Source organism: Pseudomonas sp. JV414 (genome assembly GCF_032424305.1).
Lineage (GTDB): Bacteria > Pseudomonadota > Gammaproteobacteria > Pseudomonadales > Pseudomonadaceae > Aquipseudomonas > Aquipseudomonas lini.
This window is the reverse complement of record NZ_VYKC01000001.1, coordinates 115,344-173,014: the sequence shown is the minus strand read 5'-3', so window position 1 is coordinate 173,014 and position 57,671 is coordinate 115,344. Positions and strand designations below refer to the sequence as shown.

Genomic DNA, 57,671 nt, shown 5'->3' with positions numbered 1-57,671 from the left:
GCGAGCTTGAAATGACGCACTTGTTCGGCGAAAGCGGGCGTCGGGGCCATGCCCAGCGCGCCGAGGCTTGAGCCCGCAAGGCCGAGACCAGCGACCTTGAAGAACTGACGACGGTTGAGGTCCATCGTGCACTCCTGATCAGGTGGAAACCCGGTGCGTTGGCCAGTCAATCAAGACACGGAACCTGTGGGAGCGAGGCTTTTGTGGCGAGGGGGCTTGCCCCCGTTCGGCTGCGAAGCAGTCGTAAACCCATTACATGCGGTTTGACTTTGAAACGCCGGGGCCGCTTCGCGACCCAACGGGGGCAAGCCCCCTCGCCACAGTTCGCTCCCACAAGGTTTTGCTTAACTGACTGGCACTGTGCGTTGGCCGGGTTTTTCTGGACGATCACGGTGACGGCAACGGAACTACCGCCAATTAGAACTTTAGACAATGTTGCCGTGCGCCGTCTGAAAACCGACCGTCGGCGGCTTGCCGGTCATTCTCTGTTGCGCAATTCGCCAGCGATCAAGGTTGGCGCTTATCATGGCCGCCGGATTAACCCCCCTGCCTTTTATGAGACTGAGCATGACTTTCGATTTTGATCAGGTGTTCGACCGCCATGGCACCGGCAGTACCAAGTGGAGCCGCTACCCGGCCGACGTGTTGCCGATGTGGGTCGCCGACATGGACTTTGCCGCGCCGCCAGCGATCATTCAGGCGCTGCAACAACGCCTGGAACACCCGATGCTCGGTTACAGCGTGGCGCAGGATGACTTGCGTGACGCCATCGTCGCCGACCTGTGGCGCAAGTACGCCTGGCGTGTGCAACCTCAGGAGCTGGTATTCCTGCCGGGTATCGAGTCGGGTTTCAACATGGCCCTGCATGCGCTGGTTCAGCCGCAGCAGAACGTGGTCGTGCAAACGCCAAACTACCCGCCGCTGCGCCATGCACCGAGCCACTGGCAGCTGAACAAAGTCGAACTGGACTTCGACGCGTTGACTGATGGTACGTATGCGACGCCGCTCGATGCCTTGCGCGAGGCGCTGCAAGGGGGCGGCGCGCTGCTGCTGAGCAACCCGCATAACCCGCTGGGCAAGGTCTTCCCGCGTGAGGAACTGCAAGCGGTCGCCGACATTTGCCTGGAGCAGGACGCCTGGATCATCTCCGACGAGATCCATTCCGAGTTGTGCTTCGACGGCCGCGTACACATTCCGACCGCCTCGCTCAGCCCAGAAATCGCCAAGCGCACCATCACCCTGATGTCGGCGAGCAAGGCCTACAACATCGCCGGTTTGAAGACGGCGTTCATGATCATCCAGGACGCGACACTGCGCCATCGGGTCAACAACGCCCGCTGCGGCATGGTCGACAGCGTCAACCCGCTGGGCCTGGAAGCCACCCGCGTCGCCTACCGCGAAGGCGGCCCGTGGCTGACCGAGCTCATGGCCTATCTGCAAAGCAATCGGGATTATCTGGTGGAAGCGGTTCGCACGCGGTTGCCGGGTGTGACCATGAACATCCCTCAGGGCACTTACCTGGCGTGGCTCGACTGCACGGCGCTGGGGCTGGATGACCCGCAGCAATTCTTCCTCGAGCAGGCCAAGGTCGGGCTGAGCGCAGGGCTGGATTTTGGCGATAACGCCCAGCAGTTCGTGCGCTTGAACTTCGGCTGCCCGCGAGCGCTGCTGGAGGAAGGGATCGTGCGGATGGAGCGTAGTTTGCGTAACCGCCAGGCCTGACGCCCCAGGTTGATACCGAAAACCCGATGCCTGTGCATCGGGTTTTTTATGGGCGATAGGCGCAGTATCGAATCCCGTTCAAGGCGTTATGCGCTCCATGCAAGCCTTGATGAAGGCTTCCCGCTTCTGATCGTCCGGCAGCTTCATGAAGTTTTTCGGCTCGCAATTTTTCTCATTCACTTCGTATTTGCTTTCACAGCCTGCGAGACATGCCAACGATAGTGCCAGTGCAACGAGCGATTGAGTATTCATGAGCAACTCCTCATCGAGTTTCTTGCATCGCATTGAGCCTAACTCATGAGTTGAGTGTATGCAGGAACAGCGAACTCTCCTCTTGCGCTAAACCCGTCGGAAGTCCAACCGAACTCAAGACAAAAGACCGGGGTCAACCCTCAACGAGTGCTTGTGGCGCTTGAGTCTTTTGCCTTGAACAGAGGAGATTTCCCGATGACTGACTATCCAAAACCACCCTTCCCGAAACAAAGCCAGCCAGTCCCCGGTGTTCAAACGAAAATGGACCCTTACCCCGATTGTGGCGAGCAGAGCTACAAAGGTTCGGGTCGGCTGGAGGGCAAGATTGCCCTGATCACTGGGGGCGACAGCGGCATCGGCCGTGCGGTGGCGATTGCATTCGCCCGGGAAGGCGCGGATGTGGTGGTTGCCTACTTGAATGAAACTGAAGACGCGCAGGAAACCGCGCGCTGGGTCGAACAGGCCGGTCGTCAATGCCTGCTGCTGCCTGGCGATGTGGCGCAAAAAGCGCACTGCCAGGCGCTGGTGGACAAAACGGTCGAGCGCTTTGGCCGGATCGACATTCTGGTCAACAACGCCGCGTTCCAGATGACCCACGAAAACATCGAGGACATCCCGGACGAAGAATGGGTGATGACCTTCGATGTCAACGTCACGGCCATGTTCAGGCTTTGTCAGGCCGCGCTGAAACACATGAAGCCCGGCAGTTCGATCATCAACACCAGTTCGGTCAACTCCGACATGCCCAAGCCGACATTGCTGGCCTACGCGACCACTAAAGGCGCAATTGCCAACTTTTCCGCCGGCCTGGCACAGATGCTGGGACCAAAGAACATCCGGGTGAACAGCGTGGCACCGGGGCCGATCTGGACGCCGCTGATCGTCTCGACCATGCCCGAGGAAGACGTGCAAAACTTCGGATCGCAAACCCCGCTCGGCCGTCCCGGTCAACCGGTGGAAGTCGCGCCGATCTATGTGCTGCTGGCCTCGGATGAAGCCAGCTACATCACCGGGCAACGGTATGGCGTCACGGGCGGCAAGCCGATGCTCTGAAGCTACTAGCGTGGCCTGCGTTCGGCCCCTGTAGGAGCCAGGCTTGCCGGCGAAGGCGCTCTTAAGGACGCCTTCGCCGGCAAGCCTGGCTCCTACGAAAAGCGGTTCATTCGCTTAAGTCAGGGCTCTTGAGCAATCACCGAAATCTTGCCATTGCGCTCGATGATGGCGAATTTGATCTGCTCAAGGGTTTCAATGCCCTGGCTCGAACGCGCAGCCTCCATGACATCTGCTTCCACCAGTCGCGCATGGCGCAGGCGTTTGTGCAGAAGTTTGCCGTTTTCGACAATGATCGTCGGTCCGCCATCGATCAGCCGCTGCACCCATTGCGAGCGCTGTTTGAGCAGTGAAAGCCCGACGTCAATGGCAATCAGCGTGATGATCACCAGTATGGAATTGGTCAGGGAAAAATCATTGCCCAGCAACGCTTGTTGGGTCGCCTCGCCGATGATCATCAGCAGCACGAAATCAAACGTCGTCAGTTCGGCCAGCGAGCGCCGACCGGCGATCTTGAACAGCACCATCAACGCCAGGTACATCACGGCCGCGCGCAATACCGAATCCATAAGTCACCTAAGGGAAAATGAATTGATCCACCTTGACCGAGGCCGCACCGGGCGAGGCGATATGGCTGCGGAACAGACCCAGCCCCTCGCCACGCAAGGTCAGGTAAAGACTGGCCTGCCCTTGCGCGTCCGTTTGTACCCACAGTTTCATGCCCTGCTCGCCACTGAGTGCACGCACAGGCTCTGGTTGCAGGGTTTCGATTTCGAAGCCCTCCAACAGTTTTCCGGTCAGTTCCAGCTCAACCGTGGCATCCGGCCGGCCGATCACACTGACCTTCATCGGATTGGTCGAGCCATGACGGTGGAACATTTCGTACTCCACCCGTACCTTGCCATCGCTGCCGTGAACGTCCCGGGAGCTGAGCGGGCCACGCGAAAACAAGCCGAGCAAGGCCAGCACCACCAGCAGTACCATCACGTACCAGCCCCAGCGCTCGAATCGCCAGACCTTGACCTGATACGCCATGTCTTCGCGCACCGGAAAGTCGCGGCTGTGGTATTCGGTGCGGCGAGATTCGTCTTTCATTGATTTACCTGATCTTTTCACCGCTCATATTCACCAGCTAGCGCACGTTTATGAAAAAACGAGATCCGCTTCAAGGCATGTTCTGCGGCCAATAACTGGACCTTGCTGCGGGATCCGTAAAAGCGATGCTGTTGAGTGAATACACACTTTCCTTGCTCAGTCTGGTAGGCCCAGGCAAAACAGACGGTGCCTGCCGGAATCCCGTCTACATCCTCTGGCCCCAGGATACCGGTGGTGGCCACGGCGACGTTGGCGGTGCTGTCGAGCAAGGCGCCCAAGGCCATTTCGCGAGCGACTTCACAACTGGTCAGGTTGAAGGTTTCGATCGTATGGGGGCTGACGTTAAGTAATCGTTGCTTTGCTTCGGAAGAATAGACCACGTAACCGCTCTCGATCAGGTCCCCGCTGCCCGGCACTTCGGCCAGCAAGGTCACGATCTTTCCGGCGGTACAGGACTCGGCAGTCGTCAGTCGCAGGTCGTGTTGGCGCAAATATTCGACGACGGTTTGGCTGACGTTCATGACAAGGCATCCAGGCAAGAGGAACTGCTCGGTTGACCTTCGACGCTGGCAAACATTCCCTCGGGCAGACCGCCCATGCCCCCGATAAAAAATGAACCCCCGGCGATGGATGCACCTCAATACTTTTAGGGGCCCCTATGCCGGGCCGCTTGCTATCTGGAGGTCGTCATGTCCGCACCTTTCGTCAGGCTGTTCACTCAGCCCAATTTCGTCTGGACAGATATTCGCAAGGAAGAGGAAGCGCATCCGCGCCATTACCTCGCTCATTTGCTATTGCTCGCCTTGATTCCCGCCGTATGTCTGTTCATCGGGACCACCTACGTCGGCTGGAGCCTGGTCGAGAACGAAACGGTCAGGCTCACCACCACCAGCGCCCTGCAACTCTGCGGGCTGCTGTACCTGAGCATCATTGTCGGCGTGGTGCTGATGGGGCTGTTCATCCGCTGGATGTCGCGAACATTCGACTCACGCCCCAACGTCAATCAGTGCATCGGTTTTGCCGCCTATACCGTGACCCCGTTTTTTCTCGCGGGTATCGCCGGGCTGTACCCCAGCCGCTGGCTGGCGATCACGGTGCTGGGGGCCGCCTCTATCTATTCGACGTTCCTGCTGTTCGTCGGCTTGCCGATTTTCATGCACGAACGCAGGGAGCAAGGCCTGCTGAATGCGGCGAGCCTATGGGGTGTCGGATTGTTGGTGCTGGTGACCATCCTGGTGGAAATGATTTTGCTCTGGTCCAACTATCTGAGACCTGAGTACTTACGCGTGACCGGCGTTTGACTGTCCTGAGCCCGCGATCCTTCGACGGTCTACGGCACACCTCCGAGAACCGGGCATGAGCTTCATTGTATGGGTGGCGGTGTTGGGGGCGGTGCTGCTGACCCTGGCACTGACCTCGTCCTATCTGCGCTGGATGCCGGTGACCACCTCGGCGGTGTGCCTGGCACTGGGCGTGGCGATCGGTCCGGCGGTCCTGGGCTTGCTGAAGCTGGACATCAAGGACGCGGCGATCTGGATGGAGCACCTGACGGAAGTCGCGGTGCTCTTTTCGCTGTTTGTCTGCGGACTCAAATTGCGCCTGCCGCTGAAGGATCTTCGATGGCGGGTGGCGTTCGGCCTGGCAGGACCGGTGATGATCTTGACCATCATTGGCGTCTGCCTGCTACTGCATTACGGTTTTGCCCTGGCCTGGGGGCCGTCGCTGCTGATCGGGGCGATTCTGGCCCCCACCGATCCGGTACTGGCCTCGCTGGTACAGGTCAACGACGCCAGGGATTACGATTCTGTGCGTTTCGGGCTCACCGGTGAGGCGGGGCTCAACGACGGCATCGCCTTCCCCTTCGTGATCCTCGGTTTGTTGTTTGTGCAACAGAGCGGCAATAGCGACGCCTGGCTCGGTGAGTGGGCATTGAAAAGTGTGCTGTGGGCCGTGCCTGCCGGTTTGTTCATCGGTTACTGGATGGGCCATGGCATCGGTCGCTTGACCTTGTCGATGCGCATCCGCAATGCCGACAGCACAATTTCTCCCAACGATTATCTGACCCTGGCCCTGATCGCCCTCGCTTATGTCGCGGCCGAGGAGATACATGCCTACGGCTTTTTGTCGGTATTCGCCGCCGGCCTCGGGTTGCGGCAGGCCGAAGTCAAATCCACCGGCGACGCGCGGATCCCCGCCGAGCATCTGGTGCAACCGGTGGTCGGCCACCAGAACGTCGAACCTGCGGCTGCCGTCCACGGCGACGTGACGAACTTGGCAGAAACCCAAGTCGCGGCGGGCATCATGATGGGCGACATGCTGGCATTCGGCAGTCTGGTGGAACGCGCCATGGAAGTGTTTCTGGTCACCCTGCTGGGCGTGGTGCTGGTGGGCCATTGGGATTGGCGAGCGTTGGTGGTTGCACTGGTGTTGTTCTGTGCCATTCGCCCCTTGTGTGTATGGCTCATGCCGTGGGGGCGCTTGCTGGACGGTCGCCAGCGGCTGTTGATCGGCTGGTTCGGGATTCGCGGGATCGGGAGCTTTTATTACCTGTTCTACGCCTTGAACCATGACCTCGGTCCGGCGGCGGCGACGCTGTGCACCGACCTGACATTGTCGGTGGTGGCGCTCAGTATTCTGGCCCATGGCATCAGTACTCAACCGATGCTGGCCCGTTATGAGCGGCGCAATCAGAAGGACGTCTGACGGTTTCCTTGGCGAAACCATTCCTTCGGTCAACCTGCACTGAACAGCAATGGATATTCATGCAGGTTGCACGACAAACGCCATCTCAAATCAATTACAACCATCTGTTTTTACTGGCTTTTTATGGATTTTTGAAACAGGCACGGGAAATGCTCCAGCAGTGTGAGCGACAACGGCAGGAAGACCGTTTGCGCCTGACCCGTGACTAAACAAGAGGTTTGACCATGAACGCCATTGACCTGTTGAAAGCCGACCATGAACGCGTAAAAGGCATCCTGGCCCAGTTGAGCGAGTCCACCGAGCGTGGGGTTAAAAAGCGCACTGAGTTGCTGGCCAAACTGGACATGGAAATCAAGATCCATACCCGTCTGGAAGAGGAAGTCTTGTATCCGGCGTATAAAAAAGCCGGGGGCAAGGAACAGGACGTGATGTATTACGAAGCCAAGGAAGAACATCGCACCGTCGATACGCTGGTGCTTCCAGACCTGAAAACCACTGATCCTTCCACCCTCGAATTTGCCGGTCGAGTGAAAGTGGTCAAGGAGTTGCTGGAACATCACATTGAAGAAGAGGAAAAGGAAATGTTTCCTCAGGCCAAAAAGCTACTGGGCAAAACGACACTCGACGAATTGGGTGCGGAGATGGAAAGCCTGAAAGCCCGCTACAAAAAAGAGCTGGGCGCGCCCAATCTCGCTGCTTGATAGCGGTGAGTTAAGACGCATACCCTGTAGGAGCGAGGCTTGCCCGCGAAGAATGCACCGCGGTTTTTCAGGTATTACGCGTCATCGTTCTTCGCGGGCAAGCCTCGCTCCTACAGGATTTTCGCTACCTGACTCACTTCATCGCCAGCGCAATAACTTCCACCAGATTAAGTTGGGTAAAAGGCTTGGACAGGCGCGGAAGTCTGGCCGCGAAGCCTTCCAGGCGCTCGGCGTAACCGGTGGCGAGGATGATCGGCAGATGTGGCCTTATCACCCGAATAGCCTGTGCCAGTTGCTCGCCACTCATCTTGGGCATGACCATGTCCGTAATGACCAGATCAAAGTCGTGCTCGCAGTCGAACAGCCCCAGTGCCTGTGCACCCGACGCTGCACTGATCACCCGATGACCCAGGTCCTCAAGCAACAGGCTGGTACTGGTCAACACCAGACTGTCGTCGTCCACAACCAACACACACAGACGAGGCACCCGCGACATGGCTGTCTCCTCGGTAGCGGGTTCAGTGGTCGAGTTGGCTAGCGCAACGGGTAACCAGAGTTCGGCAGTGGTGCCGACGTCTTTCTGGCTTTTCAAGATGAAGCGCCCACCCAGTTGTTCAGTAAACCCGTGAACCATCGACAACCCCAGGCCAGTGCCTTTGCCGACACCTTTTGTGGTGAAGAAAGGGTCCATTGCTGACCCCAACGTAGCGTCATCCATGCCCTCCCCCGTATCCGTGACACTCAGGCAGACATAGCGGCCTGGCGCCAGGGACAATTGCGGCTGATCGTGGATTTCTTCGGTTTGGGCGCTGATGACAAGTTTTCCACCGTCGGGCATGGCATCGCGGGCATTGGTCGCCAGGTTCAACACCGCCAGTTCGAGCTGATTGACGTCGGCCATGGCCGGTTCAAGTTCAGGCGAAAAGCGGGTTTCTATGATTACCGCAGGCCCCAGAGAGCTGCGCAACAGCCCGGTAATCCCCTGTATCAGCGTCGGTATCTCGACCGATTCGGTCTTGAGTTCCTGACGCCTGGCAAACGCCAGCATACGCTGGGTCAGGGAAACGCCACGCAAGGCGCCTTGAGTAGCGTTGTCGAGCAAACGGGTAATTCTCGGGTCGTCTACCGCACGTTTACGAACGATTTCCAGATTGCCGAGAATAACGGTCAGCAGATTATTGAAGTCGTGGGCAATCCCCCCGCTGAGCTGGCCGATGGCCTGCATTTTCTGCGCCTGAAACAATGCTTCGCGGGTTTTCTCAAGTACCTGTTGGGCTTGTGTCGCTTCGGTAATATCCCGAGTGATCTTGGCAAATCCCAGCAACGTGCCGGTGTCGCCCCTGATCGGGTCGACCACGACATGTGCCAGAAACCGCGTGCCATCCTTGCGCACGCGCCAGGCCTTGTTTTCGAATCGCCCCTCGCGAATCGCAATGTCCAGCGCCCGCTGCGGTTCACCGGCTTCGCGGTCTTCAGGGGTGTAAAACAGCGAGAAGTGTTGGCCGATGATTTCTTCAGGCCGGTAACCCTTGATTCGCTGGGCCCCCAGGTTCCAGTTGGTCACACGTCCATCCGGGGCGAGCATGTAGATGGCGTAGTCGGTGACGCTTTGCACCAGCAGCCGGAACTGCTGCTCGCTTTGTTTGAGGGTCTCTTCGGCCATTTTGCGGTCGGTCAGATCCCGGGTGATCTTGGCAAAACCCAGCAATCTGCCCGACGGATCGAGAATGGGATCGATGATGACGTGGGACCAGAAATGCGTGCCGTCCTTGCGAACCCGCCAGCCTTCGCCCTCGAAACGTCCTTCGCGAATGGCGGTATCAAGGGCGCGTTGAGGCAAACCGGCCTTGCGGTCCTCTTCGGTATAAAAACGCGAGAAATGCTGACCGAGAATTTCCGCTTCCTCATACCCTTTGAAACGCTTGGCGCCAGCGTTCCAACTGGTGATGATGCCATCGGGGTCAATCATGTAGATCGCGTAGTCGATCACAGCATCGATCAGCAGACGAAAGCGCATCTCCTCGATGCTATTGATCCTGGTCCGGTCATCGCTCATGGATCCCTGTCCTTGTTGTTGTTCTTCTGGAGTATGCGACAAACCGCAGGTTTGGAAATTCAAAAAAACGCGATCTTTGGGGGCGCTACACAGCAGGCTAAAAAAGCGCCGGTTTCATCGACCACCAGCGCGGCAGCAATTGCTTGACCTTGCTCTCGCCAAACCGGTCATCGATCAGCATCACCACCCCTTGATCCTGCTGAGTGCGGATCACCCGCCCTGCCGCTTGCACCACTTTCTGCACGCCAGGAAACAGGTAGGTGTAGTCATACCCGGCACCGAAAATCGCCGCCATGCGCTGTTTCATCTGTTCGTTGACCGGATTCAGTTGCGCCAGCCCCAAGGTGGCAATAAATGCACCAATCAACCGCGCGCCGGGCAGATCAATGCCTTCGCCGAATGCGCCACCCAGCACCGCAAACCCTACGCCCTGACTATGGACGGTGAATTGATCGAGAAACGCCTGACGCGGCCCTTCTCCCATTCCCCGGGACTGCGACCATAGCGTGATGTGCGGATGCCGCTCGGCCAGCAACTGTGCCACTTGCTGCAAATAATCGAAGCTGCTGAAAAACGCCAGGTAGTTGCCGGGGCGTTGGGTGAACTGTTTGGCGATCAGCTCGACAATGGGTTCAAGGGATGCCTGACGGTGGACATAACGGGTCGAAATCTGGCTGACGATGTGCACTTGCAGCTGTTCGGCGCTGAACGGCGACTCCACATCAATCCAGACCGTATTCGTCGGTGTTCCCAGTAAATCGGCGTAGTAATGCCGAGGGCTCAGGGTGGCGGAAAACAGCACAGTGCTACGCGCAGCAGTCAGGCGCGGGTGAATGAAAGCGGCGGGCACCACGTTGCGCAGGCATAGCTGCGACAGGTTGCGCTTGCGCTCGAGGTCGCGTTTGCTGATGTCGAACAGGAAATGCTCATCGAACAGTTCAGCCACGCGGCCGAATTGCAGCATGTCGAAGTAAAAACCCTGCAAGCCGCTGTCCAGGCCCTGAGGGTGATCGTTCAGGTAGTCGCCGATGCTTGCGCAGCATAAGGACAGCGCCTGAAGCAGTTTTTCCGGGGCTTTGTCGTAGGCCTGATAGGGGCTCAGTTGCTGATCATGCAGGGCATTCCATTCGCGATTGACCCGCTGCAAGGATCTCTTCAGTGGCTCAGGCGCGGTTTTTCGCACGCTGTTCAACGTCGCCTGGTCAAGGTTGGCGCTGTACATCTGCCGGCCGCGCTCCACCAGATTGTGGGCTTCGTCCACCAGCACCGCGACTTTCCAGTTATTGGCCTGGGCCAACCCAAACAGCAACGCACTGAAGTCGAAATAGTAGTTGTAGTCGGCGACCACCACGTCCGCCCAGCGGGCCATTTCCTGGCTCAGGTAGTAGGGGCAAACCTCATGCTGCAGGGCGACCTCGCGCAAGGCGCTCTGGTTCAGCAGGCTCAGTTGGCTGGCGGCCTGACGCGCGGCCGGCAGACGATCATAAAAACCCTGGGCCAACGGGCACGACTCGCCGTGGCAGGCTTTGTCCGGGTGCTCGCAAGCCTTGTCCCGGGCGATCATCTCGAGGACTCGCAACGGTGGAGCGTCGGCGCTGTCGAGGATGACCTGAGCGGCGTCCAGCGCCAATTTGCGCCCCGGGGTTTTCGCCGTGAGGAAAAACACCTTGTCCAGTTGTTGCGGCGCCAGCGCCTTGAGCATCGGGAACAGCGTGCCAACGGTCTTGCCAATACCGGTCGGTGCCTGGGCCATCAGGCACCGACCGGTGCTGACAGCCTTGAACACCGACTCAGCCAGATGCCGTTGCCCGGGACGAAAATCGGCATGGGGAAATGCCAACCGTTGTGCCGCCAGATTGCGCCCTTCGCGATGGGTCATTTCCTGCTCGGCCCAATGCAGGAACAACCCGCAGTGGTGTTCGAAGAACAGCTGCAATTCGGCGGCGCTGAAGGCCTCGACCAGGCAGGTTTCCTTTTCGCTGACGATGTCGAAGTACACCAGCGCCAGATTAATCTGCTCCAACTGCAGCTTCTGGCACATCAACCCACCGTAGATCTTCGCCTGCGCCCAATGCAGCTGCCGGTGGTTGGCCGGTTGCTTGCTCAGGTCGCCACGGTAGGTTTTGACTTCTTCGAGGCAGCTTTGCGCCGGATCGTAGCCGTCCGCCCGGCCTTTCACGGTCAAAGTTCGATACTGGCCCTCAAGCGCGACCTCGCTCTGATAACCCTCGCTGCGCCGTGACGCCACGGTGCGATGCCCTACGATGCCTTCCAGCGCCGTCGGTGACGGGGTGAAGCGCAGGTCGAGGTCGCCGACCTTGGCGGTGAATTCACACAGCGCCCGCACCGCAATGCTGTAGCTCACGCGCCCTGCTCCGCCCATTGCACGTAGCACACGGCGATCGGCATCTGGTGCTCGTGACAGAACTCCAGCCAGCGTAATTGATTGTCTTGCAACCGATCGCCGGGGCCTTTGACTTCGATCATCCGGTAGGTTTTGTCTTGCGGCCAAAACTGAATCAGGTCCGGCATGCCGGCGCGGTTGGCCTTGATGTCGAGCAACAATCGATTGAACCAGTGCTTGAGGTGTTCGGCGGGCAGACAATCGAGCGCCTGCTCCAGCAGTTCCTCGCTCAGCGCGCCCCAGAATACGAACGGTGACTGCACGCCCCACTTGGCGCTGTAACGCTCGCGAACCGTTTGCAAATAACGCCCGTCATCGAGTTCGGCGAGGCAGGTCTGAAACAGCTCCGCGCGCCGTGCATGAAAGTCCTCGTTGAGCAGGTCCACCGGCCCGCGCTGGAACGGGTGAAAAAACGCCCCCGGCAACGGCGCGAAGATCGCCGGCCAGCACAACAGCCCGAACAGTGAGTTGATCAGGCTGTTCTCGACGTAATGCACCGGCGCTGAATCGTCTGCCAGGTGCGCCTGAACATAAGACTCCACCGACAACGCCGGATCGTGCCGGGGCAGTTGCAGGTCCAGACGCTGCATGGCCCGAGGGGCTGGTCGCTTGATCGGCGGCCCGCCCAGTTTGCGCCGCAGCCTGGGCAGCACACGCGATAGATGCTGATGCTCGGCGGCGCTTTCAGGGGCTTGCTCGGCGTGAGTGGCCAGGTCCATCGCCAGTTGATATTCAGCACAACGTTCCAACACCCGAATCAACCGCAGACGCGCGCCGGGGTAGGCGCATTCGCGGTAGAGGCTCAGGGCGGTGGAAAAATCCGCGACGCGCTCGCAGTGCTGACCGATCTGGAACAGCAGTTTACCCCGACGTTTTTGCAGCCAGGGATTGCCGAGCTGCAGCCCGTTGATCTGCTCGACAATCGCCGCCACCTCTTCACCGGCCTCGAAACGCTGCTGACAGCTGTGCAGGAACAGGCAGGCATCGACATCCTCGCGACTGCGCAACCCTCGGGACTCGGCGCAGAACTCGACTTTTTCATAGGTAAAGATGCCCAGGTCGGCCAGCACGAACTCCGACCAGTCCTGGTAAAGGTTGCCGAAGAACATCAGTCGCAGCCGGTCGCACAGGCCCATGACGGTCAGACTGAACAACCGGTCATTCAGTGCCGGACACCATTGGGCAAAACTTTGCGCTTCGGGAAACTGCTCGCTCAGGGCCGGCAACCAATCGGTCTTTTTACCTTTGGGCTGATCGATGGCGCTGCCAAAGCACTGGAGAATCTCGGCCTTGAGCAGCACCTCGAACAAGTCCTCGATGTGCAATGACGACTGCTCATCGACCCAGCCCGATGCCAACAGCGGCGCCGCAGCACTGTCGATGTCGCCGATCTCGACGTAACTCAGTTTGCCAGCCCTGAAATGCACGCCCTTGCGCATCACCAGTCTGACCAGCAAGGCCTGAGACTCGCGGGGCAGTCGATTGAAGTCGCGGATGAAATCCTGTTCTTCGATGCTGAGTACATCGGCATAACGATGCTCAAGCCAATCAAGCACTTGCATGAAGTTGTTCAAGTAATAGAACGGGTCGTCGAGAGGATTTACAATCACGGGCAAAAGGGCCATGGCAAGCGAGTACTGGTTATGCGTACAGATACCAGCTATGCCCCACCCGGTGCAAATGGAAAAGGATCAGTGGCGACGCTATTCGGCAATTTTCGGGTGACCATCGAACTTTCTGCCATTCCATCGCACCAACCGCGTTAGAGGCACAGTGACGATCGATCTCGAGCGAGGCGTTCGTGCTGTTTTTTTTGAGTGATGGAGAGGTGTGTATGAATATCAAGACTCTGGGTTTACCCCTGGCAGTAGCGGCCTTTCTGGCCCTGGCCGGTTGCTCGACGCCAACGGTCGTGACCCTGCAGAACGGCACTCAGTATTTGACCAAGGACATGCCGAACACCAAGACCGAGGATGGATTCTACGAATTTGAAGATATTTCCGGGGCGAAGGTTAAAGTCCGGGCCGATGAAGTGGCCACGGTTCGCAAGGAAGACTGAGCCCTGAACGGGTTGCCCGCAAGCCGGTAAGTTAAAACGCAGAACGTGTGGGAGCGGGCTTGCTCGCGAAGACGGCGGCACAGTCAATATTGATGTTGCCTGACACACCGCTTTCGCGAGCAAGCCCGCTCCCACATTGGGTTCGAACAGCAAATAGGAATCAGAGATATTTGAGAATCGCGATGTCGCGACGGCGCTGCTTGAGATTGGCGAACCAGCGCGTCGGGAAGAACAGCAACACCCCGAGGATCACGCTCCACAGCCAGACCATGGGCAGGTTATCGAAGCCATAATAAGTGCCCTGATTGGTGCCCCAAATCGCGACGGCCACCAGGTACATCGCCTTGAGCACGTACAGGTGCAGCAAATAGAAAAACATCGGCGCACCGCCGTAGATCGCCAAGGTCGCGGTGGACCAGCGATCCTGGGCTTTCTCGAACAACGCCAAAAGAATCAACCCCAGGCCAAGCGTCGGCATCAGGAACATCAGCGATGGCGGGTACTTCTTCGCGCTCAGGAAACTCATGAAAGTGCGCAACGACTCACCGGTTTGCACCCAAGGCTTCTCGCCATAAACATTCAAGTAGCGGATGAACACGAAGGCCACCAGCAGGCCGACGCCGACTTTCAGTAACCGCGAAATCCGCTCGGCCGGTTCCATGTCCTTACCGAACCATGGCCCGATGGCCCAGCCCAACAGAATCACCCCGATCCACGGCAACACCGGATAGGTCGTGCGAGCCCGAGTGAACTCGGTGATGTCGATGAACACCCGCTGATGCAGGATCGACCACGGCACGTAGAACGGCGACTCCGGCCCTACGGTCACGCCGTCGAGCAGGTTGTGCCCGGCGACAATCGCTACCCCGAGCACGATCAACCAACCGCGCTTGAAGTGCAGCAACCCGGCGAGCGCGATCATGCAAATGCCGATGCACCAGATCACTTGCAACCACAACGTCTTGGGCGGGAACTCGGCGTTCCAGGCGAAGCACACGAACGTAAGCTCCAGAAACACCAGGAACAGCCCGCGCTTGAGCAGGAACACCGACGTCTCGTTGGCCGTGTGTTTCTGGCTGTAGAGCCAGGCCGACAAACCGGTGAGGAAGATGAACACCGGGGCGCAGATTGTGCTCAGCAGTCGGGTGAAGAACAGGTCCGGGGTAACGCTCAAGGCGTCGATCGGGTCGGTCACCTGACGGTGCAGCAAAAAGGTTTCCCGCACATGGTCGACCAGCATACAGAGCATGACGAAGCCGCGCAGGGCATCGATGGCGAGCATCCGGCTGGTGGTTTTTGCAGCGCTGGAGGCAAGCGCAGAAGAAACACTTCCCGCCTGCCCGGCCACGCTTGTGGATAGGGTCATATCAGTCACTCATGTGGTGGTCAGTGGGCTCGGCTCTGTTTCTTTAGCCTGGCAACGCCCGTTTCGGTCATTGCTCAGTGAGTCCCTGGAATGCTGTTATCGCAGGAGAAGGACGGCCCTGCGCGCCCGATCAGTCGTTCCTGCATCCGCTGGCAACGCTCCCGTTCCTGCTGCATTGAACGATCAATGCTGATATTGCCGGTCTTCTCCGGTTGTTTGCCGTCGCCCAGGCGCACTGTCACCCAAGGCTGTTCCGGCTGGACCTGAAAGCGGCTTTTTTCTTCGATGGGCTTGGCGGGTTTGGTGGTTTCGATCGCCGCCGGTTTCGGCAGTTGATCGGAGGTGACCCCGTAACGGGTCAGAATCGAGCTTTGAGGCAGTTCTGCGGCGGCGGTTGCCGATAACAAGGCCAGCGCCAAACCGAAGGTGAACCTCTTGCTGTTACTCACGTTGCAAAATCTCCTGTACTCAATGGCGGCATGCAGCACCTGCGTTATAGTATAACGCGCGAATGGGCTGATGGTTTAGTGCCAGTTCCTGTTGGTGCAGGTATTGGAGTTCGAGGGTGACCGACGGGTCACGTAGACAGGCAGGTTTACCGCGTTATCGTTCATCGCGGGCAAGCCCGCTCCCACAGGGATTTGATGCGGACACAGATTTTGTGAACATCACCAACCACTGTGGGAGCGGGCTTGCCCGCGATAGGGCCCTGACAGGTGCCCCGCTAAACTCAGGCGATCACAATCCCGCTACCGGACAAACTGTCCAGCCCGACACCCACCAGGGTCACCGAATCACTGCCGAACGTCAGCAGCGTATCCTGCCCCACCGCCGTGGCATGGGCCCGATAATCATCGTTCGGCGAAACGCCCTGAACCCCGAGGAACACCAGTTTGTCGTTGGCTTGATAACCCACCACCCGGTCCTGGCCAAACGCGCCGCTGAACAGGAACGTATCGACTCCGCCGCCCGACTCCATCAGGTCGTTGCCCGCCCCGCCGACAAACACGTCGTTGCCGGTGCTGCCGAGCAAATGGTCGTTGCCATCGAAGCCAAACATCCAGTCACCCGTTGCGTGCGCGTTGAGGGTGTCGGCACCGATCGTGCCCTTCACGCTTGAGGCGTACTGGGTCAGGTTGCCGCCGGACGCAAGGCCATTGGCGGTGACGCTGTGGGTCACGTCATCCTTGAACACGCCCCAGAGAAAACCCGGCTCCTTGGTGACGATGCTGCCGATGTCACGGGTGATGCTGATGCCGCCATTGGCGTCGCGCACGTACAGGTTGCCGGCACCGTCATTGGCGAAGACGAAGTTCTTCACCGACTGCTGCAGGTCCAAAACGTTGCTGCCCTTGCCGCCCAACAGAATGTTGTAGCCACCGCCATCGCGGAAGGTGTCGTTACCGTCGCGGCCTTCCAGGTAGTCGTTGCCCTTGCCGCCCTGGATCAGGTCATTGCCGTCGCTGCCGATGATGAAGGTGCTGCCCTTGTGGGTTTCGGCGTTGCGGTTCAAGTCCTGGACCCAGGTGTTGCTGCGCGCCGGGTCCGAGAGGTTGGCGACGATGATGGTCGAGTCTTTGCTGGTCAGGTCGTAGAACGTCGACTCCATCACCCGGTTCATGCCGTCGCCGTAAGCGGTTGGCAGGTGCGAAATCCAGGTGGGAATGTTGAGGATCGAGAACGGCAGCACATTCCACGCCGTCGAGGCGTAGTGGTCGTTGAAGCTGACGATGTTATCGGTCGTCGAATCCTTGGCGGCATCGTGCACGCCTACCGAGGACAGGTTGAACGACGAGCCATCGAGGGCACGGAATACCGGATCGTTTTCATAACCGATGTTCAGCACTTTGTCGGTGCTGCTTTGGGTCGGCGAGGCGTAGGCGATGTAGTTGGAATCCTGGTAAAACCCGGACCACTTATCGCTGCTCAAGTCCGCCAGGCTATTGACCGCCAATCCGCCGAGGCTGTGGCCGCTGACCAGCACGTCCTTGCCCGATAAGCCATTGGCCTGGGCAAATGCTGCAACGTCAGCGAGCAAATTGCCGAAGGCTTCGCCCGCGTAGTTTTTTGCGTAATCCTTGGGCCCTAGCGCGGCCATCAGATCGTTGATCACGTCGCCGATGGAGTCGCCGATCTGGATTTCTCGCGGGCCGCTGGTGCCGCGAAAGGCGATGCCGATTTCGGTGAGATGCCCCTGGGCGTCGTACTTGCCGAGGATCTCCACTTGGGCGCTGGTGTAACCGGCCTTCTCGCCGAAGAAGGTTCCGCGAGCGTCGGTCTTGCCGTCATAGCCCAGTTGCGCGGCGGTGATCGGCGTCCAGCCGGCCTTTTGCACCGCTTCAAGTGCGGCTTTCTCCGAGTCGGGGTTCCACGGGATGCCGGGGATGACGCCCTGGGAATCGGTGCCGCCGATCAGCGCGGTGACCAGGGTTGCCGGCAAGCCCAGGCCGAAGCCGTTCTGCTGGTAACCGGTGGCGAAACCGTTGTCGAGGTTGTGATAGGAATACAGCGTGATCGCCATGGCGTCGCTGAACAACGCCTTGGAGTCTGCTGTATCGAAGTTCTTGTAGTCATACACACCCATTGGTATTGCCTCTCTCTTTGTTGGAATTGTCAGAGATAGCTCACAACCAGGACGCCTCACTGACGAGGCGCCCCGGAGCATTCAGTGCATGCAGCCTTTACGCAAACGTAATTCCCGAAGCGGAGAGATTATCCAGACCTACGCCCACCAGCGTTACGGCGTAATCGCCAATCTTGAGCACAGTGTCGTTGCCGGCCTGTGATGCGTGCTGAGTGAAGTCATACCCCTGCCCCGCGCCCTGGACGCCCATGAACACCAGTTTGTCGCTGCCTTGGTAGCCATTGATCGCGTCGAAACCGAAGGCGCCGCTGAACAGGAAGGTGTTGCCGCCCCCCGAGGCATGCATCACGTCATTGCCTGCGCCACCGACGAAGGTCACGTCGCTTTTGTCGCTGCGCAGCAGATCGTCGCCGGCGTTGCCGAACAGCCAGTCACCGTCGACGCTGGCCACCAGCGTGTTGCCGTAGGCATCGCCGTTGATCGAATGGTTGTAGTGCGTCAGTTCGCTGCCATGGAGCAGGCCATTGGCGGTGACGTTGTAGGTGATGTCCTTGCTCCCCCACCACGAACCCGACTCCTTGCTCACCAGCGCGCCGATGTCGCGGGTCATGCTAATGCCGCCGTAGGCGTCGCGCACATACAGCGTGCCATCGCCGTCATTGGCAAAGCTGAAGTTCTGCAACGGCTTCTGCAGTTCGAAGGTATTGCTGCCCTTGCCCCCCAGCAGCAGGTTGTAGCCACCGTCATCGCGGAACCGGTCGTTACCGTCACGGCCTTCGATGAAGTCATTGCCCGCGCCGCCCTTGAGCAAGTCATTGCTGTCGGTGCCGATGATGAACGTGCTGCCGGTGTGGGGTTCACCGCTACGGCCCAAGTCCTCGACCCAGGTGCTGCCTCGAGACGATTCCGACAGGTTGGACACGATCAGCGTCGAGTCCTTGTCGGTAAGGTCGTAGAAGCGCGAGTCGATCACCCGGTTCAAGCCGTCGGCATAGCCCAACGAACCATGGGCCGACCAGTTCAGCGGGTTGAGGATGCTGAACGGCACCAGGTTCTGCGCGGTGGAGGCGTATTGGTCATTGAAGTTGACGATGTTGTTGGTCGCCGAATCCTGATGACCATCGTGCTTGCCCAGCGAGCCACTGCTGAAGGTGGTGCCGTCGAGCACTCGAAACACCGGGTCATTCTCGTAGCCGATGTTCAGCACGTTGTTGCCGGTGGCGCTTTGGGTCGGCGAGGCGAACGCAATGTAGTTGGCGTCCTTGAAGAAACCGCCCCAATTATTGCCGCTCAGTTCCGCCAGGCTGTTAACGCCTAACCCGCCGAGGCTGTGCCCGCTGACCAGTAGGTCCTTGGCACTCAAACCGTGGGCGATGGCAAACGCGGCGACGTCCTTGAGCAAAGTGTCGAAGGCGTTTTTCGCGTAGTTCGTCGCGTAATCCACCGGACCGACCGCGGCCAACAGGTTATTTTTCATGTCGCCGAAGGTGTCGCTGTACCCCAGGCCACCGGTGCCACGGAAGGCGATACCGATGCCGATCAGCTTCCCTGCCCCATCGTATTTGCCGAGCACTTCGGCTTCAGCACTGGTGAAACCTTCCTTCTCGCCATAGAAGGTGCCTTGAGCGCCGACGTTGCCCTGATAGCCCAACGCTGCCGCGCCAATCGGCGCCCACGCGGTCGCCGGCAGTGGCTGGCCGGTGGGCGTGTACGCGTAGAGCGTCAGCGCGATCGCGTCGGAATACAACGCTTTGCCGGCCTCACTGCCGGCATTTTTGTAATCAAACAGTCCCATCTTCTTGCTTCCTTAGCGTCAAATCAGAACTGCCAGTCCAGGGTCAGGCCCACACCGTGGTCTTTTTCCCGAGAGCCGAGCAGCCCGTTGTAATCCAGGTTCAAACGGGTATCGCGGCCCAGCGCCAATCCGGCACGGGCACCGACCACCGCGGCATCGCGGTCCATGGACACGCTTTGCACGCTGAACGCGGTGTCGCCGTTGACGAAGGCCAGGTGGTCTTCGGAACGGGTGTTGCTCAGGTTGTGCTGCCAGCCGAGCGTGCCGGACAGTTCCAGCTGTTGCTGGTCGGACAACGCAATGGCTTTGCTCGCCCGCAGGCCAAGAGTCGAAAGCACCACGTCGCGGTTGTTTTCACCGCCCTTGAGCGCTGCGGCATCACCTTTTTCGCTGAAGCTTTCAGTGTTCAAGTGCACGTAAGCCAAGTTAACGAATGGCTCCAGAGCAACCGGTTGCAGGTCCAGGCGATACGCCGCTTCGGTGAACAGCTGCGCGGAGGTCGCATCGCGTTTGGATTTCTGCTTGCCGCTGACGCCGTTAAATTGCAGGTCACGTTTGACGTCGATGCGATGCCAGCTGTAAGCGCCACCGACGCTCAGGCGCAGCGCGTCGATTTCATGGCCCAGATAGGCACCCAAGTGGTAGCTGTCGACCGAGGCTGACGAATGTGTGCCATCGCCCATGCTCAACGAACTGTCGCTATAACCGGTGACGAAACCCAGTCGCGTATCTTCAGTGATCAAGCCATCGACACCGGCCAGCAGCCCGCCGATGGAGCTGTTGGAACTGGCGTTGTCATGCCCGCCATCGCTCTTGCCCCAAGCGCCGAGCACTTTGAGCCAAGCGTTACTGCGATCATCGGTGGGTGCCGCGGCGTCGAACAGATCGTGCTCGCGCAGACGCTCGCCGACTGCATCACGCAGGTAACGGCTGTCATTGATCAGCAGCGTGCCGATTGCCGGATGAATTTCACCAGAGAGTTGCTGGAACGCTTGTTGCGCGACAGCAGCGGTCGGCGACAGCAGCAGGGTTTCGTAGAGCGGATTGCCGGCGCCCAATTGCTCGGCGGCAGCGGCCACGGCGCGTTGGTTCGGAGTCCGCCCGGCGCTGGTGAAGGATGTCGCGTTGCGCTCCACAGCCAATTGAATGCCGCTAGCCGAGTAGTCGAGAGTGCCGCCGAGGAACAGGTAGTCCGGCACCACCGCACCGAAGCGCCCTTCGATTCCGCCGGCCGCCTGTAGAATGTTGTACTGATTGCCGAGCAGGGATTTCGCTTCGCTGGTGGTCAGCAATGTCGGGCTGTTTTCCAGGGACAGGCTGACCGTCGCGCCTTCGATGACCGCCTTGCCGCTAGCGATGATCTGGTCGCTGCTGGTGGGCGACAGCTCTACGGCGTAGGTCGAGCCGGGCTCGAAAGTCACGTCGCCCGCCACCTGCAAGGTGCCGATGGAGTTGCCGGGCGCCACGGTACCGCCACTTTTCGCGGTCAGCGCCGCGATGCTGCCGTTACCACCGAGGATGCCGCTGTCATTGACGGTGACGGCCGACAGCAGCGAACCGTTGATGGCCAATCGGCCCTGATTGACCAGGGTCGGGCCGGCGTAGGTGTTGGCGCCGGTCAGCACCAGTGTGCCGATGCCCTGCTTGGTCAGGCCACCATGGCCGGAAATGTCGTTGCGCCAGACGTCGAGTCCACAGTGCACGTCATTGCACACACGCTCGGTGGGTTTGCCGGCATCGATGATCGCGCCGATACCTGGCAAGTCCGCGACAAACTGGCTGGAGCCGTAGGCACCTTCGATGCGGAATTCCTCGGGAATGTCCTGCTCGGTCACGAACATCGCCGGGCCATCGATGCCTTTGCGCAGGTTGATCATGCCCCAGCCGTACAGCGAGTCGACGCCGGGTGCACCGAGGTCGGTGGCGGTGGTGCGCAGCACACTGGCGACTTGCGCGCCGGTCATGTACGGGAAGCGTTCCATCAACACCGCCACCGCGCCTGCAACATGTGGCGCCGCCATGGAGGTGCCGTTGTAATTGGCGTAGCCGGTGGTCAGGTCAGCGGCATTGGTGCCGCTGATGATCGAGCTGTAGATCCGGCTGCCCGGCGCCGACACGCAGAAACTCGCGGTGTAGCCGCAGCGCGACGAGAAGGTGCTGATGTTGTAAGGGTCGGGGCTGCTGGTGTCCGGGTTTCTCTGCAACGCGGCGACGGTCATCCAGTTCGGCGCGATCTCAGGGACGAAGTAACCGAGGCCGGCGATGGCGTCCGGGTTGTTGAGGTTGTAGTCGTTGCCAGCGGCGAAGATCGTCACGATGCCACTGCGGGCCGCCGCGATGGCGCCGTCGTAGGCACCGCCGGGTTTGGTCCCCAGCAAAGTCTGGATTTCGTTGAATTGCAGTTGTGCGTCCTGCACGGTGAAGTGCGGATACGCCGGATCCCGACCACCTAGGTCGAAGCGGTCGGTGATGCCGATGCCCCAGCTGTTGTTGATGATCCGCGCGCCGCTGGCGATCAGGGCATCCCAACCGGCCTTGTACACCGCGCCGTCATTGCCACGAATGATCCCGTCTTCCGGGCCCGGGTCGCCGTTGTCGGCGCTGATGATTTGCGCGCCAAAAGCGACGCCGTGCATCGGGCCGCCATCGCGACTGCCCGCGGCAATCCCGCCAACGTGGGTGCCGTGGGCGCCGAGTTTGCCGTTGGAGCCCACCGAGGGCGAACCGTCATAGAGAAAGGTATCCCCGGCTTTGACCGGAATGTACGGGTCGGTGTATTCGCGGATGCCGCTGGTGACCAGCGTGATCACCTTATTGGCCCCGGAAAACTCCGGGTGCAAGGCGTAAACCGGTTGATCGAAGATCCCCAGTTTCACCCCTTTGCCGGTGTAACCGGCGGCGTAGGCATCCTGAGCATTAATCGCCCCCAGGCCCCAGTCGGCGTTGAACTCCGAGCTGCGCCAGCTATCGGAATCGCCTGCCCTGCCGTTTTCCACGTAAGGGTCCGCGTGTGCGGTGCCCAGTGTGGCCAATGCGCAGAGCAAGGCAATATTGTTGTACTTATTATTCATCGAACTACCGTCCTTAGTTGTGTTGCCAAAATCCTTGTGGCCAGGGGGCGCGCGCCTCAATTCCTGTAGGAGCGAGGCTTGCCCGCGAAGGCGGTGTGTCAGTCAACATCAATGCTGCGTGTCACGGCCCTTTCGCGGGCAAGCCTTAATGCCGGTCAGTTAAGCGAATGAACCGCTTTTCGTAGGAGCCAGGCTTGCCGGCGAAGGCGCTCTTAAGGACGCCTTCGCCGGCAAGCCTGGCTCCTACAGGTCCGATTTACCCTTAACTGACTGGCATTAGGGCAAGCCTCGCTCCTACAGGGGTTGCGGTGTTCCAGCCCTTGACCGCATTAAAACTGCCAATTGAGACTCAGCCCGACGCCGTGGCTCTTCTCGCGGCTGGCCAGTTGGCCGGTGTAATCAAGGTTCAACCGAACATCCCGGCTCAAGGCCAGGCTGGCATGGGCGCCCACCAACGCCGCATCGCGAACCAGCGGCGAGCTTTCCACCACGAACGGAGTGCCACCGCTGGCAAACGCCAGGTGTTGCTCGGAATCGGTATTGCTCAGGTTGTGTTGCCAGCCGAGGCTGCCGCTCAGGTCCAGCTGTTGCTGACCGGACAGCGTCAGCGTTTTCAGCGCGCGTACGCCCAAGGTGCTGAGTACTGCGTCACGCCGGTCGCCGCTGCTTTTGAGCGCGGCGGCGTCACCTTTTTCGGTGAAGCCCTCGGTATCGAGATGCACGTAAGCCAGATTGGCGAACGGTTCCAAAGCCAGTGCTTGCAGGTTCAGGCGATAGGCCGCTTCGCCGAACACCTGAGTGGTCCCGGCATCGACCTTGGCTTTCTGTTTGGCGCTGACGTCAGCGTATTGCAGGTCACGTTTGACGTCGGCCCGATGCCAGCTGTAGGCACCACCGGCACTCAGACGCCACGCCCCCATTTCGTGGCCGGCATAGGCACCCAAGTGATAACTGTCGACCTGCGCTGATGAGTGAGTTCCAGAGCCCATGCTGACCGAACTGTCGCTATAACCGGCGACCAGGCCGACACGGGTTTGGTCATCCACCGCGCCATCGACACCCGCCAGCAAACCGCCAATCGAGGTGGTGTAGCCGGCAGTGTCGTGACTGTCATCGGTCTTGCCCCAGGCGCCCAATGCCTTGATCCAGCCGTTGTTTCGGGAACCGTTGGCTTCATTGAGACGCTCACCGAGCGCATCGCGCAGATAGCGACTGTCGTTAATCAATACCGATCCCAGCGCCGGGTAGATTTCCCCCGACAATTGCTGGAACGCTTGTTGCGCCGAACTGGCGGTCGGCGACAGCAGCAGGCTTTCGTAGACCGTGTTACCCGCTCCAAGCCCTTCCACTGCGGCGGCGACGGAACGCTGATTCGGCGTTTGCCCGACGCTGGCGAAGGTCGTGGCGTTACGCTCCACGCTCAGCTGAATGCCGGTCGCGGCGTAATCAAGGCTGCCGCCGATGAACAGGTAGTTGGGCAGCACCGCGCCGAACTGACCTTGAATCCCCCCCGCCGCTTGCAGGATGTTGTACTGATTGCCCAGCAGGCTTTGCACTTGTTGGGTGCTGAGCAAGGTCGGGCTGTTTTCCAGGGACAGGCTCACGGTGGCGCCGCTGATCGTGGCCGTACCGCCGGCAATAATCTGGTCGCTGCTAGTCGGCGAGAGTTCGACGGCATAGGTGGAACCCGGCGCAAACGTCACATCACCGCTGACCTGCAACGTACCGATGGAATTACCGGGCGCCACGGTGCCACCGGCGTTGGCAGTCAAGGCAGCGATCCGTCCGTTCCCGCCGAGGGTGCCACTGTCATTGACGGTGACCGCCGACGTCAGCGAGCCGTTCACCGCCAGCAAACCACCGTTGACCGTGGTCGGGCCGCGATAAGTGTTGTCGCCAGTGAGCATCAACCGCCCGGCACCGGACTTGATCAGGCTGCCTTCGTAGACTCGGTTGGCGGCGGCGGAATCACGCGCTGTGCCCACTGCGTAATCGGTTTGATCCTGCTGACTGGCGCCGACCGGGACAACGTTCTCCCAGCCCTTGTCCTTCAATGTCTGTTGCCAGGCGCTGCGTTCGGCGGCGTCTTCGGCCTGACGCTGAATCAACGCCTTGTCTGAAATGTCATTGCTCCAGACATCGCTTTGCCCTGCCCCCAGATTGGCGTCAAACGACCCGAGCAATTGCCCCGGCCCGCGCATCGCCCTCTCAAGGTTGGCCACACCCCAACCGATGCGCGCGCTCGGTGCCTCGGTGATCGAACCGTCGAGCTGGGTCGCGGTGGTCAGCAGCACCTCCAGCGCCTGCTGATTGTTCATGTACGGATAGCGCTCCATCACCAGCGCCAGTGCCCCGGTGGCATGCGGCGCGGCCATGGAAGTGCCGGACTTGATCGCGTAACCGCCGCCGGGAATGGTGCTGTCGATCTTTGCGCCCGGCGTGGTGATGCACCAATACTTGGCAATCCCGCACTGGTTGTATTTTTGCTGATTGCTTTGATCCAGCCCCGACACTGCCAGCCAGTGGCCTTCCAGATCCGGCTGAAAATAGGGCAAGGCCGAACGCACGCTGGCATTCGGGTAGCCGCTGTTGCCGGCGCTGAACACGTTGATCACGCCGCGCCGCGAAACGTCGGCGGCGGCATCGAGCCAGGTGCCTTTGTTCCAGTGCTGGGCATAGGCGGCGTGCAGATCGTCGAGGGTTCGGTAGCTGACGTCCGGCGGCTGGCTGCCCCAGCTGTTGTTGATCGCGCGAACACCGGCGTCCGCCAGGGCGTCATAGACTGCTTTGAAGTAGCGCGGATCGGGGCTGGGACCGAACAGGAAACTGTCGTTCTTGTTGGTGTTGCCGACATAGATTTGCGCGTTGTACGCCACGCCGTGCATGCCAGTGCCATCCCGCGAAGCGCCCATGGTGCCGGTGACGTGGGTGCCGTGGGAGTCGTTGTTTGTGTTGAGCGTGCCGTTGACGTTGAATGCTGAGCCGTCGACATAGCTGCCACTGGCGGTCACTGCGTGATAACGGTCGGCGGCAAATTCGGGATGGCTGGAATCGAAACCGGAATCCAGCGCGCCGATTTTCACACCCTTGCCGGTGATGCCGGCGGCATAGGCTTGATCGGCCTGCATGCGCGCCAGGCCCCAATCGCGCTGGAACTCTGCCGAGCGCCAACTGGCGGGATCGCCGAGGGTGCCGGTTTCCAGGTAAAGCGCCTGGGCTGAGCCTGGTACTGATGAAATCAAGAGCAATAGCGTGCCGACCGACATCGGCTTGTTCTGTACGTCCATGTTCATGACTCTCGCTTTTTCTTGTTTTTTGTAGGAGCTGCCGCAGGCTGCGATCTTTTAGTGTCAGCAAGACACCGGAAGATCAAAAGATCGCAGCCTTCGGCAGCTCCTACGGGGATGTGCGATTTTCCTTGTTCGGGCCCTGGCCGAAGGCCTCATCCACCTTGGCCAGGTCCTGCTCGTTCAAGGTGCCGGCGTAGTAGTGCAACTTGGTCCAGGCCATCAAATAGTCATAACGCGCCTGGGCCAGATCCCGGCGGGTGGTGAACAGTTGTTGTTCGGCATTCAGCGCATCGAGGTTGACCCGTTCGCCGCCCAAAATGCTTTGCTTGGTCGAAACCACCAGTGCTTCCGCCGACACCAATGCCTTCTGATAAGCCCGCAATTTATTGACCCCCGACAAGCAGGCGCTGAACTGGCGGCGCAACTGGATCAAGGTTTCCCGGGTCTTGCCGTCCAGGTCGTACTCGGCCTGTTCCATGGTGCGGCTGGCCTGTCGGGTCGAGGCCGAGACCCCACCGCCCGCATACAGCGGCACGTTAACTTCGATTCCGATGGTGTTGGTGTCGTAGCGCTGGTTGTAGGTATTGCCGCTTTCCGATTCGTTCTGACGCACCGAGGCGTAGGCACTGACTTTGGGCAGGTGGCCGGCGCGGTTGCGTTCGACCTCGTAGCGCGCCACTTCCACCGCCTGGCGCTGGGAGGCCAGGTTCGGGTTGTTGGCCACCGCCCTCTCGTGCCAGGTGTCGTAATTGGCCGGTTGCAGGGTGAAGGTCTGGAAATTCTGATCCAGCGGCGTCAGGTCGCCAATGTCGATGGCCTGCACGCCAATTAGTGCGCCCAGTTCACGCAGGGCCGCATCCTGTTCGTCCCGTGCCTCGATTTCCTCGGCGGTCGCCAGTTCGTAACGTGACTCGGCTTCGAGGATATCGGTGCGCGTGCCCTCCCCTTGGCGGAACATCTGCTCGTTTTGCTGAAACTGCTGTTCGAAGGCTTTTTTCTTGGCCCGGGCGATATCGATCTGGTCCTGAGCGAACAGCGCCTTGGTGTAATTCTCCAGTACGCGAACCAGCAGTTCCTGGCTCTTGCCGCGAAAGTTTTCATCGGCGAACAGCGATTGCGCCACGCCTTTGCGATACGCCGCATAAGCCTCGTAGTCGAGCAGCGGCTGTTGCAGCGTCAAGGTTGAGCCGTAACTGGTGTAATTGCGGTCCTCGGTGAAGTCGGGTCTCCCCTCATTAATCTGGGTGACCTTGGAGGTGTTACGCCCCTTGTTGTAGTTGTAACCAATCCTGGGCAGCAGCCCGGCGCGGCCAATGGTACGGTTTTCAAGGCCTGCATCGCGTTCCTTGATGGCGCCGAGAAACACCGGATCATTGCGTAACGCTTGCTCATAAATGTCGAACGGCCCCATGGCCATCGCGCTGTTGCACGTCAGCAACGCCACGGTCGCTGCGAGCAAAGAAAACTTATTCATACAGCCGAACATCCTTATTCCTCGGTCAACGCGGAGCCTGCCCGGTCGAGCAGCGGTTTGAACAAATAGTTGAGGAGTGAACGTTCACCGGTACGCACGAACATTTCCGCAGGCATGCCGGGCTTGATCACCAGACCGTTGAGTTTTTCCATGGCCTGGTCACTGACGCTGCTGCGCAGCACGTAATACGGCACGCCGGTTTTCTCATCGACCATCTGGTCGGCGGAGATCAGGCTGACTTCGCCGGGGACTCGCGGGGTACGGCTCTGGTTGAACGCGGTGAACAGAATGTCCACCGGCAGGTGCGTGCCGACCTTGTCGATCAGATTGATCGGCAGGTGTCCTTCCACTTCCAGACGGGTGCCTTGCGGGACAATCTCCAGCAGCGTGTCGCCCTGACGCACCACCGCGCCTTCGGTGTGAACCCCAAGGTTGACGGCGATGCCGTCGGCGGTGGCGATGATTTCGCTGTGTTGCAGGTCGAAGCCAGCGGAAGTCAGTTGCTCTTCCAGGGTCACGCTTTTGAGCTGCGCGTCAGCCAGTTGGCTGCGGACTTCCTTCTGGTATTCCTCGCTGTGCTGTTGCAGTTTCAAGCGGGATTCAAGGATGCCCTGCTCCACCCGCCCGCTTTCGCCGGTGTTTTCTGCCAGCTGTTGCTGCACTTGCGACAACTGACGCTGGTAATCCATCAAGCGGTTGCGCGGGATGTAGCCGTTGTCCGCCAAGGGCTGAAGATTGCTCAGCTGTTGTTGCAGGGAGCTGGCCTGAGCCGTCAGGTCGGTGCGCGCGCGGCGCATGCCGGCCAGTTGCGCGCTGGCGCCTTCGATGTTGGCACGCAGGGCGGCTTGCTCACGGGAAAAGGCTTCGCGACGGCTGCTGAACAATTGCCGTTGGCCTTCGAGTACCAAGGCCAGGCGCGGGTCTGGATCGTTGCTCAGTTCGGCGGGGAAATTCACCTGCTTGAGGTTGTCCCGTTCACTCTGCCAGCGCGCCAGGCTGGCCCACGCCATGCGGTATTGCGCTTGCAGCGATTGCACGTCGGCCGCGACCTGGGTCTGGTCGAGGCGGAACAGCGGCTGGCCCTGCTTCACCACCTGCCCTTCGCGCACCAGAATCTGGCTGACCACGCCGCTGCTCATCGATTGCACGGCTTTGCGCTTGCCCGAGACCACCACGGTCCCCTGCACCGGAATGCCTTGATCGAGCGGCGCGAGGCTCGCCCACGTGAAGAAACTACCGGCACCGACAATCGCCAGAATCCAGCCCATGCGGGCGAAGAAACGTGCGTCGCGCTCAGGGCGTTCGGCGATGTAGTCGTGTTCCATCGTCGCTTCGCTGTCGTCGTTCATGCGTGTGCTGCTCATACACCCGAATTCCTTGTCGTGGGCTGATACTGCCGGCTCATGCTGAGCCCGCCCGGTGCCTGCGCAGGTTTTTCACGTTGTTGTTCCTGGGCTCCTGACTGGTTACCGGCAAGCGCCTTGAGTACTTCCTGGCTTGGGCCGAAGGCCTGCAAGCGTCCTTCGTTGAGCACCAGCAACTTGTCGGCCTGGGCCAGGGCCGAAGAACGATGGGTGACCAGAATCACGCTGGTGCCCTGGGCCTTCATTTGCGCGATGGCGCCGGCCAGTGCCGCTTCGCCGACGGTGTCGAGGTTGGAGTTCGGTTCATCCAGCACCACCAGGCTCGGGTGGCCATACAGCGCGCGAGCCAAGGCCACACGTTGCTTCTGGCCACCGGACAAACCGCTGCCGTCCTCGCCAAGCACGGTGTCGTAGCCCTGTGGCATGCGCAGAATCAGTTCATGAACGCCGGCCTGTTGCGCGGCTTCGACGACTTTTTGCGGATCCGCCTCACGGAATCGGGCGATGTTTTCGGCGATGCTGCCGCTGAACAGTTCGATGTCTTGGGGCAGATAACCGATGTAGGGGCCGAGGTCGTCGCGGTTCCAGCGATGAATGTCCGCTCCGTCGAGGCGCACCGTGCCGCCGAGCGTTGGCCAGACACCGACCAGCACCCGGGCCAGGGTCGATTTACCGGAACCGGATGCCCCGAGCACGCCCAGCACTTCCCCGGCACCCAGGTTGAAATTGACCATGTGCAAAGTCGCTGCTCGTTGCCCTGGCGGGCCAGCGCTGACTTGTTCGAACGTGATCTGGCCTTTCGGCGCCGGCAGCGCCATGGCCTCCTCAGTCGGTGGAAAGGCTTGCAGCAAGGCATCGAGACGGCGGTAAGCGAGTTTGGCGCCGCTCCATTGTTTCCACACAGCGATCAACTGATCGATGGGGCTCAGTACCCGGCCCATCAGGATGGAACCGGCGATCATCATCCCGGCGGTCATGTCACCTTGGATCACCAGCAACGCGCCCAGTCCCAGCACCAGGGATTGCAGGCACAGGCGCAGGGTTTTGCTCAGGGAACTGATGACCGCGCCGGTGTCGCTGGCCTGATTCTGCAAGCCGAGAAAACGCGAGTGCACCTGGAACCAGCGCTTGCGCAAGACCCCCAGCATGCCCATGGCCTGAATGGTTTCGGCGTTATGCAGGTGACTGGTGGCCAGTTGGCTGGATTTCTGGGAAAACCCCGCGGCTTCGCCCAAAGGCTTTTTGGTCATCGCCTCGTTGAGGCAGGCCAGCCCGATCAGTAGCACCGCGCCTGCGGTGGCCAATACGCCGAGCCAGACGTTGAACAGAAAGATCACAAACAAATAGACCGGAAACCACGGTGCGTCGAAGAAGGCAAACAGCGCCGGGCCGGTGACGAATTGGCGAATATGGGTCAGGTCGCCCAGGGATTGCCCCGCGTTGCCCTCGCCCTTGAACAGGTTGCGCTCGAAAGCAGCTTGATACACCCGCAGGTTGAAACGCCGCTCCAGTTGGCTGCCGATACGGATGACAATGAAGCTACGCACGATCTCCAGCAGGCCGATGAAAGCGAAAAACCCGACCACCATCAACGACAACATCGCCAGGGTGGTTTCGTTTTGCGAAGACAGTACCCGGTCATAGACCTGAAGCATATAAATCGACGGGACCAACATCAGCACATTAATCAGTGCGGTAAAACACCCGACGCTGATCAGGATGCTTTTATAGTCGCCCAGTGCCTTGAATAACGGTGCGGTGGCCGGGCTATTCGCCATCTTCATTGGTTTTTCCTGAGGTATTAACCCTCACCTACTTGGCGAGGTTCCAATTAACTGTCCGCACATGGCCGAGACATTCTTTTGCCGGTTATCGCTTACACATTAATAACAACTCTTTGTGTTCTTTAAAGAGTTCCGGTTATTTAATGACTGCTGATAACGGCAATAACGAGTTTTATATTCAACACCTGACGCCGGTCCGGCATTGTTCACTTTTGCGCTGCGCGCTCGAGCGTAATGATCAGACCTGACTTCAAGGCGCTTTTATAAAGCCCCTCATTCTGTCGGCTGAAAAACACAATTCTTGAGCCTTCTTTACCGGTCACGGCAATGCCATCCGGCTCCGGGAACCAGCCGATCGCCGACTCGTTCAGCCAGGCGCCGAGGCAGTCGGCACCCTCACCCAGGGTCTGGTCCGATTTGAGCTCGATCGAACAGACATTCGACGGTTTGTCCTGCAGCGCCTGGGACTCGGGCGAGTCTTGCGCGGTGTTCAAGGTGGCCTGCCATTTCCCGGCGAGTTCCGACGGATCGGCTAATTTCAGGCTGCGTGCCATGGCTACATCTCCAAGAAACATCATCAGCGTCGCCAACAGCCACGCGGTTGCTTTGTAGGTAAAAACGTTCTGGATCATAGGGCGTTTTACTCTGGATCGTCGTTCAAGGGACAGAGAGCGGCGTATCAAACGCCGCCCTCCTTTTTGCCTTGAATCAGGCCACGATGTCCGAGAACGCCGCCTGGCCAACGGTGCTGACCAGGAAGTCAGCCACGCCGTGCCCGGAGAAGTCCACCGACAACAGGCTATTGCCGCCCGAAGTGGTCAATACCGCATCGCCTGCCGCACCGGTGAACGAGTTCACGAAATGCAGGCCCGCGCCTTTGGTGATTCCGGTCAGGTCGATCTTGTCCAGGCCACTGACAAAATCGAGGATCTGGTCGACCGCACCTGGCTTGGAGTCGCTGCTGGCCGCGAACACAAAGGTGTCCGAACCCGAACCGCCCCACAGTTTGTCCGAACCGCCCGCGCCGAAGAGGATGTCGTTGCCGGCACCGCCTTTCAGCTCGTTGGCGACGGTGTTACCGATAAGCAGGTCGCTACCCGAACCGCCAATCGCGTTCTCGACGGTGACGCCTTTGGCAATGGACACGTTGCCCACCATGCCGCCAACATCGGAGAACGAGGCTTCATTGAGGTTGATCTTCTGGTTTTGGGTGAAACCGGAGAAATCCAGGGTGTCCTTGCCGCCCGCATCCCAGACCGAGAACACGACTTTGTCCGACGACGAAGACGCGCTCAGGAAGTCGCGACCGGCGTTGGAGTTGAAGCCGTAGGTGGTGTCACCGGTACGGGTGGTGGTGTTGGCACCGTAGAGTTTCTGGATGGCAGCGATATCGTCCATCAGCGGACCGGACGCATAGGCTTCCACCCCCCCCTTGCTGAAGTTCTGGTCGGTATTGCTTTCACTCCAGTAACTCATGAGGCTGTAACCGCGGGTGTCTTCCCCGTAGGTCGCGTCGTTGTAGGTCGGCGCACCTTCACCGGCGTTGTAGTCGCCAGGGTGAGCCAGGCCCAGGGAATGACCGATTTCATGGGTCAGGGTCTGACGACCGTAGTTGTTCAGGTCCGGCGTCTTGTTGACGTTGTAGCCACTGCCCGTCAGATACCACGAAGTACCGTCATAACCTGGACCGGTGCCTGGCAGGTAGGCGAATGCTGCCGCGCCATCCTGACCACCACTGTAGTTACCGAAGGTCATGTGACCGTCACCGCCAAAAGACTTTTCGGTGAAGGTGACATTGGCCACGTCGGCCCAGGATTGCATGGCGAGTGCGGCCTGTGCTTTCTGTTGCGCGCTGAACTGACTGAACCCGGTGATACCGTGCTTGTTCATGGTGCTCGACGAGGCCGAGGTCAGGAACGTGTAGGTGAGTTCGATTTTGCCGCTGCCGTCCTTGTCCTGGTAGGCAGCGCCGTCACGCAGCAGCTGGGTAGCAGCCTCGTCGACGGAGAAGGAGGGTTTGCCATTGACCGTGAGATTGCCACCCCGATCATACTGATGGCTGAAACTATCGATCTGGTTGTAGGCGGAACTGGGTGCAGCCAGCGCTGGGAATGGCGCAAAGCCCTGTTCGGCAAGATCAATAGCGTTGTCTTTTACTTTCGACATAAACACACTTCCTTGTTTAGCAATGGAACAGTTTTTGTCCGATACGACAATCTCTGGCGAGATCGTCCTATCACTCGCCCAATGAAGGCGTATAAAAACTGACACAATTCGAAATCAAACGTCTACATTTTTTTTGACGTCAAATTGAGTCGCTCCGGCGAACTCCAGTAAACAGTGCGCGCGCTGTCGAAATATAGTTTGTAGTTGAAGGTTTTAGCTGGATTGTCTGACAATCTGCTATCTAAATATTAAATATGGGTAAGTTGTTTTTCTGTAGATGAGTTCTCATTTTCGGACTTATTAATATAAGTGCCAGCGCATTGCCATCAAATAAATTAAACGATCAGTTAGTTGCGATAGTGCTGGGCAAGTCTATCTCTGCGTTTCAGGTTTGGGACGGTTGAGCGAAGCGCGCCCCGTCTATCGGGGGCGCAACGCGCAATCAGAAGATCAAAACGCAGGTCTTGCGCACGGGCTGGCAACTCAGAGCGTCGCCGTTTAGTGCATGAAACCCTCCATGAACCCCGCCACCCGGCTGGCCAGTTTGCGTCGCCAAGGCGCGGTGGCCGGGTTGGCCAGGGTCTGGTCTTCGTGGACGAAGCTGCGGATGATCGCGTTGTAACCCAGCCAGCGGCAGGGCTCGGGTTCCCAGGCTTTGAGCGCGTCGAGACCGCCCTGAGGAATAACCCACGGCTGGCGGACCAACTCGGTATCGCGCTGAAGAATCAGGTCGGCCAGGGTTCGCCCGCCGAGGTTGCTGGCACCGACACCCTCCCCGCCATAACCGCCGGACACGGCGATGCCGCTGGCCTGATCGCAGAGCATGTGCGGCTTGAAGCGCCGAGACATACCCAGGTTGCCGCCCCAGGCATGGGTGATTCGGACGTTCTTGAGCTGCGGGAAAAGTTCACTGAACAGGTAGCGCCGCAACTCTATTTCGCTGGTGGTCAGGTCGAAGTCATGGCGCAATTTGCCAGCAAATTGATAGCCGCCACGAGCACCGAACACCAAGCGGTTATCCGCCGTGCGCTGGCCATAGGTGACTTGGCGGCTGCTTTCACTAAAGGCCTGACCTTGGCTAAGGCCGATTTCGTCCCAGGTCGCGGCGGACAGCGGTTCGGTCGCCACCAGCAAACTCTGGACCGGCAACTGATAACGGTCCAGCGGTGGCAATGTGGCCGCATAACCTTCTACCGCCGGTACGATCCAGCGGCTGCGGACCTGAGCCTTGGCGGTACGCAAACTGCCCGACTGCCATTGAGTGACCGGGCTGTTCTCATAAATGTTGATCCCCATTCGCTCCACCGTCCGTGCCAGACCTCGGACCAACTTTGCCGGGTTAATGGTCGCGACGTGCGGTGCATGGATACCGCCATAAGGTTTGGCAATTCTGATCTGTTGCGCCAATTGCTCGGGACTGAGCCAGCGGTAGTCGTTTTCGGTCAGCCCTTGGCGGTAGAGCGTGTCCAGATAATGGCGCAGGCTGGCTTCCTGCTCTGGATAACGCGCAGCACAGTAAAGCACCCCGCCTTTGCGATAATCGCAGTCGATACCTTCTCGTTCGAGGACGATTTCTACTTCATCAGGGATGCCGTGCAGCAGATCGAAAGAAGCGCGGCGCTGTTCGTCCGGCAAATCGGCAAGCAAGCGATCTTCGCCCGGCAGATTGCCCATCAACCAGCCGCCATTACGGCCCGACGCGCCGAAACCCGCGATGTTTGCTTCGACGATGGCAATGTTCAACCCCGGTGCCAGACGCTTGAGGTAGTACGCGGTCCAGAGCCCGGTGTACCCCGCGCCAATGATGGCCACGTCGACGTCCAGATCCTGTTCCAGCGCCGGGAGCGCCAGCAATGGCTCGTCGAGTTGATCCATCCACAAACTGATCGTGCGCCACGCCGACATGCAAGACTCCGCCACTCAAAACTTCGATGGCGTCGATCCTAGTGCGTGGGGTCAGGGATTGTCTTGCGCGCGTGCCCGCAAAGAAATTTGTTTGGCGTAAGCCTTGGGCGACAGGCCGGTGTGGCGGCGAAAACAGCTGTAAAACGCCGACAACGAATTGAAGCCAGCCGCGAAGGCCAGTTCGTCGATACGCAGTGGCGGTGTGGCGGCGTCCAGTGCGGTAAGCAAATGCTGCAACCGCGCCTGATTGACGTAACGGTAGAAGCTTTGGCCCAGCACCTGATTCAGCAGATAGGAAATCTGGTTGCGGCTGTACCCGCACTCCTTCGCCACCCGTTGCAGATCAAGCTCGGGATCCAGATAAGGTTGCTGGCGCTGGAAGTACTGCAGCAAATCTTCGGCCATGAAACTCAGCTGCCGCGGTGACAGCCCGAGTCGACTGACCGCCGGGCGCAGGTTGCGGGCGGTTTTGCCGGTCGCTTGTTCGTGTACGAGCGTGGCGTATTCATTGACCCGCCAGATCAGCCCGTCACGTACGGTAATTGCCTCGCTGGTCCGAAACGACACCAGTCCCTCGCCGCCGCGAAGGGTGATGCGGTACTGAATAAACGCCGTGTCGTCGTCCAGGCGAATACGGTCCGAATGCTCCAGGGCTTCATCCGGATCGCGGGGCATGCTGTCGCGCACATACTCGCGCAACTCATCCAGCCCCATCATGCGGTTCTGGAAAAAATCGTTGTACTGAATATCCGGATGATAAAGCGCCATGACGCCATCCAGATCCCGGTGCTTCCAGCGCAGGTGGTAACGCATGACCGTCTCGCCCGTGACCTGGGTTTGCAACGGAGCATCATCATCGGCGTGCATAAAGGACTCAATGAGAAAAAACCGAGCTTGCCGAAGTTCTCGCCAGGCTTCAATGCCCCCGTGGAATGCCCCGGCAATATTGGCCTGTCGCCACAAAATCGGTGTCTCGTGATCTGCGTCAAAAAAAAATGAACCAATCGCTAAACGGACTGAAAAAATCCACATGACTTTCACATCTGGATGCTACTTTTAAAGACAGTCACCGGTTGAGCCATTGAAGGTTCTTCCCTCCTAACATGAGCTAAAGGAAGCGCTCGATGATGAAGGTGGGCAACACATGAATAAAGCGTCTTTCAGCAAGGTCACTTTTCCAAATGCCTGCCAGCTGATGCGCTGGCATTTTCATCCCATGGGTTTCGAAGCGACCATGGATGCACCGGGCAGTATGGTTGCCCGGCTGTTCGACCGCGCCAGTGGCGAAACCATGATCGCCATTGCCGGTATTCCTTGCGCAACGGTCATGAATGCGGCGGATGTAGAACGAATCATTGAAGCTGTGGAAGATGAGCTGGAGGCGTTCATTCCGCCGGAGGCTCTCAGGAGTTATGCCTGATGTGTAGGAGCTGCCGAAGGCTGCGATCTTTTGATTTTGCCCTTGCCTGAACCCGATCAATCAACAAAGCCAAAATCAAAAGATCGCAGCCTTCGGCAGCTCCTACATGGATAGTGTTTAACCGACCTTCGTCAGGGCCTGCGCCAGATCAGCGCGCAGGTCTTCGACATCCTCGACCCCCACTGACAAACGCACCAGCGCATCGCCGATGCCGAGTTGTGCCCGGGTTTCGACGGGGATGCTGGCATGGGTCATGATCGCCGGATGCTCGATCAGGCTTTCCACCCCGCCCAGGCTCTCGGCCAAGGCAAAGATCCGCACACTCTCGAGGAAGCGCTTGGTGCCAGCCAGGTCGCAGTTCAAATCGAGGGAAATCATCCCGCCGAATCCACGCATTTGCCGCCGCGCCAGTTCGTGCTGCGGGTGCGATGGCAGGCCTGGATAATAGACACGCGCCACCTGCGGCTGACGCTCCAGCCATTGCGCCAGCTCCAGCGCGTTGCGGCAATGGCGCTCCATGCGTAGCGCAAGGGTCTTCACCCCGCGCAACGTGAGAAAAGCATCGAACGGCCCGGCGATAGCCCCCACCGAGTTCTGCAGAAACCCCAGGCGCTCAGCCAGTTCAGCGTTCTGCCCGACCACCGCGATGCCGCCGATCACGTCGGAGTGACCATTCAGGTACTTGGTCGTCGAGTGCAGCACGATGTCGAAGCCCAACTCCAGCGGGCGCTGTATCCACGGGCTGGCAAAGGTATTGTCGGCCACACAAATGATGCCTCGCTCGCGACAGGTGCGCGCGACGGCGGCGAGGTCAGTCAGGCTCAGCAGAGGATTGCTCGGCGTCTCGACCCAGACCATCCGCGTGTCGTCCTGTAGCGACGCCTCGAATGCAGCCAGGTCAGTCAGATCGACGAAGCTGAAACGATGCCCGGCACTGCGCTGGCGCACCTTGTCAAACAGGCGGAATGTACCGCCGTACAAGTCATTGCCAGAGACGATGTGGGCGCCAGCATCGAGCAATTCGAGCACGTTGGCGATCGCCGCCAGCCCGGAAGCGAAGGCGAAGGCTTGGGTACCACCCTCGAGGTCCGCCACACAACGCTCCAGCGCAAAGCGCGTCGGATTATGCGAGCGCCCGTAATCGAAGCCCTTGTGCACACCCGGGCTCTGTTGCAGATAGGTGGAGTTGGCATAAATCGGCGGCATCAGCGCCCCGGTGGACGGGTCCGGCGTCTGTCCGGCATGGATCACACGGGTGGCGAAGGCACGTGGTTTGGCGGTTTCATCGTGCTGACTCATGCAAGGGATCTCCGCAGGTAATTGAGCATGTCGACGCGGGTAATCAGCCCATGGAAACCCGAGTCGTCGGCGATCATCGCTACCAATCCACGGTCGAGCTTCGCCTCCAGTTCAGCCAGACTGGCGCCGGGTGGCAGGATTTCCAGCTTGTCAGTCATCGCACTGCTCACTGCCATACGGAAGTGCGAAGCGTCTTCGTGCACGCCAAGCAGGATATCGGACTCGTCGATCACACCGACCAGCCGCTGCCCGTCCACCAGCACCGGCAGTTGCGACACATCCGCCAGGCGCATGCGCTGGAACGCGGTGAGCAGCGTGTCGTCCGGGCCCACGCTGACCACCCGGCCATCCTCGAAACGCCGCGCGATCAGGTCACGCAAATCACCGTAGCGCTTGCGCGCAAGCAGCCCCTGATCGTTCATCCACTGGTCGTTGTAGACCTTCGACAGGTAGCGGGTGCCTGTGTCGCAGACGAAACTGACCACCCGCTTCGGCTCGGTTTGCTCGCGGCAGTAACGCAATGCCGCCGCCAGCAATGTGCCGGTCGAGGAGCCGCCGAGAATCCCTTCCGCGCGCAACAGTTGACGCGCATGATCGAAGCTTTCCTCGTCGCTGATCGAATAGGCCTTTCGCACGCTGGACAGGTCGGCAATCGACGGAATGAAGTCTTCGCCAATACCCTCCACCGCCCAGGAACCGGGCGTACCAAGGGTGCCGCTGCGGCTGTATTCGGCCATCACCGAACCGACCGGGTCGGCCAGCACCATTTCCAGATTCGGTTGTACGCGCTGAAAGAAACGGGTCAGCCCGGTCAACGTGCCGGCCGAACCGACGCCGACAACGATGGCATCCACATCATGCTGAGTCTGCGCCCAGATCTCCGGAGCAGTACTGCACTCGTGGGCCAGCGGGTTGGCCGGGTTGTTGAATTGATCAGCGAAGAAGGCATCGGGAATTTCCTGCGCCAACCGCGCAGCGACATCCTGGTAATAATCGGGATGACCTTTGCCGACGTCGGAACGGGTGATGTGCACTTCGGCGCCCATCGCCTTGAGGTGCAGGACCTTTTCGGTGGACATCTTGTCCGGCACCACCAACACCACCCGATATCCCTTGGCCCGACCGACCAGCGCCAGGCCCAAACCGGTGTTGCCGGCGGTGGCCTCGACGATGGTGCCGCCGGGGCGCAGGCGCCCATCGCGCTCGGCGGCGTCGATCATTGCCAGGCCGATGCGATCCTTGATCGAGCCACCGGGGTTTTGCGATTCGAGTTTGAGAAACAGCGTGCACGGACCGGTATCGAAGCGGCTGACACGCACCAGCGGCGTATTACCGATCAGTTCGAGCACGGCAGGACGGGAGTCGTTCGGCATGTCGTCACCTCGCTGCATGTATCCGCACTGGATGGACAGCGACCTGCGGCGAATCATTGCGCGCCAGTCGCAAGCAAAGCCTCGCCTTGGACCATAGGCCGGGATTACGCCCCCCGCAACTTTTCGCAGCCAGTCGGTACTGTCTCTGGCTCAAGACTCTCTTAAATCAGGCAGACACTTTTCCCTGACGATGATCCGCAAAAAACGCCTTGCCCTTGCCGATCCGGTCGGAGGCCTTGGGCATATTCGCAGCCGAGGTATCCTGGCCATCGACATACCAATAGCAATGGCTCACTGCCCGGGTGATGCCCACGTAAGCCAGTCGCAGAATCTCGTCTTTCTGTGCGCTGTCGTAAGCTTCGCTGTCGCCAGCCTTGCCGAGCCCGGCCATGCGATAGACCTGGTTCTTGTAGGGTGAACTGGTCAGATGCTGGCAATCGCCCAGCAGAAATACCGCATCCGCCTGCAGGCCTTTGGCGCTGTGATAGGTCAATTGCTTGAGTCGTCGAGCGTCGTACGGCAAGCTAGAATCCACATTAACTACAGATTGAATATGTTCTTCAATCAATGACTTATCGCTGCTTTTTCGATAAAGCATCAAGATTGAATCGCCCTTTCTATAGTGTTCGATCAGGCGCTGGGCCATGCCTTGGTCATCCCGATCGAGCACATTCACCGGCAGCAGTGCCTTGGGTTCACCGCTAGCCTTGGCCTTCTTGCCAGCGATCGCCGGAGCCGCGCGGACGATATGCTCCGCCGCGTCGATGATGTGCTGATGGCTGCGGTAATTGTCGCTGAGCATCACTTTGGTCGTGCTCGGCGACGGGAATTCCTTGTTGAATTCCATGAAGTAAGTCGGCGAGCTGCCGCGCCAGCCATAGATGGACTGCCAGTCATCACCGACACAAAGCAATGACGAACGCTGCGCGCCACGCCCCACATGCATGGCCGGTCCGCGACTGCGGATCTCCGCCAGGCTGGCGCGAATCCACGAAACGATCTGCGGCGACACGTCCTGAAACTCGTCAATCATCAAGTGCGACATTGGCCTGAGCAGCTCATCGCTCAGCAGCTTGAGATTCTCCGGCGAATGTTCACTGAACAAGGCGAACATCCGGTTGTAGGTCATCACCGGTGGCGATTGATCCAGCAGATGATCTTCCAGCGCTCGCCAGAACAGACTCAAGGCCTCGAAGAAGAACCGGTCCGGGTCATCCTTGGCGAAACTCATCTGGCCCACGGCATTCGGCACATCCAGGCCGAGGTTTTCAATAAACCCGGCCGCCGCGACAAAACAGTCCAGCAACGGCGCAGAACCGAGCTCGCCCTTGACCTTGTAATCGAAGCCCGGCCCGGCGCTGGCGTCCCCGGCAAGCGATGCCAAAACACGCTTTGAAGATTCATAACTGTCTAGCCATATCAAAGGCTTACGACAGAAAGCTTGAAACAGGGTGCGCTTTACTGCCCATTCTGCGCGCACTGAAAGTTTGGCATTCGGACGGCTGACCAGGGGATTTTCCCGAGGATCGAAACCCAGCACCACCCAGGCATCCAGCGTCGGAATGTAGCCGTGGCAATGAAAGGTCGAACCGTTGATATCGAAGGTCTGACGATTCGGTTCGATGCCCTTGATCGGCCAGGCACCGGCGCGAAACCATAAGTCCTCGATGGTGTCGCACAGTTCTTCATCGCGCTTGGCGGCGAGTTCAGTCACCGCCATGCGTTTCTGCACGTCCGGGTGATCACGCTCCAGCTCTTTGAGCTGCAAGGCATGACGCGACAAAGGTTTGATCAGTTCGCGGAAACGTTCATCGCGGGTGTGCAGACTGTGATAACAGGCGTTGAGTTGCTGACGCTGGGCGTCATTGATGCGAAGGTCGAAGGGGTTGCTGTCGACCTCTTCGTCGCCGCCTTGCACGCGGTGACTGAGGTTTTCGAAGGCTTGCAGCCGCTCGAAACCTGGCAGACTGCGAACCATCGGCAGGATGCGCGAATGGAAAGTGCGCACCAGATCGCGCGCTTCTTTAAGGCTGATTCCCCGACCCCAGACTGCAAACAGCTCGATCAGTTTATTGATGAAGTCCTTGCGCGATTCGCGGGTGAAGGTCACCACGGTCATAGAGCTCAGCTCAAACCCCAGGTAGTGGTTGAGCAGCAGAATTCGCAGCACCAGGGTAGTCGACTTGCCCGCGCCCGCGCCGGCGATCACCGAGGTCGAGGGGGTGTCGCTGAAAATCATCTTCCATTGGGCGGTGCTCGGCTGGGCGTGCGCGGGCAGTAATCGCGCCACGTCGGCCTTCATGCGCTTCTTCAGCTCAGCACTCAATGGCAGCCGCCAATCGTCGAACAGATTGTCATCGACGTTGGGCGGTCGATGCTCGGTCGAGCGCGAGTCGCGAATCAACAGAACCTGCCGACCTTCCTCCAACCCCTCGAGTTTGCCTTCCTTATAGCCGTACTCCACACCGGCGCTGTGGCCACTGCGAAAACCGTCGGCTTGGCCGTGCAGCCAGGACGCACGGTGTTGCGCGCGCAATCGGGTAAGGCCATGGCCAAAGAACCGGGCGGCCAGGCGCTTGAGCAGTGGCATCTCGGCCAAGGGACGAAGTTCGGGGGGAAGATCGGGGGTGTGTTGCGGCACGCTGACGGACTCCAGGGTGTGAGGCTGTTGAGGGCTATGGTGTCTGCATTTTCCGTTGAGTTCTAGTGAAATGCTTACAGGTCATTGGCTTATGCGATGAAGTGAAGGCTGGGTGAGAATGTTTCGAGGATATTTGATATCAATTAATTCGATTGTATTGAGGCATTTTTTACGCTTTTTATCGATTAATACCTGATAGATGATGCTCGCCATCAACCACCGGTTCTCGTTTATGGCCCTATGCGTTCTGCCCTAATGACGAACCTTTCAGGAGACGATCATGCTTGAACTCAGACCTTTCAACTCGCTGGGCGGCGCACACCATGGCTGGTTGGATGCCCATCACCACTTTTCGTTCGCCGAGTACCACGACCCCAAGCGCATGAACTGGGGCAACCTGCGGGTGTGGAACGATGACGTGATTGCCGCCGGCACCGGGTTCCCGCAACACCCGCACCGTGACATGGAAATCATCACCTACGTTCGTGAAGGCGCGATCACCCACCAAGACAACCTCGGTAACAAGGGCCGCACCGAAGCGGGCGACGTGCAGGTCATGAGCGCCGGCACCGGAATCGCTCACAGTGAGTACAACCTGGAAGCAACCGAGACCCGGATCTTTCAGATCTGGATCATCCCCAACGAAGTGGGTTCGGCCCCGTCGTGGGGTGCCAAGCCGTTCCCCAAAGGCGAGCGCGAAGGTTTCGTGACCCTGGCCAGTGGCAAGGCCGGCGATGATCAAAGCCTGCACATTCGCGCCGATGCTCGTCTGGTGGCGGCGAATCTGAAGGCCGGTGAGTCCGCGGAGTATCAGCTGGAGAGTGGCCGTCGGGCTTACTTGGTTCCAGCCACTGGGGTCATTGAAGTCAATGGCTTGCGTGCACAAGCTCGAGACGGTGTCGCGATTGCCGATGAGCAGGTGTTGCGCGTGACGGCGATTGAGGACAGTGAGATTGTGTTGGTTGATGTGGCTTGATGCGGTAAATGCAGGGCAAAAAAAGGGGGCGACCGTTAATGGTCGCCCCTTTTTTGTGGTTGAAATCCTGGGTAACTGTAGCGACGCCTTCGCGGGCAAGCCTCGCTCCTACAGGAATAGTGTCGTTCACATGGGCGACTAACTTCTGTAGGAGCGAGGCTTGCCCGCGAAGGGGCCGTCACCTATTTCGCAGAAATCGCGCCATCCACCAAGGTCTGAGCTTCCGCCACCAACAGCTTCAGGTGATCGTCACTGACAAAGCTTTCCGCGTAGATCTTGTAGATATCCTCAGTGCCCGATGGCCGCGCCGCGAACCAACCGTTTTCGGTCATGACTTTCAGACCGCCAATGGCCTGGTCGTTGCCCGGTGCATGGCTGAGGATGCTCTGGATCGCTTCACCCGCCAACTGAGTCGAGGTGACCTGATCCGGCGACAATTTACTCAGCAGCGCTTTCTGCTCGGGGTTCGCCTTGGCATCGACCCGTACCGAGAAAGGTTCGCCCAGTTCATCGGTCAGCGCGCGATAGGCCTGGCTAGGGTCGCGGCCCGTGCGAGCAGTCATTTCGGCGGCCAGCAATGCCGGAATCAAGCCATCCTTGTCGGTGCACCAGACACTGCCGTCCTTGCGCAGGAACGACGCGCCAGCACTTTCTTCGCCACCAAAGCCGAGGGAGCCGTCGAACAGGCCATCAGCAAACCATTTGAAGCCGACCGGCACTTCGTACAGGCGACGGCCCAGGCGCTTGGCAACGCGATCGATCAAGCCACTGCTGACCACGGTTTTGCCCACGGCTGCATCGGCGCGCCACTGTGGACGATTCTGGAACAGGTAATCGATCGTCACCGCGAGGTAGTTGTTGGGTGCCAGCAAACCACCGGACGGGGTCACGATGCCATGTCGATCGTGATCCGGGTCACAGGCAAAGGCCACGTCAAAACGCTCTTTCAGTCCGATCAGACCTTGCATGGCGTGGCTGGACGATGGGTCCATGCGGATCTGCCCGTCCCAGTCGACGGTCATGAAACGGAATGTCGCATCAACTTCTTTATTCACCACCTCCAGGTCCAGGCGATAGTGCTCGGCAATCGCCGACCAGTAGCGCACCCCTGCTCCGCCCAGCGGATCGACGCCCAGACGCAGCTTCGCATCGCGGATGGCGTCGAAGTCGATCACGTTGATCAGGTCAGCGACATAGGTGTTGAGGTAATCGTGACGATGGGTGGTGCTGGCCTTCAGGGCCTGCTCGTAGCTGATGCGTTTGACGCCAGCGAGTTTGGCCGCCAGCAGCTCGTTGGCCTTGGCTTCGATCCACTTGGTGATATGGGTATCGGCCGGGCCGCCGTTGGTAGGGTTGTACTTGTAGCCACCGCTTTGTGGCGGGTTGTGGGACGGCGTGATGACGATGCCGTCTGCCAGGCCCGAAGTGCGCCCACGGTTGTAGCAAAGAATCGCGTGGGAAATGGCCGGAGTCGGCGTGTACTCGTCGCCTTCGGCAATCATCACCGTCACGCCATTCGCCGCCAGCACTTCCAGGGCGCTGGCACCGGCCGGCGTAGACAGCGCGTGGGTGTCGATACCGACGAACAGTGGACCGTCGATACCCTGGGCTTCGCGGTACAGGCAGATTGCCTGGCTGATGGCCAGAACGTGCCATTCGTTGAAACTCAGATCGAACGAGCTACCTCGGTGTCCGGACGTGCCGAAGGCGACGCGCTGGGTAGAAATGGCTGCATCGGGCTGGCCGGTGTAATAGGCCGTCACCAGTCGCGGGATGTCGACCAACAGTTCTGCCGGTGCCGGTTTGCCCGCAAAAGGACTGAGTGTCATGCAAAACCTCTGAGAAAGAGTGGTTCGGGATTAGAACGCAGTTTACTGACTGTTTGCCCTTGGCGCGATGTTATCGATTGTCAGGTTCCGGGGAGGATTTTGCCTCGGCTCAGTCGATCGACTCCAGGCGCAAGGCATCTCCCAACAGTCCCAGTGCGTCGGCGAGGTCATGGTGACCACCGAAGGTATGACTCAGGCGCAAATGCTGCCCATGCAATCCTTGCAGGCTGAACAGTTCTCCCGGCGCAATCACCACATGCTGCTTGAGCAAACGCTCGAACACTCGATGCACATTGACCTGACGCAACGAGCGGATCCAGATCGTCGCCCCACCCTGGGGTTCAACGAAGTGCAGCGCATCGGGCAGACGCTCTTCAAGCAACCGGGTCATCTGCACCATGCGTTCCTTGAGCAGTCGACGCAACACCAGCAGGTGTTGATCGATGCGTCCGTTGCTATACAGCCGCGCAATGGCTTTCTGACGAATCAGCGACAGACGGAAAGCGCGTAGCAGAAAGTGCCGTTGCAGGTCGACGCGCAGCCGTCGCGAAAGCACATAGCCATAGGGCGCCTCCGACCCGATGATTTTCTCGAACGTGGAAAACACGATCAGCCGGTCAGGGTCCAGCAGATCGCGAAACCGCAGGCCGTTCGGCTCGAATTCGAGTTCGTCGTAACAATCGTTTTCCAACACCCAACTACCATGTCGTTTCAGCAGCTGTGCGGCGGATTGCCTGTTGCTGTCAGGCGCCACACTGCCCCGGGGCATGTTCAGTCCCGATGAAAGCATCACCAGCCGCACCCGCTCGGTCTCAAGCAAATGGTTCAACTGCTCAAGATCCAGACCACCATCGGCTTGCAACGGCAATTCGATCACCTTCACATCCGCGCCCTGGAGCAGGCGCAGAATCACCCAGTCGCACGGCGACTCGACCACCACCACCGCATCTTTGAGACCAAGGGCGGCAATCAGTATTTCCAGGACTCCCCGCAGGTCGGCGCCGATATAGACATCATCGGCATGCCAGCAGCGTGTCGGCGAAGTGGTGTAGCGCGCCGCCAGGGCTGTGCGCAGCTCCAGTTCGCCGCAGGGTTGCGATGACGGTTGTGGCTGACGCGGATACTGGCGCAGCAGTTCTCGCTCCAGCAACAGCAACGGGCTATCCAGGGGTTGTAATGACGCAGGCTCATCGGCGCTCAGCACCAGCATGCCGGGACGTCTGGCATTGACATAAACCGTTTCGAGCAGGTCCTTGCCGCTGCCGGGAATGCCGATTGAGGACACGGGGAGTGCGTAATAGCCGGACTTGGCCACTGAATAGACGCGCCCTTCCTTTTCCAGCAGCGAATAGGCGTACTGGATGGTCGAGATTGACACACTCAGGCGCTGCGCCAACTGTCGCAATGAGGGCAGGCGTACTTGCACGTCACTGCCCGGCTCATTGATCAGGTTAGTCAGGTAACGGTACACCGCCTGGTACGCAAAATCGGTATCTCGTGGTCCTTTCATGGGTAACGGCCGAACAGGCTACAAACGTCGTGACGCATCCTTGCCGAATCCGTCAAACCTGGCACTTTCACCGGCCCGTCGACCATTCGCCAGCCACGGTTGTTTCACTGTCAGGTTCCACGACTTCGGCTTGCCCACCCACGTCGCCGCTTTCCATGCCGAGCCCCCTGCCCTCATCCCGAACCACCGGGGCCATGCGGTAAAGCGTACCGATCAGACTCACAGGCAACCCGCTGACATCGACCATCCACTGCAGAACCTGCTCGGGTGCCGGGCCGCCCTGCATTGCCCGGTGCAAGTCCGGTAACGCGACGAGCATACCGGGATGGCACTGACGAAGAAAATGCTCAAGCGCCGCGCCGTTATCAACAAAAGGCGCGAACAGCAGGCACACCAGCTGAGCCTCGCTCAAACCGAGGTTCTTTTGTGCTTCGACCGCCGCCAATGCGCGCTGGTCGGTCATTGTCATCGGGTTGCCGAAGGTCTCCATGGCCTGTTCGCAAAAGCGCTCCGGCACTTGTTTACGACGCATCATCACCAGCGCCCGCTGCAAGAACTCGTTGACGCCCGCCTCGTAGGTATGACCGTGTACAAAACACGCTTGCAAGCCACGAAGATGCGCGGATATCGACAGGCTGACGTAGTCATTATCACTGAGATGGGCCGACAACTCGTCAGGTTGAAACCCGAGGAAATCGGTGAGCAACGGCCAGCGCTCTTCCAGGTTGCTGACCAGCATGTCGTTAATATCGATGAAGGTCGTGCGGCGACATTCTTCAAAATGCTCGGCGGGACGCCACGCCGCCTGGGCGGACTCAGGATAAAACTCGCGATAACAATCGTTGCCCAATTCATCGAGCCGCTCGAACAGGCCCTCGTAACCCGTTTCATGACAGCCCGACGCCTTGAGCCCAGCCTTGACCGCTGCACGATTCAATCCCTCAAGAAACTGCTTCTGCCGGCGGGGCGTATCGCTACTGACCAATGCATCGACCCCCTGGTCCCAGCGGGCAATTTGTCCGTAAAACTCCCCGGTCGCCAGGTACCCGTCATCCCACAGATCAAGCGGCCCGTCCCAGGCACGGCGGTGCCCGACCATCAGCAGATTAAGCCGATTCGACTCGCGACCGGCTTCGGAGATCGGCGCCAGATGGTTGAACGGCTGGACTTCACGATTATCGACCATCAACACTTCGACCCGGGGATCGTCGTAGAGAAACAACGCACTGCAGCTGCGATGGATGTTTTCCAGGGCCGCCGAGGCCGCACCGTTCGAGCGCAAGGTCGCCACTCGCAGCTGAAACGTCGCCGGTGCCCGGCCGGCGATACTCAGTTGCGCGGCGCGCAGTAGCGCCAAGGTGTAGCAGCTGTCGCGGGACCCGGACTGGATCGCCAGCACCTTGTAATCGCCGATACGTTCCATACCTCCTGCGGACATCACCAAACGCTGAATCATCAGTTGCAATGCCGTGCGCTCGGCGCGAGAAAAAAAACTCAGTAAACGCTGCAGCATTTGCTGATAAACATAGTTCATTGCCTGATCATGGGTAGCGGTCATCATTATTTACCTGTGACTCATAAGTTCAATGCCACGCAAACAACGAGGTGTATTGCGCAATAGGTATCTGTCATGAAGAAAGTGCCGGGGCGTTGTTCAAATGCTAGCACTTAAGCACGGTGTAATTATTTGAAATAATTGCATGTCACGGGTACCCCCAGGACATCAGGATCGCCGCAACGCTCGGTAGAATGGGCGCCCTGCGCTCCCGCGCGCTTTCCTAGGAAATTTCCGACAGCGTCCCACAGACACTTAGCACAAGAAATAAAGAAAGAAGTTGCCCATGAATGTAAGACAACTGAGCGACGCCGCATTATTTGTTGAGCATATATTACCAGCGCGCATTGAGGAGTTTCAGCCTGATACACGGCCATGACTCTTTCCTTGAGATGAAATTAATCATTCAATTATCAGGGCTTATATAATGATTAGAAGATACAGATCGAGAGCAAAAACCAGTTCAGTTGCTGAACCGGCCCACCGACAGATCGATGGACGTCTCATTTGGGAGTGACTACCAGCAGAAGAGTCCGTGCTCTCACGGACTCTTGCAGAGGAAGGGCTCAGGCAGGTTCGACCTGAAGGGCGACCCGTTCGCGGCATGGGCATTCGTCCATATAGCGGTGGGCTTCGACAAATTCGGAAAACGGGAACACCCGGGTCTTGAGCGGCAGCAGCACACGATCCGCGGTCAACTGGTTGATATCGCGCAGGGCACGTTGCAGTGCGGCCTGATCCTGGATGATGCCCAGCTCCGGTTTGCCGGTGAAGTTACCGATGCAGTGTACGAAGAACTGAATGTTCTTCTGGAACGCTGCACAGGCCGGGAATGGCGTCTGGTTCCCCCCTTGCAGGCCATAGAGCACCAGGCTGCCGCGAGGTGCGAGCACATCGCCGAGCAGCGACATCTGCGGCCCGCCAAGGCCATCGAACACCACATCGACGCCGCGGTTATCGGTGATCTTGTTGATCTGCATCAGCAGATCCTGTTCCTCGGTGACGATGACTTTTTCGGCGCCCAGGGACAGCAGATACTCACGCTCATCCGCGGTTTTGGTCGCGGCAATCACTCGCACACCGAGGGCTTTGCCCAGTTGTACGAACGACGGCCCGGCGCAGTGGCTGGCATCGGTCACCAGGGCAAATTGCCCGGGTTTGACTCGCGCCAGGTCGGCGTAGGCAAAATAAGCGATCAATAGCGGCGTGTAGTGCACGCTGGCTTCGATCGGGCTGAGTACGTCCGGGTAACGGGTCAATGCCGAGCGCGGCAGAACGATCTGTTCGCCGTAAACCGGGTAGTCGTTGGGACTCTCGGCCGGGAAGCTGGCGACCTTGTCACCAACGGCCAGATCATCGACGCCTTCGCCGACCATCGTGACCACGCCAGCCATTTCATGGCCAAGGCCTGAAGGCAGACGAGCATGGGACGAGGCCAGGTTCTGGCGCCAGAGAATGTCGTACCAGCTGATGCCTATCGCTTCGACGCGCACCTGCACTTCGCCCGGCGCAGGCAGAGCGGCCGCATGCTCTTCGCATTTGAGCACCTCGGCTGGACCAAACTTGTGAAAACGGATCGTGCGGGACATCGCAAACCTCGTCAAAGTAACCTCTAATGCCCTGAACTCTATCTGGGCTTTCTACCCAAGACCATCAGTGGCTATTAATAGTCGACATGCCTGTCATTGATTCCGCAGCGACGGCGACATCATCCAATGCCGTAAAAACCGAAGCAGCCTTTCAGAAAAAACTGAATTACTCTGTGCAGAGTACCAGCCTTTGCCCGTAAGATTCACGCCGGCCATTGTTCTCATAAGGCCGCTCACGTCAAGTTTGCTGAATCTGCCAGGACTCCAGATGAATCGTAATGACCTGCGTCGTGTCGACCTGAACCTGTTGATCGTTTTCGAAACACTGATGCACGAACGCAGTGTGACCCGCGCTGCGGAGAAACTGTTCCTCGGCCAGCCGGCCATCAGTGCGGCGCTCTCGCGCCTGCGCGGGCTGTTCGACGACCCGTTGTTCGTGCGTACCGGCCGCAGCATGGAGCCTTCCGCCCGGGCGGTGGAAATCTTCGCCCTGCTCTCGCCGGCCCTGGATTCGATTTCCACCGCGGTCAGTCGTGCAGCGGAATTCGACCCGGCGACCAGCACCACGGTGTTCCGCATCGGCCTGTCGGATGATGTTGAATTCGCGCTGCTGCCGATGCTGCTCAAGCGTTTGCGCGCAGAATCGCCGGGGATCGTGCTGGTGGTGCGTCGGGCCAATTACATTCTGATGCCGAGCCTGCTGGCTTCGGGCGAGATTTCCATCGGCGTCAGCTACACCGCTGACCTGCCAGCCAACGCCAAGCGCAAAGTGCTGCGCCGCAGCATGCCGAAATTGTTGCGAGCCGACACCATGCCGGGGCCGTTGAGCCTGGATGATTTCTGCGCCCGCCCCCACGCTTTGGTTTCATTCGCGGGCGACCTGAGCGGCTTTATAGATGAAGAACTGGAGAAACTCGGGCGCAAACGGCATGTGGTGCTGGCGGTGCCGCAGTTCAATGGGTTGAGCACACTGATCAGCGGCACCGATATTGTTGCGACCGTGCCTGATTACACAGCTGAAGCGTTGACCGCGGCGGGTGGTGTGCGAGCCGAAGATCCGCCGTTGCCGGTGCGCAGTTTTGAATTGCACATGGCTTGGCGCGGGTCACAGGATAATGATCCGGGTGAGCGGTGGTTAAGGTCGCGGATTCAGATGTTTTTTGGGGACCCTGATAGCCTGTAATGGAATTCCACCAAAATCCATAAAACCATTTAATAACAAGGTGTTATAGATAACTCAGTCCACTGAACCCAATGGATTCCAGAGCTTATGGGGGGCATAATTAGGGGCAAATATCGACTTTTAAAAAACGGTGCCCCCACCGATGCCCCCCAGATAACGCGCCTGTTTTCAGACGAAAACTCAGCGATGCCTTCCCGCTCGCTGACCGAACCCGGCAAACACGCCGACGGCGAAGTCCCTGGTCTCTACTTGGAGGTGAGGGCGTCGAGCAAGGTCGTAAAATCCCCTTCCAAGTCCTGGCGCTTAAAGTATCGGCTGCACGGCAAGGAGAACCGATTCTCGATTGGTGCGTACCCCGACATCGGGCTGAAGGAGGCGCGCGACATTGCCCGCGGTGCATGCCGTGACGTGGCTAACCACATCGCCCCGCTCAAAGCCAAGACCGCCAAGATCGAGACACAGTTGCTCAACGAAGAGCGCACCTTCGGCTACGTGGCCGAGCATTGGTTGGCATTCAAGTCTGCCGAACTGGTGACCAAATCCATCGCGGGTTTCCGCGGAGCTCTGAACAACCACATCTTGCCCGCCATTGGCAAAAAGCCAGTCAGCGAGATCAAGCTGGAGCACATCACCACGATTATCACCGAGCTGCGGCGCCAGCGCACCATCGCCATGGCTCGGCGCGTGCGCCCCATCATCCGTGCAATTTTGGGCTTTGCCGAGGGGCGCGGCTGGGTGGAGCGCAACGTGGCAGTCAGCAACATCGAGGAGTTGAAGATCCGCCACGTCGTCACCAGCAACCCGGCGATCGAAAGGCCAGCCGACCTAGGCAGGTTTCTGCTGCGACTGGATGACTGCAGCAACGGTAGCGTTGCCACCGCAATGCGCTTGCTGGTCATGTTGTCGATCGACATGATCAATCGGAGTCGCCGAACATTCTGACACTGCGTCCCGCACATCGGCGCCAAGTTTGCCAGATTGGCTTATCCGATACAGGTGATCTGCTCCGATTCCCAACTCCACGCAAACCTTGTCAAAGCTGGCTCTTTGAGCCGGATCATTGGGTAAATCAGACAACTGCCAGCCCAGGTCAACACTCTGAATGCTGACAATGCCACCTTCAATTTGCATGCGCCGTGATTCCATTTCATAGCCGTAGCACCAGAAGTTTTGCTCCGAAGAGCCAGGCACGCCTTCATGGAAAAGGGCGGTCAGATAGGGATCGTGGTGGTAGCTATTCATCTGCAATTTGTGAAGCATGCAGATGCTGTAACCATTCGAGTGGATTGAGTAGCGCCCCGACTTTCCAGAGCGCATCACCGGGTACTTGACCAGGTAGTAGCGCCAATCCAGGAGTTCGCTTTCCTCGCATGCGAGGATGAAGTCCTGCTGAACTTGTTGAAGGCTGGCTAGGTCATGGTGGTGTTCCGCCACCAGATCCAGCAGCGTCATCACTACATCGATCAGGTGCTTTTCCGGTTTACCCGTAAAGATCTTCCGCCAAGGTTTCAAATGTGTAGAGCTGCCAAAATCGCAGAAACTGTAGCCTGCCCACCTCGGAGCTCTGCGCGAATAGTCGCCAATGGCAAGCAACGCCCCAGTAATGGCCAGCAAATGCTCATCGGTGTCGAAGAGTGCGTGGAATGCCTCGGCCCGTTCTAGCAGAACGCTTGAGTGCGTGGTCGGCTCCAGGTCGAAAACAGCTATGCAACCGCGAAGCAGCGGGTGATCTTCCAGATTGTGGAGCGTGGAGCGTGGTGCGCAGCTCAGGAAAGGCTTCCAAGAAGATCGCCTTGCGCCTTTCATCCGCTCGCTGCAAAGCGTTAAAAGTAGAAACACCTTTGAGGATGCCATTCACAACGATGAGTCGAACATCAGCCAAAAGCCCAGGCATTTCCGGTCTACGGATATCGGACGCCTCGATCACATTGCGCACTATGCGGATCCTCCGAGGAAAGTCTTCGGTGTGCTCGAGTCGATGCAGTAAGACTGCGGACAGATGAAGTGTATGGGACAAGGTCCATTCACTTGAGCCGCAAGCGGATCAGTTGATGGTTCTCCCAGTTCATGCTAGTGGCGTGGCCCGGCGCGCCAAAGCGCGCGACGAACTCGCGGCCGGCCGCCGCGCCATACTCGCTCAGTTGCAAGATGCGACTCTCTGACATCGCGAGATTCAGCAGTTCATCCAGCTTGTTGCGGTTCGTGAATTTCCGGAAAACCAACGAGGCGACTGTGCAACATCCTTGCGGTACGGTGTTGCACTGCCCGCGTTTTTTTTTACCACAGTGTCCTTCACCCGTTCTTTTGAAGAAGCTCGACGGCTATTCCGACACCCAGTACGTCGTCGTCTCGGCCCTGGAGTGCAGAGATAAGGACCGATGTCGGCAACCCTTGTGGGTCAACTCCAGAGGGAATGGCCAGTCCTGGCATATCGAGGAAGCTGCCGATCATGGTGTAGGCCAGGGTTCGCAGATTAGTGGTGGCGAACAGTGCATCATCTGCCTCCAGCGCAGCGAGCGGTGGAGCGACATGTTTGACGGTCGGCATCAGCAAAATGGCGCCGTTGAGTTCCTCACTGAGTTTCTGCATCAACTCGCTTCGCAACAGCCGAAGCTCGGCTTCGATGGTGGCAGGAAGTGCTGCACTGACGAGCAGTCGGTTGCGAACTCGACGATCCAGACGTAAACCGTCCGGACTTTCCACTATCCCCCCAAGCAAGCGCCAGGCTTCAATGGCCCCCAACCATCCCAGATGTTTGATTGCCTCGCGAGTCCGGCTAACCGAAGCCAGAGCCCTGTAATGAAGATGGGCCCCCGCGCGCTCAAGCAGATCCAGAGTGGCCAGGAAATTTGCGCGGACCGCAGGCTGGAGCTCTGGGTCTTCGAGAATCTGAGTTTCCACTACGAAATGAACGTCCCTTAGGTCAACCGAGGGGTGGCTCGGCCCGGATACGCCACGCATAAGCCGATCCAATGTCACGCAGTCCTGCACGCTGTGGGCAAAGCAGCCCAGGCTGTCGAACGTGACTGCCAGCGGATGAATCCCGCTCATGTCGTATCGATGACTGGAGCCTTTGAACCCTGTCAGGCCGTTGAACGCCGCTGGCACGCGAATGGAACCCGCCGTATCAGTGCCGATGGCAACGCAAACGATACCCCGTTGAACCGCAATCGCTGACCCGGATGAAGAGCCGCCAGGTGCTCGCGCCTCTAGCGGTTTGAAATCCGCCGTGGGCGTGCCGTAATGCGGGTTCAGGCCCAGGCCCGAGTAAGCGAATTCGGTGAGGTTGGTTTTGCCGATCGGGATCATGCCAGCGTTGCGCAGCCGAGCAATAACCGGCGCATCCTGCGTCACTGGCGCCAATTCGTTACGGGTAAGGGAGCCTGCGGTGGTACGGCTGTCAGCCACGTCGATGAGATCCTTCACCGCGAATGGAATGCCGTCCGCAGCATTTAACGTCTCGCCCTGTTGCCGGCGCGCCATGGATTGCCGTGCCGCTGAGAGCGCTTGAGATTCGAGCAGGGATATGAACACATGTTCTGTCATCTCATTCTTGCGCAGCGCCGCGTGGACCAGCTCCAGTGCACTGACATTGCCGTGCTTCAGCGCTTCGATTGTCTCGCTCATTGTTCGCATGGTGACTCTCACTCCGTTGAGATGGCGAATCGAACTGCCAAGGGGCGGTCGTTTTCTCTCGGTCAACCGCTCAGAACATCGATGCGCCTTTGGACTTGGCCAGATAACGCCCCGGTGAATCCCCTAGGTTGCGCCGAAATACCGAGGTAAATGCGCTTGGGCTGCTGTAACCCAGATCAATCGCCACTTCGGTGATAGATGAACCATTGCTTAGTCTGGAGGTTGCTTCCAGCAAACAGACTTGTTGCCGCCAGAATACAAAACTCATGCCGGTCGCTTCCCGAAAACTTCGCGTGAATGTTCGCCGGCTCATGCTCGACCAACTGGCCATTTCACTGATGGAAATATTCTGCGTGGGGGCATCCAGGAATCGATGGCACGATAGGGCCAGTCGAGGTTCCGAAGGCAATGGTGCGCTCAATGGAAGCTCCGACATGGCGCCGATTTCATCCACCAGCAGCGACTGTACGGACTGGCTTCGGATATTGGGCGCTTGCTCCGGGTCGATGGCCAGCGCCGCTTCCAACAGATGCCTGAGCAACGGCGAAACATCGTAGACCTGGCAATGCCCCGGCAAACCAGCACGACTGGCAGCAGCCTCATCGAGGTAAGTATTGATCATGGTCACGTCGCCGCGCATATGCATTTCATGCGACACGCATGCGGGAACCCAAAGCGCTCTTTGAGGCGGGACAACCCAATTCCCCAGATCGGTGAACATCTTCAACGCGCCCGTCGAGGCGTACGCAAATTGACCACGACTGTGCGTGTGCCGCGCAAAAACAGTACCCGAAGAGTACTTGCGCAGGTTCACCACAGCATCGGGGCTTCCATGCTCGTAGGGATCCAGTGTTTGATTTATCGACATGGCCCGATTTTGACAAAAATAGACCTGCTTTAGCAAGCAGGCCAAAATTTTGAGTCATAGAATCGCATCTCCAAAAATGGGGCAATTCGAAGGGAGATTCGAATGACGGTTGTCAGGAACTACTTGGATGTCAGAGTAGAGGGTGCTGTTCTGCTGGTAGGTTTGAATCGACCGCAAAAGCGCAATGCCATGTCACTGGAAATGATGCACGAACTGCGCGAAACATTTTCCAACATCCCCGATGGAGTGGGTGCTGCTGTGATTTACAGCACCAGTCAGCACTTTTGCACCGGTCTCGATTTATCTGAAATCAGAGACCTATCAGTCATCGACAGTGTGCATTCTTTCCGTGAATGGCACGCTACGTTTGACCTTATCCAATTCGGTAAAGTACCGGTGATTGCCGCCATTACAGGCGCAGCCATCGGGGGCGGGCTGGAAATTGCCACGGCTTGCAGTCTGCGCGTAGTGGACGACAGTGCCTTCTTCTCTCTGCCTGAAGGCATGCGTGGCTTGTATGTGGGCGTTGGTGCTTCGGTCCGCTTTCCAAGGATTGCCGGCATTGCCCTGATGACCGACATGATGCTCACCGGACGCACGCTTTACGCTCAAGAAAGCTATGAGCGCGGAATTGCCCAATACCTGGTGCCCACTGGCCAAGTACTTGATAAAGCCATCGTATTGGCGAACAAAGTGGCAAGCAACTTACCAATGACCAACTACGCAGTGACCCACGTCCTGCCGAGGATTGTCGATCAAAGTCAACAAGATGGTCTGGTCACCGAGGCGCTGATTGCCGCCGTAGTTTCATCGGATGCCCGTACCCAGGATCGTCTTGCTGACTTCCTCGACCGTAAAAATAACAAAATTCAAACTGCCCCCACCCTGTAATCCCCGTACGTGATAGTTGCCGAAGCATTCGGCAAGCCCATGGATGGCCATAAAACAATTGTAAAATTGGTGAAAAATGTTTCAACATAGTGTTCAAGATGACCTATATCGAAGCAATGACAGTTCTGACGAACGACTGATCAAAATCGAACGAAGCTGGCACAAGCGAGCACAGATAAAACTCGACTCTCAACGCCCCGAGATCAAACTTGATCTTAATGCTCCTGACTTTCTGGAAACACTGCTTCCTTTCTACGAAGACAGTAACTATAGGCAATACCCTATTGAATTGAAGTTACTCATTCTTTCGGCTGGGTGGATTATCTACAATCAGAAAACGATAGCTATTGAAACCGAGATTATTTGTCCATCGTGCATCGATTTGCTCCACCTTGGTCCGCGACTTAGTTATGCGAGCGCTGCAACAATTTCCGAGACTCTGGCGGACGAAGCTTTTCATACGTTGTTCTCAATCAACATGTGCGAACTGGCCATTACCCAACGTGGCATGAACATCAAATGGCCGGAGCTTGAGTTGACGCGGCATCTGAACCAGGTTCAGGGCACCCTGTCGGAGGCCGATTTCAAAGTCTATCGCCTGGCCTTTTCTCTGGTCTCGGAAACGTTCATCAGCGATTACCTGTCCGACCTGAGTGACTCGCCGCAGATACAACCCGTGTTCCGCCACGCCGTGGCACTCCATAAAAAAGACGAAGTGGTCCACAAACATATCTTCCCAATGTTTGTGCAGCGGATATACGCTGACTTTTGTGAACGTCAAAAAAAGTTGTTCGCCGAGGGCACCGCCAATGCCATTCGTATTTTCCCGATGCGGGAAATAGCCGCGTGGCGAAACATCCTTCCGCAACTGCTTGAGTTACACGGCGATCATTCGTTGTCATTGCCCACTCAGTTCAAGGAATCCGGCGAAGCTGATTACTCCGCCATGCCAGACATCCTCAACTCGATCGGCGCTCAATTGCCAGCCGGGCACACGAGCCCGAGCGTTGCAAAAGAATCTTGAATTGCAGTCTAAACGTCATCTAACTTTTAGCCGCTTATAAAATATCTAGAGTAATTCATATGTGTGGATACATTGGGGTCTTCTCCAAGCAAGCGCGTGCTTTCAACCCGAACATGTTCGATGCCGCCCTGCGAGCGATTCATCACCGTGGCCCGGACAGTTCGAGCCAATGGTTTGACCCGCAAGGTCAAGCAGCCTTCGGTTACGTGCGACTAGGGCTGGTCGGGCTTGGAAACGGGACTCAACCCATCGTCGCCGACGAGGGCGACCTGGTAATGATGGTCAACGGGGAGTTCTACGACTATCAACGGATTCGCAAGGAACTGGAAAGCGTCGGCTGCCGCTTCAAGACATCGTCGGACAGTGAAATCGCGATGCACCTGTACCGTCGACACGGCGTGCGCGGTCTCAAGCAATTGCGTGGCGAATTTACCATTTTAATTTTCGATCGCCTGCGCAAGATGCTGTTTGCCGTGCGTGATCGCGTCGGGGTCAAACCGCTGTATTACACCGAGCATGAGGGGGCCTGGTATTTCGCCTCTGAAGTGAAGGCCTTGCTCGCGGCCGGTGTTCCGGCGCAATGGGACCATGAAGCCTACGCCAACCGGGGCTTCATCCTGCGAGACCGGACGCTTTTCAAGAATATCCGCAGCGTAAAACCGGGCTGCTGGATCATCGCGGACAGCAGTGGCCTACAAACCGAACAGTATTGGGATTGGGACTTCCCTACGAGCGACACGGCTGGCAGCAACCAGTCTGAAGCCCAGATGATCGAGTCCCTGCGCCATACCATTGAAGAGTCGGTACGTCTGCGACTGCACGCTGACGTACCGGTGGGCGTGTGCCTGAGCGGCGGCCTCGATTCATCGGCCATGTTGGGGATCGCAACCGAGCTGACCGGCAAACCTCTGGAGGCGTTCCACCTGTCTTTCGAAGGCGCAGAAGGTTTTGACGAACGCGAGTACGCAGAAATAGCCGCCCAGCATAATCGGGCCAACCTGCATGTGTTGTCGGTCAACTCGTCCGACATGGCCGA

Annotated in this window: 44 protein-coding genes and 1 pseudogene (2 of these 45 cut by a window edge); 13 read left to right on the top strand and 32 right to left on the bottom strand. The window is 58.7% G+C overall.

Annotation, left to right across the window (positions count from 1 at the left end):
• A protein-coding gene (gene fdnG, locus F6R97_RS00755) for a formate dehydrogenase-N subunit alpha (protein WP_315865824.1) crosses the window boundary here: on the bottom strand, positions 1 to 125 show its 5' end (the start). Its footprint begins 2,941 nt before the window's first position; the window shows 125 of its 3,066 coding nt (coding positions 1-125); the start codon lies at positions 123 to 125; the stop codon falls past the left edge of the window.
• Positions 126 to 567: 442 nt separating this feature from the next.
• Between fdnG and F6R97_RS00750 the strand changes: the two genes are divergently transcribed.
• Complete coding sequence (locus tag F6R97_RS00750) at positions 568 to 1,722, top strand: PatB family C-S lyase (RefSeq protein ID WP_315865823.1); 1,155 nt, start codon at positions 568 to 570, stop codon at positions 1,720 to 1,722.
• Positions 1,723 to 1,800: 78 nt separating this feature from the next.
• On the opposite strand, the gene trbK is transcribed toward F6R97_RS00750, so the two are convergent.
• Positions 1,801 to 1,974, bottom strand: a complete 174-nt coding sequence (trbK, locus tag F6R97_RS00745; RefSeq protein WP_080772170.1) for an entry exclusion lipoprotein TrbK — start codon at positions 1,972 to 1,974, stop codon at positions 1,801 to 1,803.
• A 195-nt stretch (positions 1,975 to 2,169) separates the two neighbouring features.
• Between trbK and F6R97_RS00740 the strand changes: the two genes are divergently transcribed.
• On the top strand, positions 2,170 to 3,027 hold the full coding sequence (locus tag F6R97_RS00740; RefSeq protein WP_038983329.1) for an SDR family oxidoreductase: 858 nt from the start codon (positions 2,170 to 2,172) through the stop codon (positions 3,025 to 3,027).
• Between the two features lie 119 nt (positions 3,028 to 3,146).
• On the opposite strand, the gene F6R97_RS00735 is transcribed toward F6R97_RS00740, so the two are convergent.
• The 3 genes from F6R97_RS00735 to F6R97_RS00725 are packed head-to-tail and all read right to left on the bottom strand — an operon-like array spanning position 3,147 to position 4,640.
• Positions 3,147 to 3,593: a DUF421 domain-containing protein gene (locus tag F6R97_RS00735; protein WP_038983330.1), complete on the bottom strand. Its 447-nt coding sequence runs from the start codon at positions 3,591 to 3,593 to the stop codon at positions 3,147 to 3,149.
• Positions 3,594 to 3,600: 7 nt separating this feature from the next.
• A complete protein-coding gene (locus F6R97_RS00730; RefSeq protein ID WP_048393449.1) occupies positions 3,601 to 4,119 on the bottom strand; it encodes a hypothetical protein in 519 nt (172 codons plus the stop codon).
• 17 nt (positions 4,120 to 4,136) lie between these two features.
• A complete protein-coding gene (locus F6R97_RS00725; RefSeq protein ID WP_038983332.1) occupies positions 4,137 to 4,640 on the bottom strand; it encodes a CinA family protein in 504 nt (167 codons plus the stop codon).
• Between the two features lie 168 nt (positions 4,641 to 4,808).
• On the opposite strand from F6R97_RS00725, the gene F6R97_RS00720 reads away from it, so the two are divergent.
• The 3 genes from F6R97_RS00720 to F6R97_RS00710 all read left to right on the top strand — a co-directional run bounded on the left by F6R97_RS00720 (position 4,809) and on the right by F6R97_RS00710 (position 7,523).
• Positions 4,809 to 5,420 carry a Yip1 family protein gene (locus F6R97_RS00720; protein ID WP_038983333.1) on the top strand — a complete coding sequence of 204 codons (612 nt, stop codon included), beginning with the start codon at positions 4,809 to 4,811 and terminating at the stop codon, positions 5,418 to 5,420.
• A 55-nt stretch (positions 5,421 to 5,475) separates the two neighbouring features.
• On the top strand, positions 5,476 to 6,822 hold the full coding sequence (locus F6R97_RS00715) for a cation:proton antiporter (RefSeq protein WP_038983334.1): 1,347 nt from the start codon (positions 5,476 to 5,478) through the stop codon (positions 6,820 to 6,822).
• A gap of 224 nt (positions 6,823 to 7,046) precedes the next feature.
• Positions 7,047 to 7,523 carry a hemerythrin domain-containing protein gene (locus F6R97_RS00710; RefSeq protein WP_315865822.1) on the top strand — a complete coding sequence of 159 codons (477 nt, stop codon included), beginning with the start codon at positions 7,047 to 7,049 and terminating at the stop codon, positions 7,521 to 7,523.
• A gap of 133 nt (positions 7,524 to 7,656) precedes the next feature.
• Here the strand turns inward: F6R97_RS00710 and F6R97_RS00705 are convergent, their stop codons facing one another.
• The 3 genes from F6R97_RS00705 to F6R97_RS00695 form a co-directional block, all read right to left on the bottom strand.
• Positions 7,657 to 9,579, bottom strand: a complete 1,923-nt coding sequence (locus F6R97_RS00705) for a PAS domain-containing sensor histidine kinase (protein ID WP_048393451.1) — start codon at positions 9,577 to 9,579, stop codon at positions 7,657 to 7,659.
• 97 nt (positions 9,580 to 9,676) lie between these two features.
• A complete protein-coding gene (locus F6R97_RS00700; protein WP_315865821.1) occupies positions 9,677 to 11,944 on the bottom strand; it encodes an ATP-dependent DNA helicase in 2,268 nt (755 codons plus the stop codon).
• Entirely contained in the window at positions 11,941 to 13,608 is a 1,668-nt protein-coding gene (locus F6R97_RS00695; protein ID WP_048393455.1) for a VRR-NUC domain-containing protein, read from the bottom strand. Before F6R97_RS00695 ends, F6R97_RS00700 begins: the two co-directional genes overlap by 4 nt.
• Before the next feature lie 209 nt (positions 13,609 to 13,817).
• Here F6R97_RS00695 and F6R97_RS00690 point away from each other — a divergent pair, with 209 nt between their 5' ends.
• A complete protein-coding gene (locus F6R97_RS00690) occupies positions 13,818 to 14,042 on the top strand; it encodes a YgdI/YgdR family lipoprotein (RefSeq protein ID WP_038983339.1) in 225 nt (74 codons plus the stop codon).
• A 160-nt stretch (positions 14,043 to 14,202) separates the two neighbouring features.
• Here the strand turns inward: F6R97_RS00690 and F6R97_RS00685 are convergent, their stop codons facing one another.
• The 13 genes from F6R97_RS00685 to F6R97_RS00625 form a co-directional block, all read right to left on the bottom strand.
• Positions 14,203 to 15,408: a DUF1624 domain-containing protein gene (locus tag F6R97_RS00685; RefSeq protein ID WP_048393457.1), complete on the bottom strand. Its 1,206-nt coding sequence runs from the start codon at positions 15,406 to 15,408 to the stop codon at positions 14,203 to 14,205.
• A 74-nt stretch (positions 15,409 to 15,482) separates the two neighbouring features.
• Positions 15,483 to 15,857, bottom strand: coding sequence for a hypothetical protein (locus F6R97_RS00680; protein ID WP_048393459.1), 375 nt, complete (start codon positions 15,855 to 15,857; stop codon positions 15,483 to 15,485).
• A 281-nt stretch (positions 15,858 to 16,138) separates the two neighbouring features.
• Entirely contained in the window at positions 16,139 to 17,992 is a 1,854-nt protein-coding gene (locus F6R97_RS00675; RefSeq protein WP_048393461.1) for a polyurethanase, read from the bottom strand.
• Positions 17,993 to 18,089: 97 nt separating this feature from the next.
• Positions 18,090 to 19,787, bottom strand: a complete 1,698-nt coding sequence (locus F6R97_RS00670; RefSeq protein WP_315865820.1) for a polyurethanase — start codon at positions 19,785 to 19,787, stop codon at positions 18,090 to 18,092.
• Positions 19,788 to 19,810: 23 nt separating this feature from the next.
• Positions 19,811 to 22,858, bottom strand: a complete 3,048-nt coding sequence (locus F6R97_RS00665; protein WP_315865819.1) for an autotransporter domain-containing protein — start codon at positions 22,856 to 22,858, stop codon at positions 19,811 to 19,813.
• A 329-nt stretch (positions 22,859 to 23,187) separates the two neighbouring features.
• Entirely contained in the window at positions 23,188 to 26,145 is a 2,958-nt protein-coding gene (locus tag F6R97_RS00660; RefSeq protein ID WP_315865855.1) for an autotransporter domain-containing protein, read from the bottom strand.
• Between the two features lie 109 nt (positions 26,146 to 26,254).
• Entirely contained in the window at positions 26,255 to 27,634 is a 1,380-nt protein-coding gene (locus tag F6R97_RS00655) for a TolC family outer membrane protein (protein WP_315865818.1), read from the bottom strand.
• A 2-nt stretch (positions 27,635 to 27,636) separates the two neighbouring features.
• Positions 27,637 to 28,986, bottom strand: coding sequence for an HlyD family type I secretion periplasmic adaptor subunit (locus F6R97_RS00650; RefSeq protein WP_007902362.1), 1,350 nt, complete (start codon positions 28,984 to 28,986; stop codon positions 27,637 to 27,639).
• A complete protein-coding gene (locus tag F6R97_RS00645) occupies positions 28,983 to 30,770 on the bottom strand; it encodes a type I secretion system permease/ATPase (RefSeq protein ID WP_315865817.1) in 1,788 nt (595 codons plus the stop codon). The genes F6R97_RS00650 and F6R97_RS00645 overlap by 4 nt, the downstream gene beginning before the upstream one ends.
• A 206-nt stretch (positions 30,771 to 30,976) precedes the next feature.
• A complete protein-coding gene (locus F6R97_RS00640; RefSeq protein ID WP_038983346.1) occupies positions 30,977 to 31,402 on the bottom strand; it encodes an AprI/Inh family metalloprotease inhibitor in 426 nt (141 codons plus the stop codon).
• A gap of 76 nt (positions 31,403 to 31,478) precedes the next feature.
• On the bottom strand, positions 31,479 to 32,936 hold the full coding sequence (locus F6R97_RS00635; RefSeq protein WP_038983347.1) for a serralysin family metalloprotease: 1,458 nt from the start codon (positions 32,934 to 32,936) through the stop codon (positions 31,479 to 31,481).
• Positions 32,937 to 33,434: 498 nt separating this feature from the next.
• Positions 33,435 to 34,841 (bottom strand): FAD-dependent oxidoreductase, encoded by a 1,407-nt coding sequence (locus tag F6R97_RS00630; RefSeq protein ID WP_315865816.1) that lies wholly within the window; start codon positions 34,839 to 34,841, stop codon positions 33,435 to 33,437.
• A gap of 51 nt (positions 34,842 to 34,892) precedes the next feature.
• Positions 34,893 to 35,708, bottom strand: coding sequence for an AraC family transcriptional regulator (locus F6R97_RS00625; RefSeq protein WP_038983349.1), 816 nt, complete (start codon positions 35,706 to 35,708; stop codon positions 34,893 to 34,895).
• A 277-nt stretch (positions 35,709 to 35,985) separates the two neighbouring features.
• On the opposite strand from F6R97_RS00625, the gene F6R97_RS00620 reads away from it, so the two are divergent.
• Positions 35,986 to 36,261 carry a DUF1652 domain-containing protein gene (locus tag F6R97_RS00620; protein WP_048393468.1) on the top strand — a complete coding sequence of 92 codons (276 nt, stop codon included), beginning with the start codon at positions 35,986 to 35,988 and terminating at the stop codon, positions 36,259 to 36,261.
• A 117-nt stretch (positions 36,262 to 36,378) separates the two neighbouring features.
• Here the strand turns inward: F6R97_RS00620 and F6R97_RS00615 are convergent, their stop codons facing one another.
• From F6R97_RS00615 to F6R97_RS00605, 3 genes are all read right to left on the bottom strand, one after another.
• The gene (locus F6R97_RS00615; protein ID WP_315865815.1) at positions 36,379 to 37,560 is read right to left on the bottom strand and encodes a cystathionine gamma-synthase; all 1,182 of its coding nucleotides are present in this window, start codon (positions 37,558 to 37,560) and stop codon (positions 36,379 to 36,381) included.
• Positions 37,557 to 38,933, bottom strand: coding sequence for a pyridoxal-phosphate dependent enzyme (locus F6R97_RS00610; protein ID WP_038983739.1), 1,377 nt, complete (start codon positions 38,931 to 38,933; stop codon positions 37,557 to 37,559). The genes F6R97_RS00615 and F6R97_RS00610 overlap by 4 nt, the downstream gene beginning before the upstream one ends.
• Positions 38,934 to 39,099: 166 nt before the next feature.
• Complete coding sequence (locus tag F6R97_RS00605) at positions 39,100 to 41,574, bottom strand: UvrD-helicase domain-containing protein (protein WP_315865814.1); 2,475 nt, start codon at positions 41,572 to 41,574, stop codon at positions 39,100 to 39,102.
• Positions 41,575 to 41,854: 280 nt separating this feature from the next.
• On the opposite strand from F6R97_RS00605, the gene F6R97_RS00600 reads away from it, so the two are divergent.
• Positions 41,855 to 42,550: a pirin family protein gene (locus F6R97_RS00600; protein ID WP_038983353.1), complete on the top strand. Its 696-nt coding sequence runs from the start codon at positions 41,855 to 41,857 to the stop codon at positions 42,548 to 42,550.
• Positions 42,551 to 42,732: 182 nt separating this feature from the next.
• Here the strand turns inward: F6R97_RS00600 and pgm are convergent, their stop codons facing one another.
• From pgm to F6R97_RS00580, 4 genes are all read right to left on the bottom strand, one after another.
• Positions 42,733 to 44,379, bottom strand: a complete 1,647-nt coding sequence (gene pgm / locus F6R97_RS00595) for a phosphoglucomutase (alpha-D-glucose-1,6-bisphosphate-dependent) (protein ID WP_038983354.1) — start codon at positions 44,377 to 44,379, stop codon at positions 42,733 to 42,735.
• 109 nt (positions 44,380 to 44,488) lie between these two features.
• Positions 44,489 to 45,889, bottom strand: coding sequence for a PLP-dependent aminotransferase family protein (locus F6R97_RS00590; protein WP_315865813.1), 1,401 nt, complete (start codon positions 45,887 to 45,889; stop codon positions 44,489 to 44,491).
• 67 nt (positions 45,890 to 45,956) lie between these two features.
• Positions 45,957 to 47,447: a hypothetical protein gene (locus F6R97_RS00585; protein WP_315865812.1), complete on the bottom strand. Its 1,491-nt coding sequence runs from the start codon at positions 47,445 to 47,447 to the stop codon at positions 45,957 to 45,959.
• A gap of 563 nt (positions 47,448 to 48,010) precedes the next feature.
• Positions 48,011 to 49,033: a zinc-dependent alcohol dehydrogenase family protein gene (locus F6R97_RS00580; RefSeq protein ID WP_008006061.1), complete on the bottom strand. Its 1,023-nt coding sequence runs from the start codon at positions 49,031 to 49,033 to the stop codon at positions 48,011 to 48,013.
• A gap of 268 nt (positions 49,034 to 49,301) precedes the next feature.
• Here F6R97_RS00580 and F6R97_RS00575 point away from each other — a divergent pair, with 268 nt between their 5' ends.
• Together F6R97_RS00575 and F6R97_RS00570 are read left to right on the top strand one after the other, a co-directional pair.
• A complete protein-coding gene (locus tag F6R97_RS00575; protein ID WP_038983357.1) occupies positions 49,302 to 50,216 on the top strand; it encodes a LysR family transcriptional regulator in 915 nt (304 codons plus the stop codon).
• A gap of 110 nt (positions 50,217 to 50,326) precedes the next feature.
• A pseudogene (locus tag F6R97_RS00570) lies at positions 50,327 to 51,125 on the top strand (tyrosine-type recombinase/integrase); the annotation flags it as partial.
• On the opposite strand, the gene F6R97_RS00565 reads toward F6R97_RS00570, so the two are convergent.
• The 4 genes from F6R97_RS00565 to F6R97_RS00550 form a co-directional block, all read right to left on the bottom strand.
• A complete protein-coding gene (locus F6R97_RS00565; RefSeq protein WP_315865811.1) occupies positions 51,042 to 52,070 on the bottom strand; it encodes a hypothetical protein in 1,029 nt (342 codons plus the stop codon). The pseudogene F6R97_RS00570 and the gene F6R97_RS00565 sit on opposite strands and share 84 nt — an antisense overlap.
• 170 nt (positions 52,071 to 52,240) lie before the next feature.
• Positions 52,241 to 52,381 carry a hypothetical protein gene (locus tag F6R97_RS00560; RefSeq protein WP_156877856.1) on the bottom strand — a complete coding sequence of 47 codons (141 nt, stop codon included), beginning with the start codon at positions 52,379 to 52,381 and terminating at the stop codon, positions 52,241 to 52,243.
• A gap of 127 nt (positions 52,382 to 52,508) precedes the next feature.
• Complete coding sequence (locus tag F6R97_RS00555; protein WP_231669731.1) at positions 52,509 to 53,843, bottom strand: amidase family protein; 1,335 nt, start codon at positions 53,841 to 53,843, stop codon at positions 52,509 to 52,511.
• Positions 53,844 to 53,922: 79 nt separating this feature from the next.
• Entirely contained in the window at positions 53,923 to 54,720 is a 798-nt protein-coding gene (locus F6R97_RS00550; RefSeq protein WP_038983361.1) for an AraC family transcriptional regulator, read from the bottom strand.
• 102 nt (positions 54,721 to 54,822) lie between these two features.
• Here F6R97_RS00550 and F6R97_RS00545 point away from each other — a divergent pair, with 102 nt between their 5' ends.
• The 3 genes from F6R97_RS00545 to asnB form a co-directional block, all read left to right on the top strand.
• On the top strand, positions 54,823 to 55,611 hold the full coding sequence (locus tag F6R97_RS00545; protein ID WP_048393480.1) for a crotonase/enoyl-CoA hydratase family protein: 789 nt from the start codon (positions 54,823 to 54,825) through the stop codon (positions 55,609 to 55,611).
• A 76-nt stretch (positions 55,612 to 55,687) separates the two neighbouring features.
• On the top strand, positions 55,688 to 56,635 hold the full coding sequence (locus tag F6R97_RS00540; protein WP_050682531.1) for a diiron oxygenase: 948 nt from the start codon (positions 55,688 to 55,690) through the stop codon (positions 56,633 to 56,635).
• A gap of 59 nt (positions 56,636 to 56,694) precedes the next feature.
• Positions 56,695 to 57,671 carry the 5' portion of an asparagine synthase (glutamine-hydrolyzing) gene (asnB, locus tag F6R97_RS00535; RefSeq protein WP_038983363.1) on the top strand. The gene runs 931 nt beyond the window's last position, so only the first 977 of its 1,908 coding nucleotides appear in the window; its start codon is at positions 56,695 to 56,697; its stop codon lies off the right edge, out of view.

Excerpts from the sequence above, each read along its gene's own strand:
- F6R97_RS00750 (WP_315865823.1), top strand. The coding sequence starts at position 568 with ATGACTTTCGATTTTGATCAGGTGTTCGACCGCCATGGCACCGGCAGT.
- trbK (WP_080772170.1), bottom strand. The coding sequence starts at position 1,974 with ATGAATACTCAATCGCTCGTTGCACTGGCACTATCGTTGGCATGTCTC.
- F6R97_RS00740 (WP_038983329.1), top strand. The coding sequence starts at position 2,170 with ATGACTGACTATCCAAAACCACCCTTCCCGAAACAAAGCCAGCCAGTC.
- F6R97_RS00735 (WP_038983330.1), bottom strand. The coding sequence starts at position 3,593 with ATGGATTCGGTATTGCGCGCGGCCGTGATGTACCTGGCGTTGATGGTG.
- F6R97_RS00730 (WP_048393449.1), bottom strand. The coding sequence starts at position 4,119 with ATGAAAGACGAATCTCGCCGCACCGAATACCACAGCCGCGACTTTCCG.
- F6R97_RS00725 (WP_038983332.1), bottom strand. The coding sequence starts at position 4,640 with ATGAACGTCAGCCAAACCGTCGTCGAATATTTGCGCCAACACGACCTG.
- F6R97_RS00720 (WP_038983333.1), top strand. The coding sequence starts at position 4,809 with ATGTCCGCACCTTTCGTCAGGCTGTTCACTCAGCCCAATTTCGTCTGG.
- F6R97_RS00715 (WP_038983334.1), top strand. The coding sequence starts at position 5,476 with ATGAGCTTCATTGTATGGGTGGCGGTGTTGGGGGCGGTGCTGCTGACC.
- F6R97_RS00710 (WP_315865822.1), top strand. The coding sequence starts at position 7,047 with ATGAACGCCATTGACCTGTTGAAAGCCGACCATGAACGCGTAAAAGGC.
- F6R97_RS00705 (WP_048393451.1), bottom strand. The coding sequence starts at position 9,579 with ATGAGCGATGACCGGACCAGGATCAATAGCATCGAGGAGATGCGCTTT.
- F6R97_RS00695 (WP_048393455.1), bottom strand. The coding sequence starts at position 13,608 with ATGGCCCTTTTGCCCGTGATTGTAAATCCTCTCGACGACCCGTTCTAT.
- F6R97_RS00690 (WP_038983339.1), top strand. The coding sequence starts at position 13,818 with ATGAATATCAAGACTCTGGGTTTACCCCTGGCAGTAGCGGCCTTTCTG.
- F6R97_RS00685 (WP_048393457.1), bottom strand. The coding sequence starts at position 15,408 with ATGACCCTATCCACAAGCGTGGCCGGGCAGGCGGGAAGTGTTTCTTCT.
- F6R97_RS00675 (WP_048393461.1), bottom strand. The coding sequence starts at position 17,992 with ATGGGTGTGTATGACTACAAGAACTTCGATACAGCAGACTCCAAGGCG.
- F6R97_RS00670 (WP_315865820.1), bottom strand. The coding sequence starts at position 19,787 with ATGGGACTGTTTGATTACAAAAATGCCGGCAGTGAGGCCGGCAAAGCG.
- F6R97_RS00665 (WP_315865819.1), bottom strand. The coding sequence starts at position 22,858 with ATGAATAATAAGTACAACAATATTGCCTTGCTCTGCGCATTGGCCACA.
- F6R97_RS00660 (WP_315865855.1), bottom strand. The coding sequence starts at position 26,145 with ATGGACGTACAGAACAAGCCGATGTCGGTCGGCACGCTATTGCTCTTG.
- F6R97_RS00655 (WP_315865818.1), bottom strand. The coding sequence starts at position 27,634 with ATGTTCGGCTGTATGAATAAGTTTTCTTTGCTCGCAGCGACCGTGGCG.
- F6R97_RS00650 (WP_007902362.1), bottom strand. The coding sequence starts at position 28,986 with ATGAGCAGCACACGCATGAACGACGACAGCGAAGCGACGATGGAACAC.
- F6R97_RS00645 (WP_315865817.1), bottom strand. The coding sequence starts at position 30,770 with ATGAAGATGGCGAATAGCCCGGCCACCGCACCGTTATTCAAGGCACTG.
- F6R97_RS00640 (WP_038983346.1), bottom strand. The coding sequence starts at position 31,402 with ATGATCCAGAACGTTTTTACCTACAAAGCAACCGCGTGGCTGTTGGCG.
- F6R97_RS00635 (WP_038983347.1), bottom strand. The coding sequence starts at position 32,936 with ATGTCGAAAGTAAAAGACAACGCTATTGATCTTGCCGAACAGGGCTTT.
- F6R97_RS00630 (WP_315865816.1), bottom strand. The coding sequence starts at position 34,841 with ATGTCGGCGTGGCGCACGATCAGTTTGTGGATGGATCAACTCGACGAG.
- F6R97_RS00625 (WP_038983349.1), bottom strand. The coding sequence starts at position 35,708 with ATGCACGCCGATGATGATGCTCCGTTGCAAACCCAGGTCACGGGCGAG.
- F6R97_RS00620 (WP_048393468.1), top strand. The coding sequence starts at position 35,986 with ATGAATAAAGCGTCTTTCAGCAAGGTCACTTTTCCAAATGCCTGCCAG.
- F6R97_RS00615 (WP_315865815.1), bottom strand. The coding sequence starts at position 37,560 with ATGAGTCAGCACGATGAAACCGCCAAACCACGTGCCTTCGCCACCCGT.
- F6R97_RS00610 (WP_038983739.1), bottom strand. The coding sequence starts at position 38,933 with ATGCCGAACGACTCCCGTCCTGCCGTGCTCGAACTGATCGGTAATACG.
- F6R97_RS00600 (WP_038983353.1), top strand. The coding sequence starts at position 41,855 with ATGCTTGAACTCAGACCTTTCAACTCGCTGGGCGGCGCACACCATGGC.
- pgm (WP_038983354.1), bottom strand. The coding sequence starts at position 44,379 with ATGACACTCAGTCCTTTTGCGGGCAAACCGGCACCGGCAGAACTGTTG.
- F6R97_RS00590 (WP_315865813.1), bottom strand. The coding sequence starts at position 45,889 with ATGAAAGGACCACGAGATACCGATTTTGCGTACCAGGCGGTGTACCGT.
- F6R97_RS00585 (WP_315865812.1), bottom strand. The coding sequence starts at position 47,447 with ATGACCGCTACCCATGATCAGGCAATGAACTATGTTTATCAGCAAATG.
- F6R97_RS00580 (WP_008006061.1), bottom strand. The coding sequence starts at position 49,033 with ATGTCCCGCACGATCCGTTTTCACAAGTTTGGTCCAGCCGAGGTGCTC.
- F6R97_RS00575 (WP_038983357.1), top strand. The coding sequence starts at position 49,302 with ATGAATCGTAATGACCTGCGTCGTGTCGACCTGAACCTGTTGATCGTT.
- F6R97_RS00565 (WP_315865811.1), bottom strand. The coding sequence starts at position 52,070 with ATGGCATCCTCAAAGGTGTTTCTACTTTTAACGCTTTGCAGCGAGCGG.
- F6R97_RS00560 (WP_156877856.1), bottom strand. The coding sequence starts at position 52,381 with ATGTCAGAGAGTCGCATCTTGCAACTGAGCGAGTATGGCGCGGCGGCC.
- F6R97_RS00555 (WP_231669731.1), bottom strand. The coding sequence starts at position 53,843 with ATGAGCGAGACAATCGAAGCGCTGAAGCACGGCAATGTCAGTGCACTG.
- F6R97_RS00550 (WP_038983361.1), bottom strand. The coding sequence starts at position 54,720 with ATGTCGATAAATCAAACACTGGATCCCTACGAGCATGGAAGCCCCGAT.
- F6R97_RS00545 (WP_048393480.1), top strand. The coding sequence starts at position 54,823 with ATGACGGTTGTCAGGAACTACTTGGATGTCAGAGTAGAGGGTGCTGTT.
- F6R97_RS00540 (WP_050682531.1), top strand. The coding sequence starts at position 55,688 with ATGTTTCAACATAGTGTTCAAGATGACCTATATCGAAGCAATGACAGT.